Annotated in this window: 56 protein-coding genes and 1 tRNA gene (1 of these 57 cut by a window edge); 24 read left to right on the top strand and 33 right to left on the bottom strand. The window is 67.3% G+C overall.

Annotation, left to right across the window (positions count from 1 at the left end):
- Both ACWGLC_RS14810 and arsB read right to left on the bottom strand, forming a co-directional pair.
- Positions 1-277, bottom strand: a 277-nt coding sequence (locus tag ACWGLC_RS14810; protein ID WP_452100608.1) for an arsenate-mycothiol transferase ArsC, incomplete at its 3' end; no start/stop codon positions are given.
- Entirely contained in the window at positions 274-1,401 is a 1,128-nt protein-coding gene (arsB, locus tag ACWGLC_RS14815) for an ACR3 family arsenite efflux transporter (RefSeq protein WP_452100609.1), read from the bottom strand. The genes ACWGLC_RS14810 and arsB, both read right to left, overlap by 4 nt.
- A 100-nt stretch (positions 1,402-1,501) precedes the next feature.
- Here arsB and ACWGLC_RS14820 point away from each other — a divergent pair, with 100 nt between their 5' ends.
- From ACWGLC_RS14820 to ACWGLC_RS14830, 3 genes are all read left to right on the top strand, one after another.
- Positions 1,502-1,852 carry an ArsR/SmtB family transcription factor gene (locus tag ACWGLC_RS14820; RefSeq protein ID WP_253002077.1) on the top strand — a complete coding sequence of 117 codons (351 nt, stop codon included), beginning with the start codon at positions 1,502-1,504 and terminating at the stop codon, positions 1,850-1,852.
- A gap of 632 nt (positions 1,853-2,484) precedes the next feature.
- Positions 2,485-3,456, top strand: a complete 972-nt coding sequence (locus ACWGLC_RS14825; protein ID WP_413464437.1) for an LGFP repeat-containing protein — start codon at positions 2,485-2,487, stop codon at positions 3,454-3,456.
- An 854-nt stretch (positions 3,457-4,310) separates the two neighbouring features.
- Positions 4,311-4,751 carry a hypothetical protein gene (locus ACWGLC_RS14830; RefSeq protein ID WP_143337767.1) on the top strand — a complete coding sequence of 147 codons (441 nt, stop codon included), beginning with the start codon at positions 4,311-4,313 and terminating at the stop codon, positions 4,749-4,751.
- Positions 4,752-5,182: 431 nt separating this feature from the next.
- Here the strand turns inward: ACWGLC_RS14830 and ACWGLC_RS14835 are convergent, their stop codons facing one another.
- The 9 genes from ACWGLC_RS14835 to merA all read right to left on the bottom strand — a co-directional run bounded on the left by ACWGLC_RS14835 (position 5,183) and on the right by merA (position 12,731).
- The gene (locus ACWGLC_RS14835) at positions 5,183-6,499 is read right to left on the bottom strand and encodes a DUF4185 domain-containing protein (RefSeq protein WP_452100610.1); all 1,317 of its coding nucleotides are present in this window, start codon (positions 6,497-6,499) and stop codon (positions 5,183-5,185) included.
- A gap of 127 nt (positions 6,500-6,626) precedes the next feature.
- Positions 6,627-7,007, bottom strand: coding sequence for a hypothetical protein (locus tag ACWGLC_RS14840; RefSeq protein WP_017838560.1), 381 nt, complete (start codon positions 7,005-7,007; stop codon positions 6,627-6,629).
- A gap of 485 nt (positions 7,008-7,492) precedes the next feature.
- Complete coding sequence (locus tag ACWGLC_RS14845; protein WP_452100611.1) at positions 7,493-7,864, bottom strand: hypothetical protein; 372 nt, start codon at positions 7,862-7,864, stop codon at positions 7,493-7,495.
- Between the two features lie 315 nt (positions 7,865-8,179).
- Entirely contained in the window at positions 8,180-8,839 is a 660-nt protein-coding gene (locus tag ACWGLC_RS14850; protein WP_156523581.1) for a hypothetical protein, read from the bottom strand.
- A 79-nt stretch (positions 8,840-8,918) separates the two neighbouring features.
- Complete coding sequence (locus ACWGLC_RS14855) at positions 8,919-9,164, bottom strand: hypothetical protein (protein WP_156523582.1); 246 nt, start codon at positions 9,162-9,164, stop codon at positions 8,919-8,921.
- A gap of 6 nt (positions 9,165-9,170) precedes the next feature.
- Complete coding sequence (locus tag ACWGLC_RS14860) at positions 9,171-9,449, bottom strand: putative quinol monooxygenase (protein ID WP_082923921.1); 279 nt, start codon at positions 9,447-9,449, stop codon at positions 9,171-9,173.
- An 85-nt stretch (positions 9,450-9,534) separates the two neighbouring features.
- Positions 9,535-10,311, bottom strand: a complete 777-nt coding sequence (locus ACWGLC_RS14865) for a recombinase family protein (RefSeq protein WP_082923922.1) — start codon at positions 10,309-10,311, stop codon at positions 9,535-9,537.
- 191 nt (positions 10,312-10,502) lie between these two features.
- A complete protein-coding gene (locus tag ACWGLC_RS14870; protein ID WP_182641728.1) occupies positions 10,503-11,099 on the bottom strand; it encodes a recombinase family protein in 597 nt (198 codons plus the stop codon).
- Between the two features lie 231 nt (positions 11,100-11,330).
- Complete coding sequence (merA, locus tag ACWGLC_RS14875) at positions 11,331-12,731, bottom strand: mercury(II) reductase (RefSeq protein ID WP_213185527.1); 1,401 nt, start codon at positions 12,729-12,731, stop codon at positions 11,331-11,333.
- Between the two features lie 105 nt (positions 12,732-12,836).
- Here merA and ACWGLC_RS14880 point away from each other — a divergent pair, with 105 nt between their 5' ends.
- Positions 12,837-13,226, top strand: coding sequence for a heavy metal-responsive transcriptional regulator (locus ACWGLC_RS14880; protein ID WP_253003859.1), 390 nt, complete (start codon positions 12,837-12,839; stop codon positions 13,224-13,226).
- Positions 13,227-13,582: 356 nt separating this feature from the next.
- On the opposite strand, the gene ACWGLC_RS14885 is transcribed toward ACWGLC_RS14880, so the two are convergent.
- The 4 genes from ACWGLC_RS14885 to ACWGLC_RS14900 all read right to left on the bottom strand — a co-directional run bounded on the left by ACWGLC_RS14885 (position 13,583) and on the right by ACWGLC_RS14900 (position 18,725).
- Positions 13,583-14,419 (bottom strand): hypothetical protein, encoded by an 837-nt coding sequence (locus tag ACWGLC_RS14885; RefSeq protein ID WP_452100612.1) that lies wholly within the window; start codon positions 14,417-14,419, stop codon positions 13,583-13,585.
- Between the two features lie 59 nt (positions 14,420-14,478).
- A protein-coding gene (locus ACWGLC_RS14890) for an IS3 family transposase (protein WP_452100613.1) occupies positions 14,479-15,683 on the bottom strand; the annotation gives its coding sequence in 2 pieces (ribosomal slippage) (positions 14,479-15,396 and positions 15,399-15,683; 1,203 coding nt in all).
- 39 nt (positions 15,684-15,722) lie between these two features.
- Positions 15,723-17,972 carry an N-6 DNA methylase gene (locus ACWGLC_RS14895; RefSeq protein WP_253002082.1) on the bottom strand — a complete coding sequence of 750 codons (2,250 nt, stop codon included), beginning with the start codon at positions 17,970-17,972 and terminating at the stop codon, positions 15,723-15,725.
- A gap of 147 nt (positions 17,973-18,119) precedes the next feature.
- On the bottom strand, positions 18,120-18,725 hold the full coding sequence (locus ACWGLC_RS14900; RefSeq protein WP_182653051.1) for a hypothetical protein: 606 nt from the start codon (positions 18,723-18,725) through the stop codon (positions 18,120-18,122).
- A 281-nt stretch (positions 18,726-19,006) separates the two neighbouring features.
- Between ACWGLC_RS14900 and ACWGLC_RS14905 the strand changes: the two genes are divergently transcribed.
- Positions 19,007-20,056: a hypothetical protein gene (locus ACWGLC_RS14905; protein WP_182653050.1), complete on the top strand. Its 1,050-nt coding sequence runs from the start codon at positions 19,007-19,009 to the stop codon at positions 20,054-20,056.
- A 150-nt stretch (positions 20,057-20,206) separates the two neighbouring features.
- Positions 20,207-20,929, top strand: coding sequence for an SOS response-associated peptidase (locus ACWGLC_RS14910; protein ID WP_182653049.1), 723 nt, complete (start codon positions 20,207-20,209; stop codon positions 20,927-20,929).
- Positions 20,930-21,329: 400 nt separating this feature from the next.
- Here ACWGLC_RS14910 and ACWGLC_RS14915 read toward each other — a convergent pair whose 3' ends face one another.
- Both ACWGLC_RS14915 and ACWGLC_RS14920 read right to left on the bottom strand, forming a co-directional pair.
- Positions 21,330-21,731 (bottom strand): helix-turn-helix domain-containing protein, encoded by a 402-nt coding sequence (locus tag ACWGLC_RS14915; RefSeq protein ID WP_182653047.1) that lies wholly within the window; start codon positions 21,729-21,731, stop codon positions 21,330-21,332.
- Positions 21,728-21,916, bottom strand: a complete 189-nt coding sequence (locus ACWGLC_RS14920; protein WP_017838548.1) for a hypothetical protein — start codon at positions 21,914-21,916, stop codon at positions 21,728-21,730. The genes ACWGLC_RS14915 and ACWGLC_RS14920 overlap by 4 nt, the downstream gene beginning before the upstream one ends.
- A gap of 134 nt (positions 21,917-22,050) precedes the next feature.
- On the opposite strand from ACWGLC_RS14920, the gene ACWGLC_RS14925 reads away from it, so the two are divergent.
- A complete protein-coding gene (locus ACWGLC_RS14925; RefSeq protein ID WP_452100614.1) occupies positions 22,051-22,176 on the top strand; it encodes a hypothetical protein in 126 nt (41 codons plus the stop codon).
- Positions 22,177-22,221: 45 nt separating this feature from the next.
- Here ACWGLC_RS14925 and ACWGLC_RS14930 read toward each other — a convergent pair whose 3' ends face one another.
- The 7 genes from ACWGLC_RS14930 to ACWGLC_RS14960 all read right to left on the bottom strand — a co-directional run bounded on the left by ACWGLC_RS14930 (position 22,222) and on the right by ACWGLC_RS14960 (position 29,559).
- Positions 22,222-22,905 carry a hypothetical protein gene (locus tag ACWGLC_RS14930; RefSeq protein ID WP_452100615.1) on the bottom strand — a complete coding sequence of 228 codons (684 nt, stop codon included), beginning with the start codon at positions 22,903-22,905 and terminating at the stop codon, positions 22,222-22,224.
- Positions 22,906-23,005: 100 nt separating this feature from the next.
- Complete coding sequence (locus ACWGLC_RS14935; protein WP_452100616.1) at positions 23,006-24,769, bottom strand: ABC transporter ATP-binding protein; 1,764 nt, start codon at positions 24,767-24,769, stop codon at positions 23,006-23,008.
- Positions 24,766-26,511, bottom strand: a complete 1,746-nt coding sequence (locus tag ACWGLC_RS14940; protein WP_452100617.1) for an ABC transporter ATP-binding protein — start codon at positions 26,509-26,511, stop codon at positions 24,766-24,768. Before ACWGLC_RS14940 ends, ACWGLC_RS14935 begins: the two co-directional genes overlap by 4 nt.
- Positions 26,512-26,692: 181 nt before the next feature.
- On the bottom strand, positions 26,693-27,238 hold the full coding sequence (locus ACWGLC_RS14945; protein WP_452100618.1) for a TIGR03086 family metal-binding protein: 546 nt from the start codon (positions 27,236-27,238) through the stop codon (positions 26,693-26,695).
- Positions 27,235-28,035 carry a helix-turn-helix domain-containing protein gene (locus ACWGLC_RS14950; protein ID WP_452100620.1) on the bottom strand — a complete coding sequence of 267 codons (801 nt, stop codon included), beginning with the start codon at positions 28,033-28,035 and terminating at the stop codon, positions 27,235-27,237. Before ACWGLC_RS14950 ends, ACWGLC_RS14945 begins: the two co-directional genes overlap by 4 nt.
- Positions 28,036-28,075: 40 nt before the next feature.
- Entirely contained in the window at positions 28,076-28,834 is a 759-nt protein-coding gene (locus ACWGLC_RS14955) for a lytic transglycosylase domain-containing protein (RefSeq protein ID WP_452100621.1), read from the bottom strand.
- A gap of 128 nt (positions 28,835-28,962) precedes the next feature.
- A complete protein-coding gene (locus ACWGLC_RS14960) occupies positions 28,963-29,559 on the bottom strand; it encodes a TetR/AcrR family transcriptional regulator (protein ID WP_452100622.1) in 597 nt (198 codons plus the stop codon).
- Positions 29,560-29,605: 46 nt separating this feature from the next.
- On the opposite strand from ACWGLC_RS14960, the gene ACWGLC_RS14965 reads away from it, so the two are divergent.
- The 6 genes from ACWGLC_RS14965 (at position 29,606) to ACWGLC_RS14990 (ending at position 35,212) form a co-directional block, all read left to right on the top strand.
- On the top strand, positions 29,606-30,817 hold the full coding sequence (locus tag ACWGLC_RS14965) for an oxygenase MpaB family protein (RefSeq protein ID WP_452100623.1): 1,212 nt from the start codon (positions 29,606-29,608) through the stop codon (positions 30,815-30,817).
- 175 nt (positions 30,818-30,992) lie between these two features.
- Positions 30,993-31,682, top strand: a complete 690-nt coding sequence (locus tag ACWGLC_RS14970; RefSeq protein ID WP_452100624.1) for a hypothetical protein — start codon at positions 30,993-30,995, stop codon at positions 31,680-31,682.
- Positions 31,679-32,125, top strand: coding sequence for a hypothetical protein (locus tag ACWGLC_RS14975; RefSeq protein WP_452100626.1), 447 nt, complete (start codon positions 31,679-31,681; stop codon positions 32,123-32,125). Before ACWGLC_RS14970 ends, ACWGLC_RS14975 begins: the two co-directional genes overlap by 4 nt.
- 44 nt (positions 32,126-32,169) lie before the next feature.
- A complete protein-coding gene (locus ACWGLC_RS14980; RefSeq protein ID WP_452100627.1) occupies positions 32,170-33,546 on the top strand; it encodes a hemolysin family protein in 1,377 nt (458 codons plus the stop codon).
- On the top strand, positions 33,546-34,610 hold the full coding sequence (locus ACWGLC_RS14985; RefSeq protein ID WP_452100628.1) for a CNNM domain-containing protein: 1,065 nt from the start codon (positions 33,546-33,548) through the stop codon (positions 34,608-34,610). The genes ACWGLC_RS14980 and ACWGLC_RS14985 overlap by 1 nt, the downstream gene beginning before the upstream one ends.
- Positions 34,611-34,615: 5 nt before the next feature.
- A complete protein-coding gene (locus ACWGLC_RS14990) occupies positions 34,616-35,212 on the top strand; it encodes an N-acetyltransferase family protein (protein ID WP_452100629.1) in 597 nt (198 codons plus the stop codon).
- A 247-nt stretch (positions 35,213-35,459) separates the two neighbouring features.
- On the opposite strand, the gene ACWGLC_RS14995 is transcribed toward ACWGLC_RS14990, so the two are convergent.
- The 4 genes from ACWGLC_RS14995 to mfd form a co-directional block, all read right to left on the bottom strand.
- On the bottom strand, positions 35,460-35,591 hold the full coding sequence (locus ACWGLC_RS14995; RefSeq protein WP_264887430.1) for a putative transporter small subunit: 132 nt from the start codon (positions 35,589-35,591) through the stop codon (positions 35,460-35,462).
- Positions 35,592-35,613: 22 nt separating this feature from the next.
- Positions 35,614-37,362, bottom strand: coding sequence for a sodium:solute symporter family protein (locus tag ACWGLC_RS15000; RefSeq protein ID WP_452100630.1), 1,749 nt, complete (start codon positions 37,360-37,362; stop codon positions 35,614-35,616).
- A 334-nt stretch (positions 37,363-37,696) separates the two neighbouring features.
- Positions 37,697-38,509, bottom strand: coding sequence for a MazG nucleotide pyrophosphohydrolase domain-containing protein (locus ACWGLC_RS15005; protein WP_452100631.1), 813 nt, complete (start codon positions 38,507-38,509; stop codon positions 37,697-37,699).
- On the bottom strand, positions 38,506-42,255 hold the full coding sequence (mfd, locus tag ACWGLC_RS15010; RefSeq protein ID WP_452100632.1) for a transcription-repair coupling factor: 3,750 nt from the start codon (positions 42,253-42,255) through the stop codon (positions 38,506-38,508). The genes ACWGLC_RS15005 and mfd overlap by 4 nt, the downstream gene beginning before the upstream one ends.
- A gap of 91 nt (positions 42,256-42,346) precedes the next feature.
- Between mfd and ACWGLC_RS15015 the strand changes: the two genes are divergently transcribed.
- The 3 genes from ACWGLC_RS15015 (at position 42,347) to ACWGLC_RS15025 (ending at position 44,498) form a co-directional block, all read left to right on the top strand.
- Complete coding sequence (locus ACWGLC_RS15015) at positions 42,347-43,048, top strand: vitamin K epoxide reductase family protein (protein ID WP_452100634.1); 702 nt, start codon at positions 42,347-42,349, stop codon at positions 43,046-43,048.
- Between the two features lie 195 nt (positions 43,049-43,243).
- Positions 43,244-43,813: an HdeD family acid-resistance protein gene (locus ACWGLC_RS15020; protein WP_452100635.1), complete on the top strand. Its 570-nt coding sequence runs from the start codon at positions 43,244-43,246 to the stop codon at positions 43,811-43,813.
- 394 nt (positions 43,814-44,207) lie between these two features.
- A complete protein-coding gene (locus tag ACWGLC_RS15025; RefSeq protein WP_452100636.1) occupies positions 44,208-44,498 on the top strand; it encodes a DUF4287 domain-containing protein in 291 nt (96 codons plus the stop codon).
- A gap of 22 nt (positions 44,499-44,520) precedes the next feature.
- Here the strand turns inward: ACWGLC_RS15025 and ACWGLC_RS15030 are convergent, their stop codons facing one another.
- Together ACWGLC_RS15030 and ACWGLC_RS15035 are read right to left on the bottom strand one after the other, a co-directional pair.
- Positions 44,521-45,195, bottom strand: a complete 675-nt coding sequence (locus ACWGLC_RS15030; protein ID WP_452100638.1) for a hypothetical protein — start codon at positions 45,193-45,195, stop codon at positions 44,521-44,523.
- 24 nt (positions 45,196-45,219) lie between these two features.
- Positions 45,220-45,891 (bottom strand): TetR/AcrR family transcriptional regulator, encoded by a 672-nt coding sequence (locus ACWGLC_RS15035; protein WP_452100639.1) that lies wholly within the window; start codon positions 45,889-45,891, stop codon positions 45,220-45,222.
- A 209-nt stretch (positions 45,892-46,100) separates the two neighbouring features.
- Here ACWGLC_RS15035 and ACWGLC_RS15040 point away from each other — a divergent pair.
- Positions 46,101-46,172, top strand: a tRNA-Gln gene (locus ACWGLC_RS15040).
- Between the two features lie 49 nt (positions 46,173-46,221).
- On the opposite strand, the gene ACWGLC_RS15045 is transcribed toward ACWGLC_RS15040, so the two are convergent.
- Complete coding sequence (locus ACWGLC_RS15045) at positions 46,222-46,443, bottom strand: hypothetical protein (protein WP_230930010.1); 222 nt, start codon at positions 46,441-46,443, stop codon at positions 46,222-46,224.
- Positions 46,440-48,263, bottom strand: a complete 1,824-nt coding sequence (locus ACWGLC_RS15050) for a thiamine pyrophosphate-requiring protein (protein ID WP_452100640.1) — start codon at positions 48,261-48,263, stop codon at positions 46,440-46,442. Before ACWGLC_RS15050 ends, ACWGLC_RS15045 begins: the two co-directional genes overlap by 4 nt.
- 148 nt (positions 48,264-48,411) lie before the next feature.
- Between ACWGLC_RS15050 and ACWGLC_RS15055 the strand changes: the two genes are divergently transcribed.
- Positions 48,412-49,968 (top strand): acetyl-CoA acetyltransferase, encoded by a 1,557-nt coding sequence (locus ACWGLC_RS15055; RefSeq protein WP_452100641.1) that lies wholly within the window; start codon positions 48,412-48,414, stop codon positions 49,966-49,968.
- A 28-nt stretch (positions 49,969-49,996) separates the two neighbouring features.
- Positions 49,997-50,608 (top strand): flavodoxin family protein, encoded by a 612-nt coding sequence (locus ACWGLC_RS15060; protein ID WP_452100642.1) that lies wholly within the window; start codon positions 49,997-49,999, stop codon positions 50,606-50,608.
- Positions 50,609-50,620: 12 nt separating this feature from the next.
- Here the strand turns inward: ACWGLC_RS15060 and ACWGLC_RS15065 are convergent, their stop codons facing one another.
- Complete coding sequence (locus ACWGLC_RS15065) at positions 50,621-51,913, bottom strand: MFS transporter (RefSeq protein WP_452100643.1); 1,293 nt, start codon at positions 51,911-51,913, stop codon at positions 50,621-50,623.
- 126 nt (positions 51,914-52,039) lie between these two features.
- Between ACWGLC_RS15065 and glmU the strand changes: the two genes are divergently transcribed.
- The 5 genes from glmU to ACWGLC_RS15090 all read left to right on the top strand — a co-directional run.
- A complete protein-coding gene (glmU, locus tag ACWGLC_RS15070) occupies positions 52,040-53,521 on the top strand; it encodes a bifunctional UDP-N-acetylglucosamine diphosphorylase/glucosamine-1-phosphate N-acetyltransferase GlmU (protein ID WP_452100644.1) in 1,482 nt (493 codons plus the stop codon).
- Entirely contained in the window at positions 53,518-54,495 is a 978-nt protein-coding gene (locus ACWGLC_RS15075) for a ribose-phosphate diphosphokinase (RefSeq protein ID WP_295649082.1), read from the top strand. Before glmU ends, ACWGLC_RS15075 begins: the two co-directional genes overlap by 4 nt.
- 11 nt (positions 54,496-54,506) lie before the next feature.
- Positions 54,507-54,848, top strand: a complete 342-nt coding sequence (gene arsC, locus ACWGLC_RS15080; RefSeq protein WP_230930016.1) for an arsenate reductase (glutaredoxin) — start codon at positions 54,507-54,509, stop codon at positions 54,846-54,848.
- 3 nt (positions 54,849-54,851) lie between these two features.
- Entirely contained in the window at positions 54,852-55,508 is a 657-nt protein-coding gene (locus ACWGLC_RS15085; protein WP_452100645.1) for a phosphoribosylanthranilate isomerase, read from the top strand.
- 162 nt (positions 55,509-55,670) lie between these two features.
- On the top strand, positions 55,671-55,918 hold the start of the coding sequence (locus tag ACWGLC_RS15090) for a 50S ribosomal protein L25/general stress protein Ctc (protein WP_452100646.1). 382 nt of this gene lie beyond the right edge of the window; only the first 248 of its 630 coding nucleotides appear in the window; it begins with the start codon at positions 55,671-55,673; the stop codon falls past the right edge of the window.

Below are 55,918 nucleotides of genomic sequence, written 5' to 3' on the forward strand. Positions count from 1 at the left end.
CGACCGGTTCGACCTGGGCTTCCTCCCCCAGAACGATCACGCGATCCACCCGCCGGAGCAGGTCGGGATCGATGGCCGTGGGTGTCTGGTCGGACATGTCGGCGCCGAGCTCGGCGACCGCTTCCGCGGCTAGGGCGTTGACCGCGGAACCGGGCCGGGTGCCCGCGGAGTGGACCTCGATCGCCTCCCCGGTGTGCAGGCGCATGAGCGCTGCTGCCATCTGGGACTTGCCGCCGTTCTTGACGCACACGAACAAGACGCTGGGAGTGTTGGTCATGACCGGGCTCCTTCGGTGTTGCGGGCCGGGTCCGTGCGAGATGGCGGGAGGGTTGGGTCTCCCGGGAACAGTTTCGGTCCGGCCCAGAGCGCGACGTAGACGAGCCCGATCAGAACAGGAACCTCGATCAGCGGGCCGACCACACCCGCCAGGGCCTGGCCCGAGGCGATACCGAAGGTGCCGATCGACACCGCGATCGCGAGTTCGAAGTTGTTGCCCGAAGCGGTGAAGGCGACGCTGGTCGACTTGGCGTAGTTCAGCCCCACCGCCTTGGAGACGAACCAGCTGAAGAAGAACATCAGGACGAAGTACAGCAGTAGCGGCACGGCCATCCGGGCCACGTCCAACGGCTGCGAGGTGATCGCCTCCCCCTGCATCGCGAACAGCAACACGATGGTGAACAGCAACCCGTACAGCGCCCACGGGCCGATCCGGGGAAGGAAGGTCTCCTCGTACCAGTGCCGTCCTTTCGCCCTCTCCCCCAACACGCGGGTGAGGAAACCGGCCAACAGCGGTATTCCGAGGAAGACCAGCACGGAGATCACGATGGACCACACGGAGAACTGCGCCGAGGTGGTCTCCAACCCCAGCCAGGAGGGCAGCAGCTGGAGATAGAACCATCCGAGGGCGCCGAACGCCACGACCTGGAACACCGAGTTGATCGCCACCAGCACCGCGGCGGCCTCCCGGTCCCCGCACGCCAGGTCATTCCAGATGAACACCATCGCGATGCACCGCGCCAGGCCCACGATGATCAACCCGGTACGAAACTCCGGCAGGTCCGGCAGGAAGATCCACGCCAACGCGAACATGAACGCCGGCCCGAGGACCCAGTTCAGGATCAGCGACAACGTGAGGAGCTTCCGGTCGCCGGTCACCCTGTGGGTCTCGTCGTAGCGCACCTTCGCCAGGACCGGATACATCATCACCAGCAGGCCGACCGCGATCGGCACCGAGATGCCGCCGATCTTCACCGAGTCCAAAGCGGCATCCAGGCCCGGGACGAAGCGCCCGAGCAGCAGACCGGCCGCCATGGCCACAAGAATCCATGCGGCCAAGTAGCGGTCGAGAAACGACATCTTCTTGGCGACCGGCGCAACAGCCCGGGCCGTGGTTGTGCTCATTGGCACGAAACTCCCTCATATCGATGAACGTCTATGCTGGAGGCTATGCTCACATATCGGCATGTGTCAATGTATTGTTTGAGGCGGGGTGAGCGAAGAAATGACTGCAGGAAACGACGTCCTTCCGGCTCGGACGCAGAACGAGTGCTGCCCCCTGTCGTCAGCTCCGATCACCGCCGAGACCGCAGATCAGATGGCGCGCACGCTCAAAGCACTGGCGGACCCGACACGCCTGCGGCTGCTGTCCCACATCGCCGCGCAAGGCTGCGAGTCGGTGTGTGCGTGCGACTTGCTCGACGTGGTCGACATCAGCCAGCCCACGATCAGCCACCACCTCAAGAAACTCGTCGACGCAGGACTCCTGACCCGGCAGCAGCGTGGCAAGTGGGCGCACTACTCAGTCGTGCACGAGACGTTCAAAGACCTGCGCCGCTTCCTAGACCTGGCCTGAAGCTCACCTGGAGCGGTAGCCGGTTTCACCAGTAGGCAATCCGGCCGGAGTCGCTACGCGGACCACGCAGCTGCAGCCCGCGAAAGTGAGTCGCTGCCAGAATGCAGGTGGCTGGATGCCTACCCATCTATGGCACGTACACCACGGCCGGTAACCACGTCTTATGTAAAGTTGTAGTTTGCGTATAGCGTCAGATGAATCATCCCTGCATGAGCGTCTCTCCTGTGTAGTTCTGCGATCTCCGGCCGGGCCTGCGGAATCAGCGACTGCTGTGCGCGATCGGCGTCGGGCCGCGGTGTAGAAGAGCGCCACCGAGTCGTGCAACGTCGAGGTACCACTCGGCGCGAAACGATGCCGCCGAGCCCCTCCTATGCGGCGCCAGACCCGTAGCAATGCGGGAACTTTGGTCTCTGGGCGATATCGATTGTGACTCGAACCAACATTGTTACGACCGTTCACCAGCGGTGATACTCCTGGGGCGGATGGGAACACGAAAGTTCAATGTGAGCGGCGTCACATCGGAGTTTGATTCTCCCCGTACAGTTTTCCGCCCCTCAGGAGGTCTCGCATGAGATCGCGACCAAGAAGTCCCCCGCTTGCTGCGGCTCGTCGCAACAGCGGCCACAGCCACCATGGTGATCGCGGCCCCAACCCTGGTGGCAGGGGCTCAACCAGCCACCACCGCCCGCAGTGAGGCACCGGCAACGACGTCCCCACCGGTGCCGACTGCACCGTCCACGAATCCGAGCCCCTCCTCCCCCGCCGCAGGCCCTCCGTCTCAGGACACGCCACCCGAGCAGCGCCGAGACCAGGCAACCCCCTCACCGAGGTTCCACACAACGGCCTGCGCAGCCTTCTGGAACCCGAACTTCGGTCGCAACTTCACCGTCTGCGGCCGCATCCTGGACAAGTACCACCAGCTCGGTGGCCCGGGAGGGTTCCTCGGCCCGCCGACATCAGACGAACTCACCAACGCTGACGGCATCGGAAAGCGCACCTCATTCCAAGGCGACGCCACCATCTACTGGCACCCCGACACCGACGCCCACCCGGTCGGCGGCGCCATCGGAAGCAAATGGGCCCAATTCGGATACGACCCCGGACCACTCGGCTACCCGATCACCGACGAAATCACCAACCCCGACGGAATCGGGAAACGACAAGCATTCCAACACGACTCCAGCATCTACTGGCACCCCAACACAGGAGCCCACCAGATTGGCGGACAAATCGGCGCACGCTGGGGAGAACTCGAATGGGAAGCCAGCTACCTCGGATACCCCACGACCGACGAACTATCCACCCCGAACGGAGCAGCTCGTTTTAACCACTTCGAGAACGGGTCTGTCTATTGGGCTCAGCCAACTGGCGCGCACGACCTGACGAGAGAGATGATGGCGATTTGGGGAGCGTACGGATTCGAGACTGGACTGATGGGACTTCCTGCAGGAAACAACATCCCAGACTCCGACATTTCCGTACTAGCGCGGGGACAACAGGCGGCGCCAAGACTACGAATCCCTGGCGAACCACAAGAGCAGGTCTTCCAAAACGCAATCGGTCGATTCGGGACGGACGGAGAAGCATATGTACGAGGCAGGTAAAACCAAGCAAATTGGACGGAGAGCCCGCCTTCCTCTCGTCATCGCCTCGATAGCGGCACTCATTTTATCGGTGGCAGCGACAGGACCCGAAGCTATCGCCCAGACGTCCACCGAGGCTATACAACCAAGTGGGACAGTGGGCGATGAAGGCAACGTAACTCCGTCAGATCCCGATACGATAAACGAGGAACCACCACAAATGGTGGCAGCCGCTGCGCCTCCGTGGTCGTACACGGGAGAGCAAATGGCCACGAGCCGAATTGCTAGGTGTGACACTTGGAAAACGCCCCAAGGTGGAACATACTCATCCAGTATTCTCCGACGAGGGTACTGGTTCGATGGGGCAACGGGAGACCAACCGTTTGGCTACGATAAGGCACGGGGTAAGCACTGGGTATGGAACAGAAACATATGGAAGGCGACGGTAGGAAACGCGGGGGGCTGTAACGAGTCTCAGTCGAATCCCACCGCTGGAGTATTCACAAACTGGTTCGACCGCTTGACATGTCGTGTCATTAACTCAATTCCCGTCGATTGCAGTCAATGGGAAAGTAAGCGGGTTCGCTCTATCGAAGTGCGATCAACCACCCAGAACACCCCGCCTGGCAGCGAGATGCTAGGCAATCTCAGTATCTACTGTGAGAATACGCCGCCTAGCGACCAACTGTGTCCGATTTGGGTAGGCTACGCAGTCCCTCCACATCCTGACGATACTCCGCCACCGTACAACTAACTAGGTAACCCGTCGGGGCATCGCAGTTGAGCGATGCCCCGACACCGGCGTTGCCCAGGTTACGCTTTTGTGCGACAGATATTGAATCCTAAAGTTACCATTACATTAGAGCGGCAAAGTTATGAACCAAGACGGGCCAACCGAGAACCACTGGACTGACACGTTTTCAGAAAATGAGCACTCGCGGGCTTTTCCATTCATCACCCAATGCCATCGCGAATTGCAGTCGCGGTACTGCGACGACGCCAACCGAGATATGCCGTCGCGCTTCCTTTGTTACTTGCTGAACGAGATTCGCACTAACACATTAACCGAATGCTGGTGCGTAGGCGTACGCGACGCTGGAGTACTTGGCGATGGCAGCGCATGGATCAAATATAGTTTTGGCGAATTGAAATTTGCTATTGCTCTTCGAATTGACGCCTCCGTTATCAAGGCGCACACCGACCACTTAGCGAGGTATGCAAGCGAACTTGCAGCTTTCACAATTGGAGAGCCGGGCATCAACTTGGCAAATTCAGAAATCGTGGACGGCACCTACTGGTTTAGGGTGGACAGATAGTTAACCGTTCTGTGTACGCTATTCAGGGCAGTTGGTGGGCAGTTCGGCGAGGGCGTCTGGGTATGCGCCGTGGCCGTTCAGGGCGAAGCCCGCGAGGCCAACGACGTCGCGGCGCCAGCGCAGGAGCCCGAGGAGTAACGGCTCCCCTACTTGGTTGGCTGCGTGGCGGCTGGAGCGTGCTCGCCGACGGCGACTCCCCCATCCGTTCGGACTTGGGTCGGGGAACGCCGGAAACACGTAACGTTTCCTGTTCCCGGATGCTGTGGATCTGAGTGCGGTGACGACGGACGCAACGCTGGCATTGCTGCCGCCCAGAACTGCACCCGTTCTGGGCGGCCACTAATTGATCCGACAGACATTGCGGAAAAGCGACACCGCCCGGGACGCCCGGGCCAAGGGGCGCACCGCCGAGGAGTCCGCTCGAGAAGGGCCTACTCCGCGGTCATCGGGTCATAGTTTTCGTGATCGGCCGGGGTTGTGCGATCGTCCTCGAGTTCTCCTTGTAAGGCAGAGCGGAGCCAATCATGATCGACCTCGGCGTCGACTGCGTCCGCGAGAACCGCGACCTGCTCGGCCACGGGGAGCTGAGAGACGTCAGGCGCCAGGTCCCCCGTGTACTCCTCGGTCACGTGACTGGACTCGGAGGACAGGTTCTCGGTCGCTGCCCGCGCCGTCGGAGAGGAACTCAGGGAGCCGGACCCTCCACCGAAGAGGCTGACCTCCCATTGCCTCGTGCCGTAGTAGAGCGTCTGGCCATTCACCTGCGGCCACGCTGACAGCAGCATTTGCGCACGGCCCAAGTTGCTGTACGGATGGATCGCCGGCGCGTAAAGGGCTGGCTGCTCGACTCCGGTGACCTGAATGGCGGGCATCGTCCATAGGCCTTCCGGGCGAGGAGCGGTCCGGGTGACGGCGCCAAGGATGCCGTCGCAGTACGAGAGCACGACTCGTCCGTCGATGACTTGAGCGGAGAGCTCGCCGATGGCGTTGTTAGGAACCGTGGGGGTGAGGATCGGGGTCGTGAAACCACCGCGGCGCCATGCCCATGTTCCGCCGCCGTCTCGACCCCAGAACTCATAGGTTGAACGGTTCCACATGCTGCGCCAGTCCACGCGCACGAGATGGATGCCGCCGCCGTTCCAACGGCCCTCGTTGGTGCCGTAGATGTAAACCCAAGGTTCGCCGGGGAGCATGAGCATCGTGTTGTTCTGGAAGTGACTCCACTCCCCCACGTTAGGGAAGTCGAAGTTCTCGCGATTGACCTCCAGATCCCACGTGCGTTCCCAGTTCTCGGCGTGGGCTTCGGTCGAGGTCCACATGCGCGAGTGGAAGGTCGCCCAGCTCCCGCCGGGCGAGATCGGATCCCAGGACCGGATCGCGAAAGTTGTCATCATGTACCGGCCGTCGGGCAGGTGGATCAGGTCGTTCGGAATGTTGGTGAAGCCGTCCGGGAGCTCGCCAGCATGGACCGTTCCGCGGTGCTGATAGTTGATCATCTCTTTGGCGTAGGCGCCGCCGATGGCGTTGTCCCACCGGATGCCGTTCTCAATGTCTGGGTTGGACTGGCGAAACCCGACTGGAGACCTCCAGCCGCTGCCGCCGACGTGCTCGACGAAGGTGTCGCCGAAGATCGTGATCGTGTACCCGTGGTTGGTGATCGCCGGGAACCCGAGATCGGTTGCTGAGGCGCCCCAACGCCCAGTTTCGTTCGGGCCTGTCAGCTCTTTGACCAGTCGTGCCATCGTCATGCCTCCTGTGTCGAGAAGTCGCCTTGGCGACGAAGTGAGCAACGTCAGTTTGCGTCGTTCACATCCACCGTGCCATGCGGGTACGACACGAAACTGAACGATTAGTTCACGAAGGAGGTGAATCTCGTTAGAGTCCGGGGATCATGCCCGGGTACAGGAAGACGTTGGACGCTGGAGTAGACGATCCAAGGCCCAGAATGGGGCGCAGCTTGTGTGGGTTCCCGGCTTGGTCGGCCTGCCAGCAGTTGTCGTACCCGCGGAACCCGGTACACACGATCTTCGTGGTCGTGCCAAACGGCGAGATGATTCTCGGCAGGCCGATGAAGGGATTGTAGAACTCCAGACGGTCAGGGGTGAGCGCAAAGCTGGTCACGTCGACTGGCCGGACGGGAGATCCCTGCCCGGGATCAACGGGCCAGGCGTCCTGAGCGTTCGCTTGTCCCACACCGACAAGCATTGATGCAGTGGCCAATGTGACGGCGGCGAGCGTGGCAAGGGTGCGGCGCATAATCAATTCCTTGCTGGGAGGGACGGTCTCAACCCGGTTATCGTCGCAGAAGTCGTATGCGTTAACAACGGAGCAAGCTGGCGTTCTCAGGCGCTCAGCGCTACTGGGAACTTGAGGGTGCACCCATCCAGGTGAACCGGTGACCGGTCGGATGGCCAGTTGCACCGCCTCAGGCCTGAAAGCGTAGGTGCCACTCGATGGCGTCGCCCACCACCAGAGTCGTGACGTGGCCGTCCTCGGCCACGAACCGGACGCTGACTCGGGAAAGTGGAGCATCGGACATGCGCCGAGCGTAGCCGCGCCAACGTGCACTTCTCGAAGAGAGCCGTGCCCCCAACATCTCCACCGGCGGGCGTCTCCTCTCTCTCCCCCGCCCCCGATTCCTAAGAACTGCGTAGGCCGTCCCAGTTCCTTGGTTGTGGGACGGAGACTGTCGACCCGCAGTTTCGGTTTGTGAGTCGCAACGCGCTACACATCGTGCTTGTTCACGAAGACCAGGTGCGCCGCCGAGAGAGAAGGTCCGGGTTGATGACGCGGATCGCTTGAATCAGAGCGATGCCCAGTAGTCCGTAGATCCACACGGAGTACGACCACGGGCTGTGGGTAACCATGCTGACGCGGGGGTCGTCCCTGGTCCAGTAGGTGCAGCGAACCCCGGCGGGGAGCAGTTCGTACCCATGGGACCAGTTGAGGTTGGTGTGAAATGTGCTGACCTGTTCCTGCGGGGGAAGCCGTTCGGGAGGAAAGCCGTCCGGCACGTGACCGTCGCGAAGGGCGCAGGTATAGCCGGGGTAGTCGTTGTAGTCGTCACTGCCGGCGAAGCCGAGGAACGCGATCGCTCCGCAAATCGACAGCACTGCAGAGACAGCGGCTGCACTTCGTCTGGCACCCGGTCGCCTTGAAGGAAACCCAGACGGTGAAAATCCAGATCGCAAGCGACAGGGCTACCGGAGGCAGTAGCGGAATCAGGAATGCCTCCACGGGTACCTCCTAGTTGTCGCACTGTGCGGGATCGGGACAGGTACGCGTGTCAGTCGGTGGCTGCCGACGAGTTCCCCATCGCAAGACCCCTCGATTGCGGCGCTCAGTGGCGGGGTTCTGCCAGGACTGACTGGCAGCCCGGTGTCATGCTGCAGCACCTACCGCGAGCGAAAATCCCAGCGTCGCCACAGCTAGGACTGCGGGAGGTCGCGGATCAGCGGGACTACTTCCCACTGGATGTCGCTTCGCACCTCCTCGACCAGATCCGGCCTAGTCGAGTAGACCTCAATCCATCCTGTCTCCGGTTGAACCTCGAGGAACAGCGTCTCGTCGTCGGACCACAAGAAGGATGGTTCGGGGTAGAGGAACGGGTCCGTAAGAGCGGCGGTCGAGGCCGATACCAGCTGGTAGTCGTAGTCGCTGCCATAAGCGCTGTCGTCCACGATCTTGATGATGCGCGTGTCCTCGGGGTCTCCGATTGGATCACCCCACACCGTCCAGATCGCCGCCTTCCACTCCTGACAAGACGCGGTGCGAGAAAAGCGCTGCACGATCTCGATGGCAGGGCCCGCGCTGCACCCGACGAAACGATCCACATCCGTCGCTTGCTCCGGGGAGGTGGCGCTGTCGATCATCGCCGTCAATCCGCGGCGGGGCGGATACTGCGCACCCACCCACTCAGCAACCTCACGCCATGAACACCAACCGGCCACGTCACGGCCCGCACGGAGCGTGATCGGACACAGGATCCGCACCCCGTGCGGAAAGAGTTCTCGAACCGCGCTCACGGTCCGCGCCTCGAGCAACGCTGCGATGCGCCCCTCGACTCCGCATGGCACCCATCCGGTCACGCCGGTAATCCCCCTCCGGTCGACCGCGCGCCAGTGAGCGCCGATTCGTACTTACGCAGGACAGCCGGCGTCGCGCTGCTCACCGCGAGGTCGCCCGCCTGGCGTCGACTGCCCGGTGGAGGGCCCAGATGATCAGCCCCACGACGGGCAGGAGGAACGCCACCATGAACCATAGGAACGTCTCGGGCCACGGCGCTGCGCGGCGCCGTTCAGCGACGACGATCGCGACCGGGATCAGCAACCACACCAGGCCGGCGAGGAGCCATACGACGTCAAAGGCCAGCGGAATCACTGCATCCGCACTGTCTGCGGCGAAAGTAGTCATGCCGAGTCAGAGCCCCGTGATGCAGTAGTCGCGCTCAATACCTGCTGTCACTATCCCCCACTCACTGCCGCGAACCCGCTCCTGATGCCTGCGGAACGAAGCGGCGTCGTCGAAGACCTCCTCGACGCCCCACACCAGACGATCCTCGGTCCGGGTCACCGAGAATGACCTGCAGCCCTGCTCAGCTCGCGTCAACTCAACATGACATGGCAAGTGGGTGTCGACAAGAGCGGCTTCGCGTTCGTCGCGACACACCAATCGACCCTTCAGATGAACTTCGGTCACAAGTCCAGTATCGGCTACCCCTCAAGCGGCACGCCCTTGAACAGCGCAACGGGCCGACCATCAGCGGTCACGGTGCGCGGCGCTGTCACGGTGCGCGGCGCTGGAGGGCGCGATACAGGGTGGAGCGGCCTACCCCGAGATCTCGAGCGATCGCTGACGGCCCCTCCCCTGCCTCCACGCGGGCTCGGGCTTTACCGATCTGTTCGTCGGTCAGCACGCGTTTGCGTCCCCTGTATTTGCCTTTCGCTTTGGCGATGGCAATGCCCTCGGCTTGGCGTTCACGGATGATGGCCCGCTCGAACTCGGCGAACGCCCCGAGCAGCGAAAGCATCAGGTCTGCTCGTGGATCCTGGGCGCCGGCGGCGTAAGTGGCGCGTTCGTGGACGAACTCCACGCTCGCGCCTTTGGCGGTGATCTCGCCAACGATCTGCTTAAGATCCACGAGGGAGCGAGCGAGTCGGTCCATCGATGCAACGACGAGCTCGTCACCGTCCCGCAGGTACCTGATGCACTCAGCGAGCTTCACCCGGTCCGCGCGAGAGCGTGCGGACTGCTTTTCTATATAGACCTGATCGCACTCCCCAACCGCCTCGAGCTGACGCGCCTCATTCTGATCCGCGGCCGACACCCGCACGTACGCCACCCGCTGCCCACGAGGCCGCGAGGACCGGCGAGCCGGCTTCCGGGCCGGCCCCGATTCTCCCTCGACGATATTCTCCGAGTCCGTGGACTCGACTCGGATTGACCAGTCCAGCTCGTCCCGGCGACGGAACCTGGTACGCACGCTCCCGCGGCTGACGATGAGCACCTCCTCGCCACCGTCACCCGAGCGATTGAGCAACATCCCGATTCGATCAGCCATCGAAAGAGCCTTTCGTCCGGAATCTGTACCACTACACACTAGACCCGAAGGGACGGCGTTTCATAACTCTAGAAACCACCTTGTGACACAGCGACGATGGCGGACTCGCGCTCGTCCCCCTGGGGTGTACCGGTAAATCGCACTGCTCGGTGGCGGCGTTCTAGCGGCGATACCTGACGGCGCCACCTGCATTAAGGCTCGAGCGCCTCGAGGGCTCGGGCGGCTTGCTGGTGGCGGTAGAGGGTGGCGCGGGACCATCCGACCAAGCTGGCCGCTTCGGCGGCGGTGCGGCCCTTTCTTCGGGCGTCCTGGGCGATGTCGAGTTTTTCGGCGATTACTGCGGGATCGACCGGGGGCCGACCGAACCTCGTGCCGTTCTGCTTCGCCGCGGCGATGCCGGCGTTGACGCGTTCAGTGATGAGCTCGCGCTCGTACTCGGCCAGGGTGGCGAGCATGCCCAGCATCAACCGGCCGGAGGTGGTCTCCGGGTCGATGCCGTCCGAGAGCGACCGAATCTTCACGCCCTTGTCGCGAAGCAGGTTCACGGTATTGAGGACATCGATCAGGGAGCGGCCGAGGCGGTCAATGCGCCACACCACGACGGTATCGCCGGGCTCGATGTAGTCCATCAGCCGCTTCATCCCCGGGCGCTCGATCGCGGTCCGGCTCCCCGAGGTGACGTCGGAGAAGACGTCGCGCTTCTGAACCCCGGAATCTACGAGTGCATCCAACTGCAACTGCGCGTCCTGACTCGCGGTACTGACGCGGGTGTACCCCAGATGCCTCATGGCCCGATTCTGCCCCATAAACCCCTACCGAGGCCGATCCTGAGACGAATGTCGCCAAGATGACTTAATGAGACACCGGCGGGTGGCCGTAGAGCCAGGAAAACTGCTCAAAAGTGGTCACTGTCCTGGACGGTGTCGGGTGTCTTGAAAACCTTTACGTTTACAAGGCATCTTCACGGCGTCAGGCGGCCGCCGCGTCAGCCCTCGCCCTTCCCGTTGGGGCTGTGGGTTTCAGGCGCAGCATGACGTCGGCATCTGGTTTCGGAAGAGGCCAGCCACGATGCGCAAGCTTTCGCTCATGGTCAGGTACGGTGCCCAGGTTTCGGCCAGATCGTCGACGGTCATGCCGGCCTTGATGGCGTAGGTGGCCGCCAGCATGATCTCCCCGGCCCCGTCCGCCAGGGCGTGCACGCCCAGAATCTTGCCACTCATGGCGTCGGCGACGAGCTTCACCGCGCCGCGGGTGTCGTGCTGGACGAGCGCCCGGGGGACATCGGACAGGTCCAGGACGCGGCAGTCGCACGCGTGCCCTCGGGCGAGGGCCTCGTCCTGGGTCAACCCCGCCGAAGCCAGCTGGGGCCGGGTGAATACGACCGCAGGAAATCCGGCGTAGTCGACCCGAGCTGCTGGCGGGTCTCTGTCCTCGGTTAGGGCGTTGAGCGCGGCGGCCCGACCGCTGGCAGCGGCGGCGTAGACGTACTGAGGAGCCCCCGAGACGTCACCGGCGGCCCAGATGCGCGGGTTGGAGGTGCGCTGGGTCTGGTCGACCACGACAAAGCCGCGATCGTCCACGTCCACACCGGCAGCGACCAGGTTCAGGCCGTCCGTGCGGGCCATGCGTCCAGTGGCCACCAGGACCCGCGCGCCGCGCACCTGTTCGCCCGACTCCGTGGTCACCACAACCTCTCCGGCGGGGCCTGGCTCGCGGGCCACCGTGGCCGCGTGCTCTTCGACCACGGTGATGCCGTCGTCTAGGAAGACCTCCCGAAGTCTCTGGGCCAGCTCCGGCTCGGCCTGCGGCGCCAGACGCCCGACCACAGAGACCCGGGTACCGAGGTGGGCAAACAACTGGGCCTGCTCCATCCCGACGTACCCGCCACCGATGACGACGAGGGACTCGGGCAGCTCGGTCAACTGCATCGCGGTGGTGGAGGTCAGCCGGGCCACAGAGTCGAGGCCGGCCACGTCCGGGATGGCGGGAGTGGCGCCGGTGGCGACCAGATAGGCCCGGGCCCGCAGCGCCTGGCCGTCGACGGCCAGGGTCTCCCTGTCCAGGAAGGCGGCCTGGCCAGAAAGGACCTCGAAGCCGTAGGCGGCGGCCACATCGGCGTACTTCGCATCACGCAGGCGCTCGATAAGTGAGTCCTTCTGGGCCACCAGATCCCCGAGGTTCACCGGTGCGGCTGACGTTGGGGCACCTTTGAAGGGATTGGTGAGCGCGGCGTGCCGGGCCCCGGCGGCCGCCAGGAGCGTCTTGGACGGCACGCAGCCGATGTTCACGCACGTCCCGCCGAGAACACCGCGCTCAACCAGCACGACACTCCTGCCGGCCTGACTGGCCGCGATAGCGGCTGACATCGCCGCGCCTCCTGAGCCGATCACGGCCAGATCGACGTCGTAGTCCACACCCATTTCCGCCCCTTCCTTCGCGTGCCCAATCTTCAGCGCCCATAGTGGACGTTCCAGCGCAGGGGAAGGTCAAGGAGAACATGGACGAGAGCCGAGATAGGGGCCACTGTGCGCATCGGTGAGCTGGCCGTGGCCAGCGGAACCACAACCAAGACGCTGCGCTTCTACGAAGAAGCCGGCCTGCTACCTGCGCCTGCGCGCACCACCAATGGATACCGCGACTACACCCCTGCGGCCCTGGCGCGCCTGGACTTCATTCGCCGCGGCCGCACCGCTGGGCTCACCCTGGCCCAGATCCGCGAGATCCTCAACATCCGCGACGCCGGAGTCGCACCCTGCCAGCACGTGCACGCCCTACTCGAAGCCCACCTGGGCGACCTGGACCGCCAAATCGCCGACCTGCAAGCACTACGACACACAGTCGCGCACCTTCACCACAGCGCCACCACCAGCGATCCCACCAATTGCGACGCCACGACCGTCTGCCGCTATCTGTGACCAGACCAGTGCTCGCGTGTATCGCCATCAGCGGATATCGCCACAGAGCGTCGACAGATCCCCGCCGTATAACGGCGAAAGACACACGCCGATTGCAGATCCCCCGCTGTCCCGCACGGGTGTACCCCAACGGGACCCTCCAAACTGGGCGCTTACTGCCGCGCCTGCCTGCCGCCTTAGGCAGTTTTATGCCAATACATAGAACGGGGCAGTTTGTCCAACACGTAAGATCCTGCATGACGGGACTTTAGTTGTTGGAGGTTTCATGACCGTTGATGCAGCCGCACTAGTTCAGGAGCTTGGGATGCGGATATCCGAAGGCTCCCTAGTGGCGAAGGTGAACGCCCCGGTTCTAGTCAGTCTGTCGTAGGCAGCACGGCCTCCAGCGGCACCAGTTCTGCGACAGCATCCTCGATCTCTTGGGAGATTCCGGCCGCCACCAGGGCAGCGGCAACCTTCTTGCGTGCGGCCTGAAAGGTGCGAACTCCAGAAATATCCACTGAAGCTGCCTCCTTCTCAGATTGCGCACCGAGGTTGGCGAGTCTCGCATGGAGGCTGTCCGCAGAATCGAACCTCGGGAAGGGGACCGCGAAGACATTCTTGTCAAAGTCGCGCGTCCCGAATAGACCCAGCGCCTGAAGCGGTTTGACTCGCTCAAGGAGCGTCGAGGAGTTGAGAATTGCACACAAATAGTGGCCTTCCGCTTCAGCCGCCACCGGCACCCAGTAGAGCTTGTGGTCAATGACTGCGGAACCGTCACGCACCACAGCGGCGGCCAGAGTATTGCCGGACTTCGTATAGACCACTCTCAGCGCTGACAGTGGAAGCTGCGCAGATAGTTGGCCGTGGTAGTCGATGCGGTCGAGTAGATGCACCTTGTCCGAAGCTGGCTTGTGTGTGTTCCAGGTGGACTCGGCCTGGTTCCACCACCCGGAGAGACCCGGATACTCGGCGAGCTTCCCAGGGGACAGGATGCTGCCATTGTCGATGGGAAGGACCGCTTGCCTGGGGGTAACGCATCGGTGGGGCAGCACAGTCTCGCCGAGATAAACCGGTCGCACGAAACGCTGCTCTACCCTGCCCGTCAGTGACGGTTGAGATTTATATGGCTCCTTCTCCTGTGATGTTCGAAAAGAGGTCACTGCGACCCGCCCGGCGCCCGCGCCAAGCGGGCCTGCCTCTGCCTTTTCCACGAAGATCAACAATCGCGGATAAAGGATGGGACTGCTGCACGAACAGGTGACAGATGGGGTTAGGCCGCCTGGGTAGCGGCTGTGGTCATGATCAACTCGTATTCGACCGGGGTCAACCTGCCCAGACCTGACTGCCTGCGACGGCGGTGGTAAGTCCTCTCGGTCCAGGTGATGATCGCGATTCGCAACTCCTCACGGGTGGTCCAGGCGCGGCGGTCGAGGACGTTCTTCTGCAGCAGTGCGAACCAGGACTCCATTGCAGCGTTGTCACCGGCCGCGCCCACACGACCCATCGACCCGACCATGCCGTGCCGGTTGAGCGCGTGGACGAACTTCCGGCTGCGGAACTGCGACCCGCGGTCGGTGTGCAGGACACAGCCGGCTACATCTCCGCTGGCTTGCTGACGGCGAGCAACCGCGTTGTTCAGCGCTTCGACAGCCAGCCGGGACTTCATCCGCGAGTCGATCGAGTAGCCGACGATCCGGTTGGAGTAGACGTCCTTGACCGCACAGAGATACAGCTTGCCCTCCCTGGTCCAGTGCTCGGTGATGTCCGCGAGCCACAACTGGTTCGGAGTCTGTGCACGGAACTCGTGGCGGATCACGCCGTGCCGATCGGTCACCGCGCAGAGGTCGTCGTGGACCGGCGGGCCGGGCTTCTTGCCGTTCTTGCCGCGTCTCTTCCCGAACGCCGACCACCAGCCCTGCCGTGAGCAGATCTTCCAGGCGGTACGTTCGGCCATCGACTCGCCGGTTTCGCGGGCTTCGTCGACCAGGAACCGGTAGCCGAACTCGGGGTCGTCGCGGTGGGCGTCGAACAGGGCGTTGGCCCGGTAGGCCTGGGTGAGTTCGGCATCGGTGACCGGGGCCGGGAGCCAGCGGTAGTAGGGCTGGCGAGCAAGGTTCAGCACCCGGCAGGTCACCGCGACGGGGATGCCGTCGGCGGCCAACTCACGGACAAGCGGGTACATCATTTTCCCGGCAGGTTGGCCTGCGAAAGGTAGGCAGCGGCCCGGCGCAGGACCTCGTTCTCTTGCTCGAGGAGCTTGATGCGCTTGTTCGCTTCGCGCAGGGCATCCGACTCGTTGGCTGCCCGCGCAGCTGGTGATGGATCGGCTGAATTCTTGTCGTCGATGGTGAGCCATCGCTTGAGGCACGACGGCGAGATGCCGAAGTCCTTCGCGACCTGGGCCACGGACGCGTCGGAGTCGCGGAAGACCCGGATCACGTCCTCGCGGAACTCCTTGGGAAACGCCTTCGGCATGGTGCACATCCTTCCAGCGTCGACACACGCCGACGCAGATCAGATGTCACCTATGGGTGCAGCAGTCCCGATCGCACCATTGCGGAACATCGACTTGTACGGCGAGGGGGCGGGCTCGTCTCCGTCGCCAAGCGCCGTCACCGTTCCTGGCGACCTAGTGGTTCGCTCTGCGACTTCGCTCCACGGGAGGTCCGCACTGGAAAGTCGGTTGGACCACTTGACTGTCTGAAGCGGTACTGCGGTTGCCACTTCAGCTCTGCGTCCGCGGATGACGCAGGAGACCATTGGGAACCCGGTCGCGGCTTCGGCCAGGTCCCAGCTCTGTTCAAAAGCCACAGTCAGGTGATCGCCGGTTCCCGCTGCCCATTTTCCGCTGCGAAACCCGGAGTGCGGCCTGCGGGTGATGGTGCCGTGCGGCATAACGAATCCGAACTGACCGCCGTCGCGCAGATACAGCTCCACTGCCCGTACAACGAACAAAGTCGACAGGTCCCGAGCAGAAGCGCCGAGTCCCTTGTTGAGCAGGTTTCGTGTCTTAGCGAGCGTCTTGTACCGCGTTTGCATTGCCTCGGTCATCTTCGAGTAGCGCAGCCACGGCGGGTTCCCCACCAGGAGATCCACCCTGTTTCCGGGCTCGGACAGCCATAGTGGGCGGATCAGGTTACGGACGTAGTAACCCCAGATATGGTTTCGTCCCGATCGATGGAGGGCTCGCATTGTAGAGAACGTGGTTCTCAGAATCTTCGCTTCTTCAGCGGTGACCGCGAACCTGCGCAGGACCGGATCGATCAGCGTGCTGTCTTTTTTCCCACTGAGGTCGAGCGCATTGTCAGCCATGGCGGATACGAGTTGGTCGAAGCGTTGAGCATCGCCCAAGATGCTCCGGGGGAACACTAGGTCGTCACCGAATAGGACGCCGCCGCCCTCAACGAGCTCGTTGCCCGCAGTGGTGATGGTGACTCTGTCCGTTCCACCGAACAGGTCACGGTTCTGTTCCCACTGCACCGAGTCGCCAAGGTAGATCGGAATGGTTAGCGGTCCACGATCCTCAGAGTTGATGCGCTCGATCCCGATTGCGAGCAGGTAGGTCACGCGGGCAAGGGTGACCGCGACGGGGTGTACGTCCATTCCGACGACGTATCGAGTGACGTCCAGAACCGCTTTTCCAGTGGGTGTTCCGTTCGCTTCCGCTGCGTCGAGGTAGCGGCGAACGGCGTGGAATACGAAGGTCCCGCTGCCGCAGCTCGGGTCGGCCAGGCGGGTGGCGAGGGGGTCCCTGACGCGATCATCTACGATGCGGTCCGCTAGCCAGTCTGGGGTGTAGTACTCGCCAAGACCTTCCCGTTCCGCCTGGGGGATAACCGACTCATAGAGCACTTTGAGGACGTCGTGCTCGACCTTTGACCAGTCGAATCGGGCAATGCGCCGGCCGAGTTCGGTGACGAATTGCTCTCCGCCGGCGACCTCCACGACCCAGTCGAAGAAGTCGGCCTCGACAACGCCATGGATTTGGGCGTCGGCGAACTCCGATCCCGAGGTCATCTGTGCAGGGGTCAGGGGTCCGTGCGGGGATACGTCCCAACCGATCGCCGCGTGAGCGACTAATTCTGCCGTCACAACTAGCAGGGTGTGGTTGATGAACAAGGTCTCGTCATCGACGAACCCGGTCCCGAAGGCCGTGCGCAGTAGTTTGGCCCACAGTTCCCGCTTGAGCTTGACCTCGGGATGGTTACGGTTATCGCGATAGAGCACGGCGAGAGCCGCGTAGTCGAGCTGATGCGCTGGCGAAGTGGATCCCAACCGTTGCTTGATCTCAGCTGGGACGGGACGGATTTGTTCGCGCGTCGCCATTATCGACTCGAGCCATACCAGTAGTGCGTCCTTGTCCGGGTCGCGTGGACTCAGCTCGAGCTCGGAGACACAGGTCAGCTGGTCGTCGGCCAGATGGTAGAGCCGCCAGGCGGTGCCGTCGGTGAGGATGCCAACGTAGCGGCCGCCGAGTTCTTTGGTTCGCTGGGCAACATAGCCGGCGAGCTGCTTTTCCGCGTCAGTCAAGTCTCCAACACGGAGATCCTTTTTGACCTCAATAACGACGTGACCAGCTTCGATGTCGATCCGTCGGCGGGTTCCATCAGCGAGTTGGGACTCCATTGTCACAACGTCATCGGTGTCCAGCCCGAGCGCCGCGGCCGTGAGCAGCATGTAGATGTCGGCCTGCGTCGTGGCCTCCGGTCGCATCGGCTGCCGGGAGGCAAGGCGCCTGATGATCGCCTCAGTACTGGATGTCATAACCGCAATGTATCCGGGAACTTCGAATCAGATGAAAGCGCTCTACATTCTGGATCCTGGCTCTTGACCCCCGCGGGTTAGCAGCAAGGGCGGCTCCGCACACCACGCAGTGGATCGGCTATCCATGTTCCGCTGGCGCGTGCTTGCTCATGTGTCGTCTCGATCTGGCGCAGGCGTGCCTCGTGTAGCGGTTAGGTCCTCGGGAGGAACGAGGCGAAACACGTCCCCGGCACCGGTCGTCTCCACGAGCTCTAACTCCGCTTGCATAGCGGGCCAAACCGCCGCGACCTCGTCCAAGAGCGGCTCAAGCTTGCCCTTAATTACTCGCTCCCGGAGCGCATCCGCGACGTCCGCCAGCTCGCGCCAGTGAGGGTCTTTCGGCGAGGTGGAGACGGAAAGATTGAGCTCGACGGATATGAGCTTGCCGCTGGGGTCGACCTCGATTCCGACGCGCCCCTCTTGGTAGTGCGCGGAATCTCGGTGCGCCGCGTGGCGATTGCGCCAGTCCTTTGCCTTGACGTGGATATCCCTCTGATGCTGCGTGAGCCCGCTGAGGAGTTCGCCGAGCCGTGCAGATCTACTGCCCTTAAGAAAACACCGAAAGTAGGCCACGAGCGCGCCTTCCCAGAGCGCTCGCCTCAGATGCTGGTCTCCGTTTTCGGGAACGAGTTGCACGTTTCTCAGCACAACGGCTGCCTGAAAGAGATCTTCGGTGATGGAAGCCCACTCGGCGTAGTCATTCAGCTTCGCCACAAAATCCTCAGGCCGTCCGCTTCGCATCCTCCGACGGTAGCGCTCAGACAGCGTTCTTCGGTCGGCTTCGGCCGTGGGCCAGTGTCGCGTGGCTTTGCTGAATGAGTCCAGCGGCTGGGTCTGTCAGCGGTCTTACCTCGGCCGGGGCAGGCCCCTGTGCGTTGTACGCTCCCCCGTCCGTTATGGAGCGAGTGCGCGCCGGGCTCCTCCACGCCCGTCACCATTGCTCGATGCAAATTTATGGATGGGACGAACACAGCACGTTCGCTTAGTCTTGCAGCGTGATCGACGACGACGGCGCGGACGACCCCGCGGAGCATCCCGACGAGGACAACGAGCCGGATGATCACATCGAACTTACGCCCGAGCAGGCTGCGAACCTTCGCCGAGTGATATCGAATATCCCAATGCCCGAAATCATGCTGCCAGAGTCAGTACGCAGGAGCATTGCCGACGCCCAACGGGCTCTTTCCTCCCAGAACCTGAAACCGTTGCACGAAGCGCAAGCGGTATGGCGAAAGCAGCTCAGCACCAGCATCACGAGCGACACCTTGAAGAGTTTCGAGCAGATCTCCGAGCAGCTCAATAAGCACATTGACTTCAACGGCATCGCACAGTCGCTGGAGACCGTAGCAAAGATCAACACGACCTTCGCTGCACAGCAGACCACGCTGTTCAAGAACCTCAACTCGGCGATCGAGGCCATGCGGGCGGGTTTCTACCCGTCGAACCTGCAGTCAATCGAGGGCCTGGACTTCGAGGACGTGGACGCGGTCGTCATGGCCGACGGTATCCCGCTCTACGGCCTTCCGCGCACCGCCACCGCGGAAGCGCTAATCCGCGCCGAAAACACAAGCAAGCGGCGTGACATCCTCGACTGGCGGTGGGAAACGATCTCCGCGGACTGCCGCGAGATCGTCCTCAGCTGCTCATCGAAATCGGTCGCACCATATGCGCCCTTCGCTGTGGCAGCGCTCGACGCCCTGGATGCCGGCCATACCGACGCGGCTCAGGCCCTCGCTGGATCGCTCGTCGACACGATCGTCACGGGCCATTTCGGTAGCGACCGCTATAAGTACACACCGAACAAGAAGACGAAGACAACGGATGCCTACGATAAATTCACGGTTCGCGAGTACATTGCATTCGCTCCGATGTGGCAGACGTACCAGCCTTTCTTCGTCTCCAACGGCGACAAAGTGCCAATCCAGTTCAGTCGCCACGCGACGGCGCACGCGGTGAGCAAGCATCAGTACAACCGGCCCAACGCCGTACAGGCACTGATGTTCGTCTGTAGCCTGCTGTACCGGATCAGCGAGGAGTCGGACTGAGAACAGCTATGGCCGCTCCCCCGACAGCTCGACATCATGCTCGCCCCCACGGGCTCAAACGACTCACCTCGGTCGAGTGCCGATAATGTTGCATTCCGTCATATCTGCTGGTCACGAGCAATCTAGAGGCTCCACTGTTACTGTCTCGGCATGTGTGGTCGGTACTCGGTAGCCATTTCCGGCTCGGCTCTAGTTGGGGAACTCGATCTCGATGGGGCCGATCCCGATTTCGAGTGGTCGCAGACCTATTCGGTGGCTCCCCGTACGCGGGCACCAGTTATCCGGGATCGCCTGATCGACGATCAGCGGGTGCGTGAGGCGTTCCTACCGACATGGGGCTTGCGCCCGTCTTGGGCCAAGGAAAAGGGCCCACGGCCGATCAATGCTCGTCTCGAGGGCGTGGCAACCAACGGCATGTTCCGCTCGGCGTTCGCTTCCGCCCGAATCGCAGTTTTAATGACTGGCTACTACGAGTGGCAAGAGGCCCTCGAAGACGGTAAGAAGGTCAAGAATCCCAGCTACGTCCACTCCCCAGGCGACGAACTACTGCTCGCAGCTGGACTGCTCGCCTTCCACCGAGACACCGGCGACGAAGAGTGGCAGACGACGTTCACGATCATCACCCGCACCGGTGAAGATGCCGCGGGCGAGGTCCACGACCGGATGCCGGTCTTCCTGACCCCAGCCGCCTGGGACACCTGGCTGACCCCGGAGAAGATCGCCAAGGATCAGGCCTCCGACTTGCTTGACCTGCTTGATATCGAGTCCCGAACAGTCGCGGCGACACTGCGGACCCGTCCGGTGTCCCGAGCGGTCAACAACGTGCGCACGTTGAATCGCCACGATCCGAGCCTGATCGAAGCTGCGCACTAGCCCGGAGGTGTTATCTCTCGCCCGTTCGCGAGCAATTTGTGCCTCAGCTCCCTTGCTCCTGCCGCGCTCGGTACCTACGGCCGACGCAAGCGCTGTCCAGTGGAGGCGCCGATCCGGTAGCGGGGTTTGCCGTCGGCGCCGTTGCGGTAGCGGCGGGGGTTGCGTGCCAGTCGTCGCAGGTCGTGCAGTAGCTCGGCGGCCCTATCTTCGCCTAGCTCGGTGACTGCGAGTCGGTAGACGCCGCGGGCTCCCCAGTCGGGTTCTGGGAGGCCAGCGACTACGCGGTGCCAGCGCATCAGCTCGAGGAAGTGCGTTTCGCCTGCCTGGTCGGCCGCTTGTCGGATTCGGTCCACCAGCTCGTCCACGCCGGCACCGTATCCGGCCCCTCCGACACCGGTTGTCAGTGCAGGTCGCGGGCGGCGATGAGGCCGGAGATGAAGTCGGCGGCCCTGTCTGCTTCGGCGTCGGTGAGGTCGTATGCGACACCCGCAACGAGAGTGCGCGAGGGGCCGAGCGGTTGAAGGCCGAGACTCACTCGGGTGGTGGCCGACAGGGCTGCGCGGTCGGCGATGTACGCAGCGGTGCAACCCAGAGCATCGGCGATGGCTGCGAACTGCTCGCGGTTCATTGTCGGAGGGTGAGCCGGACGGCCTCGGGCGGCGGGGACCTGGCCCCGTTCACAAATGCTCATGTGGCTCCCGCTTACGCCGACGGCGAGCGCCAGCCTGAGCTGCGTCAGCCCGGCTTCCAGACGAACGGTGCGGATGGCCCGCCCCAGTGACCTCGCCTCAGCTGGCGTCATTGCCCCTCCCCCTCCGTGTCGGGTCGGATCTCAGCTACGACTGACCAGTGCCCGTCCTCCTGGGCGGCCGACACCACGGACGCCTCGGCCCCGTCGAGGAGTCCGAGGTTTTGCAGGCGACGGTCGAGGTCGATGTGAGCGTGCAACTCACTCGGCCCGGTCCCGATGAGGTACATGGTCGCCATCGTGCCCGGTGCTACGACTGTGCGGGCACCGCTCCTGCCGGGTACGCAGATCTGCAAGCACCCAACAGTTCTAAGATAGTCACATAACGCTACTCGCGGCGGCTGGCACGATCGAAGAACGAGCGGGGACGGTCATGCTGTCCCGTCTCATCGCCTCCGCAACCAGCACCGACGCGGACGCCTCCACCTTCTCCGAGGTGGCCCGGGTGTTTGGTATCGACTGGATACCGGCCGCACGGCTGCCAGAGGGTCTCGACTAGGGGAAGCTCCGTTCAAGCCACAACCTTGCGACCTGACCGTGGGCCCTACTCCAGCCCAGGCACCAGGCCTCGCAGATCGATGATGTCGATGTGGGCAGCGGGCCCGGCGCGGAACTCCGCAACGGACATCGTCGAATCCTCTCCGTACTTATCGGCGAACCGCTGGCGAAGCCGTACTGATGAGCGGCCGAGCATCCAGGCGACTGTGGAAGTGGAACTGACCAGGAACCGATTGGGCAGCTCGCCAACGATGTAGAGCTGCGCCCGGCGGCCGGAGTCATCCAGAGACAGATGAACCAGGTCTGCGACGACGCCTCGCTTGCGCATCGTGTCGGCACCTTTCCACTGGGCGACCTTGAACTCGGCGATGCGCCGATCGGTCTCCAGGTCGTACGGCCTGGTGGGGTCGTTGCCGGCACCCAGGGAGGGCCGGTTCACAACCCGTTCGTCGGGCTCGAGGATGTGCGGCAGCGCCAGGGCGATGGTCGTCGCGTGGACGACGTCGTTGAGACGTCCGACTTTCGACCGGACCAGAAGGGTGGCGTCCAGCAACTCCTGGGTGAACCCGTGTTGGGCGGCGACTGCGCCGGCATCATCGGCCGTGGTCCGCACAAGCTCCGACTCGGCCTGCGCCAACTGGGTCGTCAGATTGGCGGTTCCCAGGAACTCCGACAACACCATGAACGCTGTCGCAATGTCGTTCGCGGTGCGCGGGGACTCAGCCGTCATGCGCAAATCATGACACCCGACCACGTTGCGAGGGCGGCGGGGTCTTGTCGTTGTCGCTCCTCACCCACCCGCGATCCGGCGCGGCCACCGCCTATTCGCCTCAGCCCCCGAACCACGCGCGGCCGAGCTCCGCGTACCTGCCACCGGCCCGCAGGAGCTCCTCGTGCGTACCGGCCTCCACGATCCGCCCGCGCTCCATCACCAGGACGCGGTCGGCGGCGGCCGCCTGGCTCAGCCGGTGCGCCACCACCAGCCCGGCGCGCCCCTTCAGCACGGCGGCGGCCGCGGTGTCTAGCCGGCGAGCCCCGGCGGAACCGGCCTCGGCGGTGGCCTCATCGAGGATCACCACGTCCGGGTCGGCCAGCTCCACGCGGGCCAGGGCGATCATCTGGGCCTGCATCGGATCGAGTGGGTGCCCGCCCTCGCCGACCACCGTGTCGATCCCGTCGGGCAGGTCGTCCACCCAGTCGGCACCCACGGTCCGGAGGGCAGCGCGCACGTCGTCGTCGCCGGCCTCGGGGCGGGGCGCCCGCACGTTCTCGGCCACGGTCGTGGCAAAGGTGTGCACCTCCTGCGAGACCATCGTGATGTGCTCGCGCAGCGCGACCGGGTCGACATCGGAGATCGGCACCCCGCCCAGGCTGACGGCGCCGCGGGACGGCACCACCGACCCCGCGGCGACCAGAGCGAGCGTGCTCTTGCCGGCGCCGGTGGAGCCGACCACGGCCACCACCTCGCCGGGTGCGAGCGAGAAGTCGATGTCCACCAGCGCGGGGATGTCCCCGCCGTAGGAGTGCGAGACGCCGGACAGTTGGAGCGGGCCGGGCTTCGGAACGGCGGTCCGCTCGGGCACGGGCATGGTGATCACGCCGACCATCCGCACCAGCGAGGCACCGGCGGACTGGACCTGATCGGCCATCCCCACCAGCGCACCGATCGGGTTGAACAGCCGGTGGAACAGCAGCGCGGCGGTGGTCACGGCGCCGGCGGTGATCATGCCCGCATCCACGAGGAAGAACCCCACGACCAGTAGCAACGCCAGCACCGTCGCCTCGGCGCGGTTGTTCCGGCTGAAGGCCCGGGTGACGAAGTAGAACACCCTAATCGACAGGTCCCGGGCCAGACCCGAGGCATCGGTGATCCGCTCGAGCTCGGAGTCCTGAGCGTCGTAGGCGTGCAGGGTCCGCGAGCCGGAGATCCCGCCGAGGAGACGGCTGGCCCGCGTGCCGAACGCGGCCCGCTCCTCCGCGTAGATCGGACCGGATCGCGGCAGGTACCAGCGCAGCGTCGTCCAGTACATGGGCAGCGCCACCAACCCCACCAGCCCGAGCCGCCAGTCCACGGCGACAAGCCCCACGCCGGAGACCACCACCGTGAACAGCGACTGCACCACCAGCGGGATCACCGTGGTGGCGGCCTGGCTGATCTCGCGCGCGTCCTCCGCCACGCGGGAGACCAGGTCGCCGGTCTCGGTGCGCTCCATCTGCGCCGCCCCGAGTCGCAGCGACCGGTCCATCACCATCTCGCGCAGCCGGGCCACCGTCGGCTCGGTCAGCCGCGCGAGCCAGGTCTGTCCGGCCCACGTACACAGCGCGCCAACGACGCCGGCCGCCGCGATCGCCCCGGAGCCCACCAGCACCACGGCGCCGTCCCCGGCGTCGGGAAGGACGTCGACCAGCCAGCCGATCACCCACGGCGCCACCAAACCTGCGACCGAGCCGACCAGCCCGGCCAGGCCCACGAGCAGCAGGAAACCGCGGCGCTCCCGCAGCAGCGGCCAGAGCACGGCCAATGATTCGCGCGCGCTGGCCAGGGGCAGCGCCTCGGTGGTGGCCGGGGCCTGCTGTACAGATGTAGTGGTCATCGATCGACCGCCGTCCGGTAGGTTTTCGAGCTGGCGCGCAGCCCGGCGTGGGTGCCCGATCGCGGCTCACCGTGGGCGGGCAGGTGAACCACCCTGTCGGCCGTCGCGAGGAGAGGGGGCGACGACGACACGATCAACGTGGCCTGCCCCGACCGGCGTGTCCGCATCTCCCGCACCGCCTGCGCGATCTCCCACTCGGTCACGGCATCCACCGCACTGGTCGGCTCGTGCAGCACCAGCACGTCCGGGTCCGCGTGCAGGGCCCGGGCCAGCGCGATCCGCTGCCGCTGACCACCCGACAGATTGCGCCCACCCTCCTGTACGACGTGGTCCAGCCCGTCCGGCAGATGCTCCACGATCTCGGCGACCGCCGACGCGTGCACGACGTCGTCGTCGACCTCTACCCCGTCGTCGGCCCCGACCTCCCCATGCCGCAGGGCGATGTTGGACCGGATCGTCCCCACGAACAGATCAACGCGGTGCGGGGCCACCACCAGGTGGCCCGCCAGCTCCGGCACCAGGGCGCTGCGGCGGTGCCCGCCGACCAGGACCGCGTCGGTGTGGTCACCGTGGCCCGCGATCGCCAGGGTCACCGCGTCGGCGGCGGCCGGCTGCTCGGCCACCAGCGCCACCACCTCGCCGCGCGCCACCTCCAGATCCAGAGCGCGGCCGTCGGGCAGCGGGAGGTCACGCAGTTCCAGGCGGGATCCCTCGGGAACTTCGGTACCCGACTCGTCGACCGGCGCCGACCCCCGCAGGTCCACAAGGCGCTGCGCGGCGCCGTGGGAGCGTGCGAACACACTGACCATCATGGTGATCATCCGCACCGGCTCCTCGAAGAACACCGCCACGCCCACCACCGAGACAAGCGTGCCGATCTCCATCTCGCCGGCCACGACGCGGTACCCGGCGGCCACCAGGACCATCACCAGCACCGCGGCCATACCGAGCGACCCGATCCCCGCGACCCGCCCCGACCGCTCCGCGGTGACGATGCCGGCCTCGGCCGCGCCCTGCGAGGCCACGCGGTACTGCTCGGCCGCCCAGCGCTCACCGCCGCCGGCCTTGAGGACACGCAGGCCGGTCATGATGTCGGTCGCGCGGCTGCTCGCCTCGCCGATCGCGGCCTGCTGCGCGGTACTGTGGCGCGAGATCGCCCGGCTCGGCAGCGCGACCAGCACCAGGCTCAGCGGCACCCCGACCAGCACGATCAACCCCACGATCACGTCTGTCCACAGCAGGTAGACCGAGATCGCCACGATGCTGATCACCGCCGACCCGCCCAGCGCGACCTGCCGGAAGATCAGCGCGGCCACGTCGGCGTCGGCCGAACACACCGACAGCACCCCGCCCGAGCTCGCCCCCTCCATCGCGCGGCGCCGGGCCAGCGGGACGCGCGTGGCCTCGACGCGCAGGTCGTGGGCCTCCTCGTTCAGCGCCCGGTTGCTCATCCGCGCGCCGAAGCGGTAGCTGAAGCTGAGCACCGTGAACAGCACGACGAGCCCCACCACCGACCACAGCATCGCCTGGCGGTCGAGCGGGATGATCGCGGCGTCGACGATCCAGCCGATCGCGATCGGCACCAGTGCCTCGGACAGCTGCCACAGGGTCATGAGGAGCAGGCCGGGGACCACGAGGCGCCAGCGCCGGGAGATCGCACGCCACAGGAGCCCGTTCGCCGTGGCGGGCGCGGGCGCGGTGTCGTGCGCCGTCGCCTCGCGCGTCACTGTGGGTACCGCCATGTGTGTCAGCTCCCGCCGCCGGTGGTGTCGGCGACCGGGCGTCGCCGCCCCAGTAGGTTAGTGTGACCTAATCTCGCGGCGCCATACCGGGCGTGCCACAGCGCCCACTGTGGATGATCGGAGTTGGCGGATCGGCGAGGTCACCCGGGCGGCCGGGACCGGCGTTCAGGCTCTCAGGCGCTCAGCGGGGCTGCCGGCCGAGAAAGGCGATGAGTCGCTCACCGGTGGTGGCGTCGGCCGGGGCGGGGACCTCCGGACCGCAGACACCGTCCATCCGCAGCGCGTCGCCGTTGGAGCGCGCGACCTCCAGATAGTGGGCGGCATCGGCGTCGTCCAACCTCTCGTGCTCGGGCGTGCCGGCGGCGCGGGCGATATCCCAGCGGTGCACGAGGAGGTCCGTGCCGTAGAAGCGGTCGATCACCTCGGCGATGGTGGTCGGCCCGAAGTAGCCCTCGAACTGCGTCTCGCCACGCCCGTCGTCCAGGACCTCCTGGGTGAGCGTGCGCACGGACTCCCAGTCGGCACGCAGATCGCCGGTCGCGGGATCGAGCTCGACGTGGCGGCCCAGGAAGTCGCGGTTCGTGTCCACGACGTGCCGCAGCACATCCCGCACGTCCCAGCCCGCGCACGGCGTGGGCGCGGACCACGCGTCATCAGGGACATCGTCGAGCATCTCGGAGAACTGGCGGGAGAGGCGTCGGTAGCGCTCACTGGTTGTGTCGTTCATGGCCTCATCGAAGCACCGAACCGCCGTCCGCTCTTGTACGGATCGGACATGTCCGGAAACGTCGAGAAGTACTCGGACAGCAGCGCGGCCGGGGCCCTCCCCGAGATCCGGCGGCACTCGCGGCCGAGGTGGGCCTGGTCGACGTAGCCCGAGTCCGCCGCCAGCCCGGCGAGCGTCGGCCGTTCCTCTGTGGCCGCCAGCGCGAGGAACCGCTGCAGCCGGAGCAGGCGCGCCAGGGTGGACGGTGCGTAGCCGAACAGGCGCAGGCATCGCCGGTGCAGGGTCCGGGGGTGGGTGGACAGGGCCGCCGCCAACTCGGTGACGTCGTCGTGGGGCGCAGCGGCCAGTCGGGCGAGAATCGCCTCGGCGAACGGATCGGGGCGCTCTGCGGCGTACCGGTCAGACACGAGGCCGCACAGCGCGTTTCGCCTCGAGCCGAGGTCGCCCGCGGCGGCGATCCGCCCGGACCAGCCCGCCGCGGTCTCCTCGCCGAGAATCTCCGCGGCCTCCACGCGCACCTCGCGGTAGCGCGACAGATCGAGTCCGAACAGGGCAGCCGGAACGCCCGGGCGGAAGCGGATGCCGACCGCGGTGGTTCCCGGCGGCAGTTCGAACGACCACGCCGTGGTCTCCGGGCCGCAGAACAGCAGTCGCCCCGACGACAACCACAGCAGGTCGCAGCACGCGTCGGGGACCAGCAGGTGACGCCCGACGGGGGCGGCCGTCCACGCGCACAACAGCAGGTGCCCGCACTCGTCGGGGGGTTCGACCGGGACGTACCAGCTGGTGCGCAGCATGAGAGCCATCGTAGGCGGGCGCGCCCCGGGAGCCTGAGGGTTACGGCGCTGTGGTCCCCACCGAATACGCCGCGGCCGCGTCCCGCACCTGCATGACGTACTCCTGCGAGGCGTTGTAGGCCAGGATCGCCCGCTGCCAGTTCTCGGCCACCGAGAGGTCGCCCCCGTTCTCGCACAGCAGGCGGGCGGCGGCGATCGCGGCGTCGTCGATCTGGTTGGGGTCGGCCCGCCCGTCTCCGTTGGCGTCGCGCCCGTACTTGCGCCACGACTCGGGGATGAACTGCATCGGGCCCACGGCGCGGTCGTGTTCGGTGTCGCCGTCCCACTCGCCACCGTCGGTGTCGGCGATCTCGGCGAATCCCGGGGAGCCGTCGAGCTTGATGCCGATGATCGGCGGGAGCGCGTAGCCGTCGTCGTTCAGGGACGCCCCCCGGTACCGACCGTGACGGGTCTCCACATGCCCGATCCCCGCCAGCGTCGTCCAGGCGAGGTTGCACTCGGGCCGGGTCTGGCGCATGGTCTCGGCGGCGTTGCCGTAGGCGGCGAGCGCGGCGAGCGGGATGTTCATCTGCATGTTGATGCCCTCGGCCCACGGCCGCAGCTGGTCGGAGGTGCGGCCGGGCGCGTGGATGTCCACGGCCGGCACGGGCGCGCCGGCGCCGGGCGGGATCCCTGGCGGGATGGGCGTGGGCGCCTCGCGTGTGGGGCCGTAGGAGCACGACGACGACAACACCGCCAGCACCAGCAGTCCCGCAGTCGCTGTGGTGGCGCGGTGAGCGCGAGTGAATCGAGTGGACATCGCAGGCCAGTCTGCCCGAGCCCGGTCCGGCCGTGCCTCGGGGTCTTCCCGGATCCCCGGCGGGCCGGGCGTGATCTCGGCCTCACCGTCCTGTCGCCTCACCGCACCGCCCATTCGCGGCCGGGAACTCAGCGCGACCGCGCCCCGAACCCGCCGGCCAGCGCGCTGAACTCGTCGAGCAGGGCGTCCCGACTGATCGGCGGCTGGTCCAGCACCCAGCGCACGGCCACGTTCTCCACGGCCATGACGATCACCCACGCGCGGGCAGCCGGGTCGACCGAGGTCGCGCCCGCGGCGGCGAGGTACACCGCCAGCAGTTCGCGGACCCGCTGCTCGAGCGCGTGCTGCGCGGCCCGGTGACGCACGGCCGGCAGCTCCTCCCACACGATCCGCAGCAGTCCGGCGTCGGCCTCGATCGCGGTGAGCAGCGCGTCGGCGATCGCCCGGACGGTGCCGGGATCCTTGACATCCACGGGACCGGAGGCTGCCAGCGACGCCGCGACCCGGTCGGAGATCTCGGCCGACCAGCGGTCCATCACCACGGTGACCAGCGCGGACTTGTCCGGGAAATACTGGTACAGCGAGCCGGGGCTGACCTCGGCCTCGTCCGCGACGCGGTTGGTGGTGAACGATTCGTAGCCGTCGCGCACGAGCACGACGCGAGCCGCCTCCACGATCCGCTCGACCATCGCGCGGGATCGCGCCTGCTGGGGCACCCTTCTCATGAACGCGAATTGTATGCGAGTAAAAACTCGCGTCATAGTTACCTCCATGACCACCACCATGTTTCCGGGCCGTCACCGCGCCGCAGAGGAGCGGTCTGAGCGAATGGGGCGCACGCTGAAGCGTGTGGCCAAGGTCGAGGATCTCGACGAGGAGTTGATGGACCGACTCGGCCGTGGCTTCACTGAGAAGGACCAACTCGGCAGTCGCCTGGCCAAGGCCATGCGCAAGCGCAAGGGTGAGCCGGGCTCGGTGACCCACCGGCAGCTCAGCGAGGCCCTCGAGATCGGGTCCGCGGGTCTGCGTGAGCGCGACGACGTGGCGCCGGTCCTCGTCGAATACCTCGAGACGCTCGAAGCCACCCCGGACTGGGTCGACTGGGACCGGATCGCCCGCGGCCAAAAGGCCTACCTGCGGTTCGGACAGAACGCGGCCGACGTGCTGCTGCAGCTGTCGCTCATCGGCGGCTACCGCTTCGGCGGCCCATCCGACCTGCTGGTGGCCACCGGCGGCCTGACCGGCGGCACCACCCTGCGCCGCCTCGCCGAGACACAGCACTGGGCCATGAAGCTCTCGCTGCCCGGCGGACTGGACCCGCACGGCGAGGCCTGGCGGCTCACGGGCCACGTCCGGGCCATGCACGCGGTCGTCAATGACTCCATGGAGTCGCGATGGGACGTCGATCAGTGGGGCCTGCCCATCAACCAGACGGACCTGGCTTCGACTCTTGGCCTCTTCGACGCCGTGGTACTCCTCGGCGTGCGCGTGCTCGGCGTGCCGGTCAGCAGGCAGGAGTCCGCCGACATCATGCACGTGTGGCGCTATGTCGGCTGGCTGCTCGGCGTGGACGACGACATGCTGGTCGAGCGCGAGCGCGAGCGGCACCGCATCAACTACCACATCCTTCAGGCGCAGGCCGACCTCAGCGAGGCCGGCCCACAGCTCACGCAGGCACTGGTGCAGGCGCATCGCGACCGCCACCGGGCGGGACCGCTCCCCCGCGTCCAGGCGTGGTTCGCCTACGAGCGGCTGCTCAGCATGCTCACCGTGTTTCTCGGGCGCGAGTCGATGCGCGAGTTCGGCTTGCCCGTCCGTCCGCCGTGGGCCCACTTCTACATAGCCGGGCTCAACACGCTGCGCTACCGCACGCCGTTCGGTCGCGCGCGCCTCGAGGACTGGGGCCGGAGGGTCTACGCCCGCGAGGAGCGTGAGACGTTCGGCAAGGCCAAGGCGGACATCGGGCGCCCGAAGACCGACTGAAACTCGGGACGGGCGGACGCCGACCCCTTCGCGCATCACCCATCCGCCCGGTGCCCGCGCACACACCCGCCCACAGGACCCTCGGACCTCAGTTCGCGAGATGAGGCACTTTCGGCACATTTATGACTATGTGGCTATTCCACCTCATGTCAGCAGTGTGTGGCACGATCACCGCATGTACGTGCTGACGATCGACCAGCGACACAGCCGCACCAGCAAGGACCGCGTGCCGCGGCTCCTCGAGGCGCTCGCGGAGGCGGAGGTGCCATGCGTCGCCGCGTTCGAGCGCACCGCCGGCGACGAGGTCCAGGGGCTGCTCGACGAGCCGGCCGCCGTCCGCGCCGCGCTACTCACGACACTGCGTGACGGCGACTGGCACTGCGGGGTCGGGGCGGGAGAGGTCGACGACGACTCGTTCGCCACCGGCACCCGAGCCGGCCGGGGGCCCGCCTACCTGGCAGCACGTGAAGCGGTGGAAGCGGCCAAGTCGATGACCGGCTCCGTCGCGGTGCGCGTTCCGGACGACGCCGGCGCGGAGGCGACCGCCTGGGCCGCCGACTGCGAAGCCGTGTGGACGCTCGTCGCAAGGCTCGTGCTCGAGCGGACCGAGGCGCAGTGGCGCGCCGTGGACGCGGTCGACCGCTCCCCCACCCAGGCCGCGGCCGCCGAGGAGTTGGGCATCACGCCGACCTCCGTCGCCGGGGCCCTACGCCTGGCACACATCCGACAGGAGCGGGCCGCCTACCCGGCGCTCGACCGACTCCTGGCGGGCGCCCACGCCGCCGCGACCGGGACCGGCCCCTGCGGCAGCGGCCGCGCTAGCGTCGGATCCGATCCCACGACGGGAACAGGAGCCGACCGATGAGCGCCTGGCCGGACTGGCTCGCCGTGGCCGTGGTGGTGCTGTCGACGCTGGTCGTCTCGGCGGCGATCGGCTCGCCCATCGCCTCGCTCGTCCTGCGCTCGGCGCGCGTGCCCGAGCCACCCACGGTCGAGATCAGCGGAGACAAGCGCAGCCCCGTGGTGAGCCGACGCGAGAGCGCGCCCCCGGACGGCGGGGTCCGCGAGGTGCTGCGCGGCGGGATGTGGATCGGGATCCTCGAACGCGTGGGCCTGACCGCCGCGATCCTCGCGGGCCGGTTCGAGCTGGCCGCCGTGGTGGTGGCGATCAAGGCCCTGGGCCGCTACCCCGAGATCCGGGAGAACCCGGCGGTGAGTGAGCGCTTCATCATCGGCACCCTCGCCTCACTCCTGGTGGCGGCCGCCTGCGGGGCCGCGGGCCTCGTCGTGCTGGGCGCCGTGACCTGAACCGGTGAGCCCGGGCCGGTCGGACACGTACCCTCGGCCACACCATGCTCACGACGATTCTGGTTCTCCTGCTGGGGATCGTGACGATCCTGGTGATCATCGCGGCCAACGGCTACTTCGTGGCGCAGGAATTCTCGTACATGTCCGTCGACCGCAACCGCCTGGCCGCGCAGGCCGAGGCCGGCGACGCCACGGCGGGGCGCGTACTCAAGGTCACCGAACGCACGTCCTTCATGCTCTCCGGCGCGCAGCTGGGCATCACGGTGACCGGCCTGCTCGTGGGTTTCGTGGCCGAGCCACTGGTCGGCGAATCGCTGGGTGAACTCCTCGGCGTGGCGGGCGTGCCCGCGGCGGTGAGCGTCAGCGTCGGCACCGTGCTCGCCCTGGCGGCGTCCACGATCGTGCAGATGATCTTCGGCGAGCTGTACCCCAAGAACCTCGCGATCGCCGCCCCCGAGCCGCTCGCCCGCGCACTGGCCCGCTCGACCCGCATCTATCTGGCGGTGTTCGGCTGGCTGATCATCGTGTTCGACCGCGCCTCTGCCGGCCTGCTCCGGCTGGTCAAGGTCGAGCCCGCGGAGGATCTGGACTCCTCGGCCACGGCGGCCGATCTGGAGCGCATCGTCGCCGACTCCCGAGCGAGCGGCGAACTGCCCGTGCAGCTCTCGATGCTCATCGACCGGATCCTCGATTTTCCTGACCGCACCGTCGAGCACGCCATGATCCCCCGCGCCCAGACCAGCACCGTCCCACCGCAACTCACCATGGCGGAGGTCCGCGAACTCATGGCCCGGGGCCACTCCCGCTACCCGGTGGTCGCCGACGACGAGCCGCTCGGCGTGATCCAACTGTCCGACCTCCTGCACCACGGCGCCGACCCGGACGCGACCGTCGCCGACCTCATGCGCCCTCCGGTCGTGCTGCCCGCACTCATGCCGCTGCCCGACGCGCTCGCCAAGCTCACCGGCGAACGCACGCAGCTGGCCGCGGTGGTCGACGAGTTCGGCGGATTCGCCGGCGTGTTGACCATCGAGGACATGGCCGAGGAGGTGATCGGCGAGCTCACCGACGAGCACGACGAGCGGTTCGACAACGTCATCGTGGCCGACGGCGAGAACCGCTGGCGCATCGACGGCGGGGTCCACATCGACGAGGTCGAGCGCGCCCTCGGCCACCAACTCCCGCACGGCGACTTCGAGACCATCGCCGGCCTGACCATCGCCGCTCACCGCGAGCTCCCTGATGAGGGCGAGACGATCACCGTCGGGCTGCCGGTCGAACCGCGCGAGTTCGTCGCCTCCGATCCGCGCCGGTACGCCGTCGAGATCACGGTGGCCAGGGTCGAACACCGCGTCCCCGCCGAGGTACTGGTCAGCCTGGTGGAAGTCGACGACGACAACGACGACATCGGCGGTCTGTGATGAGCAGTCCCGTTGTCGTCGTCATCATCACTCTCGGCCTGATCGCGGCGAGCGCGTTCTTCGTGATCACCGAGTTCTCCCTCCTCGGCGCACGCCGCCACCGGCTGGAGGTCGACGCCCCGCGCAGCGCGTCGGCTCGGGCGGCGATCCGCGGCATCGACGAGCTCACCGTGATGCTCGCCGGGGCGCAACTCGGGATCACCGTCTGCACGTTCGCGCTCGGCGCCGTGACCAAACCCGCCGTGGACGCCTGGCTCGGGCCCGCGCTCGGCTCGCTCGGGATTCCCGGCGGGGTGGCCGGCGGTGCATCGTTCGTGCTGTCGCTATTGCTGGTGACGTTCCTGCACCTCGTCGTGGGCGAGATGGCTCCCAAGTCGTGGGTGATCGCCGATCCCGAGCGGGCCGCCCGGCTGGTCGGCGTGCCGGCGCGGGCGTTCACCTGGGTGTTCCGGCCGCTGCTGCTGTGGATCAACCGCATGGCCAACAGGCTCGTGTCCGCCAGCGGGGTCGAGCCGGTGGACCGCGCGGCCGTGGGCGGGCAGGACGCCGACACCATCCGGCAACTCGTCGAGCACTCGGCGGCGGTCGGCGCGCTGGAGGCGTCCATCCGCTCCCCGCTGGCCGGCGCCCTCGAACTGGAGCACCTCACCGTCGGCGGCCTTGTGGACTCCGGGCGGGCGCCGACCGCGGTGGCCGCCGACGCCACCGTGGCACAGGTGCAGGACGCCGCCGCACGCACCGACCACATGCGGATCCTGATCTTCGAGGAGCCGGGGCCCGACGGCGGTCGGCGCCGCGATCCGGAGGTGGTGCATGTGCGCGACACGCTGCTCGAACCCGACGACGCCCCCGCCCGACCACTGGCCCGCACCGCGATGTGTCTGGACCGGGCGACGCCCGTGTACGAGGCGCTGGCGACAGCGCGGGAGCGCAGCGAGCAACTCATGGTGGTGACCGAGGACCGGACGTTCGTCGGGGTGCTGACCGTGGCCGACATCCTGCGAAGGATCCTGCCCGAGCCGCGACCCTTCCTCGACTCCGCCGGGCCCGAACGAATAACCTGAACCGCATGGTGACCATCCGCCCCGCGACCTCAGCAGACGCGCAGAACGTCGCGAAGCTCCTCGCCGAGGCGTTCCGCGACGACCCCGCGTGGGCGATGTCCTACTCCGACCCCGCCACCCGGCCGGGGAAACTAGAGGCGCACTATCGTCACCGGGTGCGCCGCCACCCCGAGCTCGCCGACGTTGCCGTGGACGGGCATCAGATCGTCGGTGCCCTGCTGTGGGAGGCACCCCGCTCCGATTCGCGTCCGACTGCCCTCCTGCGCTCGGCATCGCGGGTCGTTCAGCGCATCGTGAGCCGGCTGCCGGGGGCCCGCGGCCTCGCCCACACCCTCGCGGTGGAGGTGTACCGGCCGCTTGAGCCGCACTGGTACCTGCACGACATCGCCGCCGGCCCGCAGGCGCGTGGCAAAGGCGTCGGGTCGGCCCTGCTCACGCACCGCCTCGCCGCGATCGACGCCTCCGCAACGACTCTGGCGGCGCTCGAGGCAACCTCCCCGGGCAGCCGCCGCCTCTACGAGCGCTTCGGGTTCGAGGCCGTCGGCCGGGTGCCCACCCTGCCCGGTCAGGCGTCGACGGTCATGATCCGCCGCCCGGCCTGACACGCGGCCCGGGCTGACCAGCCGGCCGGCCGACCGGCCGAAGTTTGTCGACACCACTGCGATCGAGCCGGGGGTGTCGCCGCGCTGGTGCCAACATTCTTCGCAACTGTGCCGACAATACGAGGGGAACCGGAGCCCCAGGTGTCAGAAAACAAGGGCCGGACCGCGCAACCCCGTGGTCGCTCGGCCCGGCCCCTGCCGGAGATCCGCCCGTCCGCCTGTCAGCAGCGAGACGCCGGTGCCCGTCCTAGATGATCGGAACGCCCTCTTCCTTCGCCTCGAGAGCCTCCTTGACGAAGCCCCGCACGATCACGGCGAGCGTGCCGGCCACGATCACGGGCCAGATGAGTACATAGATCGTCAGCAGAATCGGTGACATGAGTAGTCCGCCTTCCTTTCCTTTAGACGTGGATTTTGTCGTCGTCGTCATCATCCGACCGGCGCGCATCGCGCCCGGCCGACACCGCCTCGGAGTGCTCCTCGGCCTCCTCCTCAAGGGCTTCGGCCACCTCCTCGGTGTCGTAGTCGGCGGTGCGACGGGCGATCTTGGCGAAGTCGAACTCCATCGAACTGCGCACCGACATCGCGAAACAGACGATCGTGCTCACCGCGTACGCCACGAGCGACGCCGTCAGCGTGTCGTAGTCGCGCAGGAAGCCGAACACGAACGGCGCACTGACCACCGCGGCGATTCCGCCGATGATGAGCGCGGCGCGTGTGCCGAAGAAACCGAACACCATCAGGCCCAACACCACGCCGACACCGACGACGGCCAGCGCCTCGATGATCCAGGGCGCCACGCCCGTGTCCGGGATGAGCCCGAAGCGCGTGGGCAGGAAGACCGCCAGCGCCACCAGCACGGACACCGTGAACGCCGAGTTGGTGACCTTCTTCCAGTAGAAGCTCGCGATCACCGGGAACACCAACGCGCCCCAGAGCGCACCGACGAAGACCAACAGGTCCAGGATGTTGAACCGGATGTTGGCGAACACCAGCGCGGCGACCGTCGCCAGGATCATCGTGACGCGGCCGATCGTGAGCATCGTGCGCGGGTTCGGGGTCCGGCCCCGGCTGCGCATGCTCTGGCCGTAGACGTCCGTCATCGCGATCGACGACATGGCCGCCAGATCCGAGTCCGCGGTCGACGAGAGCGAACCGATGATCATGATGAAGAACACCGCGACCAGCAGGCCCGGCAGGTACTCGGCCGCCACCTGCGGCAACAGGTTGTTCGGGTCGCCATCAGCCGGCGAGATGCCCGCGTACAGCGCGAGCACGCCGACCATGCCGATGCCGATGATCGTGGCGCCGTAGCCGATCGTCGCCGTGATGAACGTCGGCTTGATGAGATCCTCGCGCACCGCGAACAGGCGCTGCGCGATCGTCTGGTTACCGATCGCGTACGCCAGGACGGCGGCGATGTAGGGCGCGCCCTGGTTGAGGAACGCGTCAGAGGAGAAGAACGACTGCTGCTGCGGCGTCAGGTTCTGGGCGCCGGAAGAGAACAACTCGACTCCGCCCAGGAAGAAGAAGATCGACGGCACGATGATGACCACCGCACCCAGCATCGCCAGCACCTGCGCGAAGTCCGTCAGCACCGAGGCGCGGAAACCCGACCACAGCGTGTACAGCAGCACGCCACCGGCGATCACGATGACGCCCTGGATGAAGCTGAACGGGCTGAGCATGGAGATCAGCGCGCCACCGGCGATGAAGTTCGACGTCAACGAGATGACGGAACCGAGGATGTTGGATCCGGCCAGCATGAGCTGGGAGGACCGGCCGTGGCGGGCGAACATGACCTCTGCGAGCGTGTGTGCCTGCGGCGCGACCTTCCGGATCCGCCGACCGAAGGGGTAGATGAACAGGATCATCAGGGCACCCCAGAGCCCGTAGTGAATCGGACCGGACACTCCGTAGAGGTAGCCCGAGTTGACCGAGGCGTACATGGATGACGCCCAGATCCAGGTCGCGGTCATCGACGCGGCCGAGATGCCGAAGCCGATCTTGTGGCCAGCCGTCATGTAACTGTCCGCGTTCTCGTCACGACGCGCGATCCGCATCGACATGAACATCGTCCCGCCATAGAACAACAGCAGGAGAAGAACGACAGCCGTAGCGCTCAATGCAGTTGTGCTGAGCAAACCCATCTGCCCCTTTCCCTCTTAATTTGTTGTACGAACGATCAGAGCATAGTGAAACCTGGGGAGAAACTGAGAACCGTACTGGTCAGACCGCTTTGTCGGAATCTACAAACGCGGCTTCCCGGCCCCGCGCCGCTCGCGACATCTGGACTGCAGCGCACAGACTTTTTTGACGAATTCGCTAGTGGGGCGACCTCGCCCGCGCCGAGGTCGTCTTGGCCGATTCCACAACGCGCGCCCCGCAGGCAGGCATGCGTGCAATGGCAGGTCACGCGCGCGGCCGCGCTTCAAGCGAGCCCGTCAGGCGAGTGCTTCAGGCGAGTGCGTCAGGCAGGGCTTGTCAGGCGGGCCAGGCGGCGCGCCAGTCGGCCGGAGTGGCCTGGGCGGCAGGCACGCGGAGCGCGGATTCGGCGGCGCGAACCCGGTCGGCGAAGGCGCGGACGACCTGCCGGTAGGAGACTTCGGCTGAGCCCGATTCGTGGAAGACGCCCACCGGGTCCACGCGGACGATCCGCATGGCCTCCGGTATCAGGTCGTCGGGGAGGCCGGCCGAGCGGGCGCGGCCCAGCACCTTCTGTCCCAGTGCGAGCGCGGGCTGGTCCCACGAGATGCCGTCCACCACCGAGCGGGGCGGGCGGCCGGCGCGCTCGGCAGCGCGCTTCTCCGCCTGTTTGGCCTCCTGCCACAGCCGGTCCTGTTCGGCGGAGTCGAGGCTGTCCGACTGGTACGTACCGTCACCGTCCGCGTCGGTGAACCAGTAGGGCGCCCGACGACGAAGCTTGTCGAGCAGTGCTCCGGCCACGTCCTGAACGTCGAACGCACCCTCGGTCCGCTCCGCGCCGATCGCGGCGTGGAACAGCACCTGCAGCAGCAGGTCGCCGAGCTCGGAGATCAGCTCGTCGCGATCGCCGTCGGCCACCGCGTCGACCAGCTCCCAGGACTCCTCGATGAGGTACGGCAGCAGCGAGGCATGCGTCTGGGACGACTCCCACTCCCCGTCGCGACGGATCCGGGTCATGAGGGCCACGGCCTCGGCCAGCCGGTCGTGCCCCTCGTTGCGGTCCCCCGCCGTCGAGAAGAGTGTTTCGACCACATCGGCCGAGTGATTCTGTGCGAAACCCTCTTCTCGATGGTCGGCGGGCTCGTGGCTCATCGCGCACCGGGCCGCGACGCACCGGGCCCCAACGCCGCAGTCCCCGACGCCCCGGCCGACGTCGCCATCGGCGCGGTCTCCGGCTGGAGCACCGGGTTGGAGCCCTCCGGGTCGCCGGCCATGGCGGTGAGGAAATCGGCGGCGTACTGCAGCATCTCGTCGTCGCGGGCCTTCTCGCCGCCCGCTCCGGCACGGGCGCCCGCGGCCTTGGGCAGCGGCAGCAGCACGGACTTCTGCGTGGCCCGGTACTGCGCGGCCGGATACATGCGCTTGAGCCGCATCTGCTGCGAGTCGAGCAGGTCCAGGGGCCCCACGCGCAGTCGCGAGCCGGCCAGGACGATCTCGCGCACGCGGTACTTCTGCGCCACCAGCCGCAATCGCGCCACGGACACCACCCGACGTGCCTCGACGGGCAGCGGACCGTATCGGTCGACGAGCTCCTCGACCACCGCGTCGATGTCAGCCGGCTCGCGCGCCTGCGAGAGCTTGCGGTACGCCTCGAGCCGCAGCCGGTCGCCGTCCACATACTCGGGCGGGATGAACGCGTCGACGGGCAGCTCGATGCGGATCTCGCCGAGCTCCTCCTCCACCTCGACCTTCTCGCCGTCCGCGATCGCGCGGTACGCCTCCACCGCCTCGCCGACCAGACGGATGTAGAGGTCAAAGCCGACGCCCGCGATGTGCCCGGACTGCTCGGCGCCCAGCACGTTGCCGGCCCCGCGCAGTTCGAGGTCCTTCATGGCCACGGCCATGCCGGCGCCGAGATCGTTGTTCTGGGCGATCGTGGCCAGCCGGTCGTAGGCGGTCTCGGTGAGCGTCTTCTCCGGGTCGTAGAGGAAGTAGGCGTAGCCGCGCTCGCGCGACCGGCCCACACGCCCGCGCAGCTGGTGCATCTGAGACAGCCCCAGCTGATCCGAGCGGTCGACGATCAGGGTGTTGGCGTTGGAGATGTCCAGGCCGGTCTCGACGATGGTCGTACACACCAGCACGTCGTACTCGCGGTTCCAGAAGCCGCCGACTGTCTGCTCGAGCTGCTCCTCCCCCATCTGCCCGTGCGCAACCACCACGCGCGCCTCGGGCACGAGGTCCCGGATCCGGGCGGCCGTGGAGTCGATGGTCCGCACGCGGTTGTGCACGTAGAACACCTGCCCCTCGCGCAGGAGCTCACGGCGGATCGCGGCCGCGACGTGCTTGTCCGAGTACGCGCCCACGTACGTCAGCACGGGCAGGCGTTCCTCGGGCGGGGTGAGGATCTGGCTCATTTCGCGGATCCCCGCGAGCGACATCTCCAGCGTTCGCGGGATCGGCGTGGCGGACATGGTCAGTACGTCCACGTGGGTGCGCAGGGAGGTGATGTGCTCCTTGTGCTCCACGCCGAAGCGCTGCTCCTCGTCCACGATCACCAGGCCGAGGTTCTTCCACCGCACACCCGTCGCGAGCAGGCGGTGTGTACCGATCACCACGTCGACCGTCCCGTCGGCCAGCCCCGCGAGGACCTCCTTGGCCTCGGCATCGGAGGTGAACCGGCTCAGTCCGCGGATGGTCACGGGGAAGCCGGTCATGCGCTCGGTGAACGTGGCCAGGTGCTGCTGCGCGAGCAGCGTCGTGGGCACCAACACGGCAACCTGGGTGCCGTCCTGCACGGCCTTGAACGCCGCCCGCACCGCGACCTCGGTCTTGCCGTAGCCCACATCGCCCACCACCACGCGATCCATCGGCGCGGGCTTCTGCATGTCCCCCTTGACCTCCTCGATCGCACTGAGCTGATCGATGGTCTCGGTGAACGGGAACGCGTCCTCCATCTCCCGCTGCCACGGGGTGTCCGGCCCGAACGCGCGCCCGGGCGCGGACTGCCGCTTGGCGTAGAGCTGGACGAGCTCGGTGGCGATCTCGCGGACGGCCTTGCGGGCCTTGCGCTTGGTGTTCTGCCAGTCCGCGCCACCCATCTTGGACAGCGTCGGAGCCTCACCGCCGACGTAGCGGCTGAGCTGGCCGAGGGACTCCATGGGCACGTACAAACGGTCCCCGGCGGCGCCTCGTTTGCCGGGCGCGTACTCGATCACCAGGTACTCGCGCCGCGACGAGCCGTCACCGCCGCGCACCTGCCGCTCGACCATCTCCACGAACCGGCCGATGCCGTGCTGGTCGTGGACCACCAGGTCCCCGGCCTTGAGCGCGAGAGGGTCGACCTGGTTGCGGCGCTTGGAGTGTCGCGCCTTGGGGCGTGTGGTGGCGCCGAGCCGGTTGCCGGTGAGGTCCGTTTCGGAGACGACGACGAGACCGTCACCACCCGCAGCACCCTCACCTCCGGTGAGCGCGAAGCCGGCGTGCAGGACCGCCTCGTAGATCGTCACCAATCCGGCGGCGGGCTCGGCGCCGGCCTCGGCCGCGGTGGCCGGGACCTCCGCCTCGGCCAGGCGCTCCTTGACGCGGGCGACGGTGCCGTGGCCCGGGACCACGACCGCCGCCCGGCCCCCGCTGCCGACGAGCGCGCGCAGCCGGGTGAACATGGCCTCCATCTCGGAGTCCTTGCCACGCGGTGAGGGCGGGTCACCCGCCTCGATGGTGATGGTCAGGCCGTCCTCGGCCTCGGTGAGGAATCCGCTCGGCACGAGCTGCCACCACGGCACGCCGGCCGCCTGCGCCTCCTCGCGGATCGCCGAGAACGTGCGGTACCCGGAGCCGGACAGGTCCAGGGTCTCGCTGTCCACGGGGGCGTCGCCACCCATGGTGGCCGCGGTCCACGAGGCCTCGAGGAACTCCCGGCCGGCGGCCGCCAGGTCACCGGCGCGACGGCGGACCTTGTCCGGGTCGCACACCACGACCCGGGTGCCCTCGGCCATGAGCATCGGCAGCGTGGCCATCTCGCCCGGCACCAACACCGAGGTCAGCGCCTCCATACCGTCGCGCGGGATGCCCTCGGCCAGTGAATCGAGCAGCTCGACCAGCGTCGGATTGGCGTCGTGCTCGGTGGCCAGCTCGCGGGCCCGGGCGCGCACGCCCTCGTCCAGCAGCAGCTCGCGGCACGGGTAGAGCGTGGCCGAGTCCTTCTCGCCCTCCGGCAGCGAGCGTTGGTCGGCCACCGAGAACTCGCGGATCTCGGCGATCGTGTCGCCTTCGAACTCGATGCGCAGCGGATGGTCCGCCGTCGTGGGGAACACGTCCACGATGCCGCCGCGCACCGCCACATCCCCCCGACGGGCCACCATGTCCTCGCGCACGTACGCGAACTCCGTCAACTCCACCAGCAGGTCCGTCGGGTCGAGATCCGCCCCCTTGACCAACCGGACCGGCTTCCGGCGGGCCGCCCCCGGAGAGATGGGCTGCACCACCGATCGCGCCGCCGCCACCACGATCCGCGGCGCGTGACCGGACATCACGGCACTGAGCACCCGCAGGCGGCGACCGATCGTGTCAGCCGCAGGCGAGAGACGTTCATGGGGCAGGGTCTCCCAGCTCGGGAACTGGGCCACCTCGTCGTCGTCATAAATCCCCGCCAGCTCGTCGGCCAGCTCCTCACACTCGCGCTCGGTGGCGGTGACCACCAGCAGCGGCGCCTGCTGCGCCAACGCCGTCACCAGGAACGGCCGCAGCGACTCCGGCGAGCGCACCACCGCAGCGTCCCGGCCCAGCCCCTCACGCAGGTCGGCCAGCGCCGGGTTCGCGAGAACAGCACCCGCCAGACCGGCGAGGGCTGCGGGAGCGCCCGCGGCGGGGATGTTCGTGGCGGTGGCGGTGGTGGTCACGCGTGTTCTGCCTCCGGGTGAGAAACGGTGCGCCGAGACCGACGCACGATCTCTCAGTCTAGAGGCGGCGGCGCGCCGGTACCCTGTGCCTATGCGCGAGACCACAGACGCCGAGCACGTCGACCCCGCCGACGAGCCGGCCGGCCCGGTGACCATCGCCCCCAGCGCCACCGACGAGGCGCCGGCCGACCGGGGCGACGTGGGCTCGCGACTGTTCACCGACCGCTGGATCGGCGTACTGCTGACCATCGGCTCCGCCCTCGCGCTGCTCGCGTCGTTCCAACTCAGCCTGGACAAGATCCGGCTGCTGGAGAACCCGGACTACACGCCGGCCTGCAACTTCTCCATCCTGATGAGCTGCAGGAGCGTCATCAACTCCGAGCAGGGTGCGGCGTTCGGGTTCCCCAACCCGTTCATCGGGCTGATCGGCTACGGCATTGTGATCGCGATCGGCGTGGCCGCCGCGTCCGGCGTGCGGTTCCCGCGCTGGTACTGGGTGTGCGCACTGCTCGGCCTGACGTTCGCCGCAGGGTTCGTGCACTGGCTGGCGTTCCAGTCGATCTTCGAGATCCAGGTGCTGTGCCCGTGGTGCATGGTCGTGTGGGCCACCACCATCCCCATGTTCTGGTACACGCTGCTGCACGTGCTGGGCAAGCTCACCCGCGCCGGCTGGGTGCGGGTGCTGCAGAGCTGGCACCTCGTACCCGTCGTGATCTGGTACCTGGCCGTCGCCGGGATCATCCTGTGGGCTTTCTGGGACTTCTACTGGGCGGACTTCTTCGCCAACCTCTGATCTGGCGGCCTCGCCCTGCGCTCCCACCGGCGTCGGCGGTCACCCGCAGGCACCGGCGCGCGCTGCCGGCACCCGCGCACACCGGCGGATACCTACTAGAGTCCAATGCCTCACAGTGGACTGCCGTAGATCCGAATTACGGGCATGATCACTAGGCGTACGGGCTGAGAGCCCGCTGACAGAGAGGTGGAAGCAATGATCACGTCCCTCACCCGTAACTGGTGGGTCCAGCTGATCCGCGGTGTCCTGGCGCTCGTACTCGGCATCACCGCGCTGGTCGCCCCCGGCTCGAGCCTCACGCTCGCCGTGTTCCTCGTGGCGGCGTTCGCGATCGCCGACGGCGCCATGACCATCACCACGGGACTGGGGTTGCGCGGGCACAGCGGCTCCTCGAGCCTGTTCATCGGGGGCGGCGCGCTCTTCATCGTGCTCGGCCTGGTCGTGCTGTTCTGGCCGTCCATCACCGTAACCGCGCTGGTGCTGCTCTTCGCGATCTGGCTGATCGCCTCCGGTGCGCTGCTGGCCTACGGCGCCTCCACCCTCCGGACCGCCGTCGCCAACGCGTGGATCATGGGTGCGGTCGGCGTTGTGATCGCCGTGGTGGGACTCGGCCTGGCGCTGTTCGGGCCGTCGACCATCGAGAATTTCCTGCCGTTCGCCGGCTGGTTCGGCGTGATCGTCGGTCTGATCATGATCGCGGTCTCGCTCCGCCTGCGCAGCGACGCCGCCAAGCTCCCGAGCGCCCCGGTGGCCGACGAGGTCTGATTCTCGGACTGACCGTTCAGGCAGGGCGTGATTGCCGTCCCTGCTGACACGGATGCCCCCGCTGCCCGCTATTCGAGGGCTGCGGGGGCATCGTTCTTTTCGGCGGGCCCTGTTCTTTCGGCGGGCCCTGTTCTTCTCGGTGGCCACGCCCTCGGCGCCTGCTCCGTCTGCTGCGGGCGTCCTCTCAGCGCCCGCGATTCTCCGTGCCCGCATTTCTGAGTGCCCGCGCTGCACTGCGGACTTGGTCGTCACCATTGCGATGATCCCGCGTGTCCGCCGCAGTGGTGACGACCAAGATCGCAGTAGTTACGACCAACCGAGGTCAGTCGCCCCGGGGCTGCGCGATAATCGACGCCACACTGCCGGTCCAGTCACCACTCACGGGGAGAATCGCATGTCCTTCCAGGCGTACCTCGACACCATCGAGAAGAAGACCGGGCTCACGCCGCGCGAGCTCGTGGACAAGGCATCGGAGCGTGGCTTCGGTCCGGGGACGAAGGCCGGCCCGATTCTGGCCTGGCTCAAAGAGGACTTCGACCTCGGGCGCGGCCACGGCATGGCCTTGGTCCACGTGATCACCAAGGGACCCGAGATCAGCGAGAAACACGTCGGTACCGGTGGCTCGCACGCGGACGCCTCCGCCACGCTCTGGCTCGACGGCGCGGCCACCAACCCGGATCGGTGACTGCGTGCCCCCTGCGTGCCCCTCACACGATCCGCGTCCGGGTGTGGGATCGGGACAGCTCGTAGGTCTTGACCAGCCAGAAGGTGGCGAATGCGAAGAGCGTCGCCGATTCGACGACGAACAGCGCGGCGGTGGACTCCCACAACCACGCCATGAGCAGGGCGACGGCCGGGAGAAGGACAAGCAGGACCACCAACGTCCGGTAGGTCACGCGGTACCTCTGCTGCACACCGGGATCGGGAAGAGAGCTGATGGTCTCGGACCCGTAGAAGACGATCGACAGTGCTGCCAGGACGAAAAACGCCACCGCGGCCACCGCGTGGATGACGCTCACCGGACTCAGCCCTGGTAGCGCCGGATTCACGGTCGGAAACAGGGCCACGACAATAGCGAGAGTTCCTGCGGCGTTGAGCAGCCGGTTCTCACCGCGCGTATACCCGCGGTACGCCACCAGCGCCACGCCGATCGCCACCAGCGTTCCCACGACAAGGCCGCGCGCCGGCGTGTAATAGAAGGCGCTGATCGAATCCCTCATCGCCAGGTCGGGGTCGACAGCCACCCAGACGAGAAGTGCGACCGGGAGGGCGATCGCGCCGCCGGCGATGACCATCCGGAGGACGAAGTACGTCTCGACGACGTAGTCCGCCGGTGCCTCGCAGAAGGTGGCGGACTCGCCGTGGACCTCGCGTGCGCTCATGGGCCCGCATCACTTCCGGTGCGCTCAGGGCCGGGCCGGCCCCGGGCGCAGATCGCGCCCGGCCGAGTCGCCGGCCGGATGACTGTGGCCGGAGTACTTCGCCATGACGTCGGACTCGAGCGACGGCGCGGGATCGAGGTGCGACAGGCCGTTGAAGCAGAGATTGACGATATGCGCAGCCACGTTCTCCTTGGGCGGAGTGCGCTCGTCAAGCCACCACTGTGCGGTACCGGAGACCATGCCGACCAGGGCCTGGGCATAGACGTTCGTCGTGACCGGGTCGAACCCGCGGGCCACGAACTCCTCCTCGAGGATGTACGTGACACTGGCCGTGGCGTCGTTGAGCAGCGTCGAGTACGAGCCGCCATTGCTCAGCGATGAGTCACGCACGAGGATCCGGAACCCGTCGGTGCGCTCCTCCACGTAGCGAAGCAACGCCATCGCGGCGCGCTCGATGCGGCGGCGCGACCCCTCGCCCTCCAACGCCTCCGTGATCTCGGCACCCAAATAGGCCAACTCGCGGTCGCACACCACCGCGTACAGGCCCTCCTTGCCGCCGAAGTGCTCGTAGACGACGGGCTTGGACACGCCTGCGACCGACGCGATCTCCTCCACAGTGGCCGCGTCGTAGCCGTACTCGGCGAAGATCCGGCGGCCCACCTCGACCAACTGCTGGCGGCGCTTGGCCGCTGACATCCTGGTACGCGGCGCCGGCGTCATTTCCGACTGACCTGTCATGTGGTGTGGCCTCCCTCGACGGAAAAGCCTAGTCGGAGCATTGGGCGCGGCCGACCGATCGGGGGGCGGACTCCCCCGTGTGAGCCTGGCCACCCATCCGCGAACGGGTACGCAGCGGTGGGGCCGTGCTCGTATGCCAGACTGGTGCTGGCCCGCTCGCGGGCCGTTCCCCCGTGGTGTAATCGGCAACACTCCTGATTTTGGTTCAGGCATTTCAGGTTCGAGTCCTGGCGGGGGAGCACAAGCTCAGTGGCCGCGCCCTTCCCGACTGCCGGCGCCGCCGAGCCGTCAGAAGATCCCGCCGAAGATCCCCACGGCCAGCACCAGCAGCACGATGCCGATGATCGCCAGGACCGCCAGCACCGGCTGCCGGCCGCGGCGCGGGGTGCGTTCGACCTCCGCGTCGGGTCCGAAGCCGGCGTGCTCGTCCTGACGGAAGTTCGGATCCGGCCCGGGGCGGAAGTCCGGTTCGCGGCCGCCATTTCCACCGGGCGTGTTCGGTGCGCTCATGTGAACCGCTCCTCTTCCATCCGTGCGTAGGTCTCCAGCAGCTCCAGCGCGTGGGACCCCGCCTCACCCTCGGCCCGCAGGCCTGTCCGCATGCTCTCCAGCATCTCGCGTCCGTGCGGGAACGGCGGCAGAAGCGGGATATCCGGATCGGTGACGGCATCGATCACCGTGGGCCGGTCCGCCGAGAACGCTGCCTCCAGCGCCGGCGCCACCTCCTCGGCCGTCTCCACCCGTACCCCGCGCAGTCCGAGCAGTTCGGCATAACCGGCCATGTCGAAGCCGGGCACCTCCTGAGACCGCGCGAACCGGGGCTGGGCCTCGGACTCGCGCTGCTCCCAGCTCACCTCCGCCAGATCGCGGTTACTCAGCACCACCACGACCATCACCGGGTCCTCCCACCCGGGCCAGGACTCGGCCACCGTGATGAGCTCGTTGATTCCCAGCATCTGCATGGCGCCATCGCCGGCCAGCAGCGCCACGGGCCGGCCGGGGGCCCCGGCCTTGGCGGCCAGCGCGTAAGGCACCCCGCACCCCATCGACGCCAGCGTGCTGGACAGGTGCGCGGGCACCGAGGTGGGCAGGTCCATCTGCCGCACGTAGTGGTAGACGGAGCTGCCCACGTCCACCGACAGGCGGGCATCGTGCGGCAGACACTCGGCCAGCCGCCGCGCCACCAGCTCGGGGTTCAGCCCCCGCGCGGTCACCTCGGCCCGCTCGCGGGAGATCTCCCGCCACTGCCCCACCCACGTCTCGACATCCGAACGCCAGGTGGAGCGATCCCGGCTGGCGACCCGTTCGGTCAGCGCCCTCAGCGCATACGCCGCCTCACCGACCATCCCCACCTCGACCGGATAGCGGTTGGCCAGATTCGCCGGATCCAGATCGATCTGCACCGCCCGCGCCTGCCCCGGGCGCGGATAGAACTCCGTCCACGGATCGTTGGAACCGACGATCAGCAGGGTGTCGCAGTTCTGGAGGATCCGCGCACTCGCCGTCGTCCCCAGATGCCCCATGGTGCCGCCCACCAGCGGCGACGATTCGTCGACGTAGGGTTTGCCGAGCAAGCTCATCGTGACGCCCGCGTCCAGGCGCTCGGCCAGCTCCATGAGTTCGTCGCGCGCCCCGGCCACCCCACGCCCGGCCAGGATCGCGATCCGCTCCCCCGCGTCCAGGACTTCTACGGCGCGGGCCACGTCGTCGTCGCGCGGGGTCACCACGCCGTGCGTCCACTCGGGCGCGGTCACCACCACGCCGTGCTCCTGGTCGAGCTCGTCACCGAGCTCCGGCGCCGGCAGGTTCTGCACGTCGTGGGGCAGAACCACCACCACGGGCGTGCGATAGGTCAGCGCGGCGCGGAACGCACGGTCGAGGACCATCGGCACCTGCTCGGCCGACGCCGCGGTCTGCATGTACGGCCCGGCCACGTCCGCGAACACGGCGGCTAGATCGATCTCCTGCTGGTAGCCGGAGCCGAGCACACTCGTGTGCTGCTGCGCGACCAGCGCCACCACGGGGACGCTGTCGAGCTTGGCGTCGTAGAGACCGTTGAGCAGGTGGGCGGCGCCCGGTCCCTGGGTGGAGCAGACCACGCCCGCCTGGCCGGAGTATTTGGCGTCGCCCACCGCCATGAACGCGGCCGCCTCCTCGTGGCGGGCGCGCATGAAGCGCGGGCCGACACCGGATCGGCGCAGCGCGCCGAGCAGGGGGTTGTTGCCGTCCCCCGCGTAGCCGTAGATCCTCTCGACGTCCCAGGCCGTCAGTCGTTCGACGACGACGTCGGCCACCGACTCCTTCTCTGCGGACTGAGTGTCCTCGGACATGGTGATCCCCTTTCCACCGGCGCACCTGAGGACGCCGCTGCCGGTTCAGGTCGGGCGTGGCCCGAGGTTAGGGAACCTTCAATGATGTCTCCACCGCTCCGGGCGCGCTCGCGGGATGATCGGGTGGACATGCGATGAGGAGTGGCCCATGAATCCAGCCCCTGGAACCACGCCGGTGATCGTCGGGGTCGGGCAGGCGTCGGACCCGCTCGACTCCGCCGATTATCGGTTTTGGTCGTCCGCCGACCTGGCGGCCGCGGCCGGGCGGGCGGCGATCGAGGATGCGGCGGGGTCGCCGGGCAGGGTCTCGACCGCAATCGATGTGCTCGCGGGTATCCGACCGTTCGAGCTGTCCGGGCCGGTCGAGCCACCTCTCGGCGGGGCGTCGAACTACCCGCGCGCCGTCTGTCGACGCATCGGGATCGACCCGCCCCGCGCCGTGCTGGAGATGGTGGGTGGGCAGAGCCCGCAGCACCTGGTCACCGAGTTCAGTGGACGCATCGCGCGCGGCGACTGCGACGCGGTACTGATCACAGGCGGCGAGGCCCTGTCGACGGAGGCTCACTTCGCCGACAGGAACGACCGGCCGGATTTCGCCGATCACACCGACGGCCCTCTCGAGGACCGCGGCGCCGGGTGGGACTACTACCTCGACGACAACCTGCTCACCCACGAACTGTTCAGCGCCCCGGCCGCCTATGCGCTGGTCGATACCGCCCGTCGGGCCGCGCTCGGCATGGATCCGGCGGCCTACCGCCGCGCGATCGGTGAGCTGTTCGCGCCGTTCACCGAGGTCGCCGCCGGGAATCCGCTCGCGGCCGTGCGGCGGGCGTTCACCGCCGAGGAACTCGCCACCGTGACCCCGGACAACCGCATGGTGTGGTCTCCCTATCCACGTCGGACGATCGCGCGGGAGAAGGTGAACCTCGGAGCGGCGGTCCTGCTCATGTCCCAGGACGCGGCGCGGGCGGCGGGTGTGCCGCGAGAGCGGTGGGTCTACCTACACGGACACGCCGACGTCACCGACCTCCCGCTGCTTGAGCGGCCGAGGTTGGACCGCGGGACCGCCGCGGTGGACGCCGTGTCGACGGCGCTCGACATGGCCGGGATCGGCGTCGACGACGTGACGACCTTCGACCTCTACAGCTGCTTTGCCGCGCCGGTGTTCGCGGTTCTCGACGGGCTCGGGCTCCGGGTCGGCGATCGACGCCGCTTCACCGTGACCGGCGGTCTGCCGTTCTTCGGCGGGCCAGGCAACGGCTACAGCACGCACGCGATCGCCGACACCGTATCCGGACTGCGTGCGGCAGGCGGCGGGTACGGGTTGGTCGGCGCCAACGGCGGGATCCTCGACAAGTACTCGGTCGGGATCTACTCCCCCGACCCGCGCCCGTGGTGCGGCGGCGATCCGGCCTGCGCCCGGGCCCTGGCCGGCCCCGCCGCCCGGGTGCCGGACCCTGCGTCCCGGCGGCCGGTCGCCCGGCACGCCGAGGGATCCGCGCGTATCGAGTCGTACACCGTGCACCACGGATCAGGCGGGCCGGATCGCGGGATCATGATCGGCTCCCTGCACGCGGACGGGTCGCGTTTCCTGGCGTTCCTGTCCGAGGAACTGACCGAACTCTCCGTTCGCGAAGAGCTGGTCGGCAGGGACGTCGTGGTGCGGGCCAACGGCCCGCGGAACGTGGCGCGACCGGTTGTGTGAGGAGGGCCACGGTCCTAGCGTGCGGCACATGGATACGGATCTGAAGGCATTGGCGCTCGTCTGCTCGCTCAAGGCCTCGCCCGCGGAGTCCAGTAGCGAACTCATCGCACGACAGGTGCTCGACGAGCTCGCCGGCCACGGGGTCGCCGGGGAGACCGTGCGGGTCGTCGACCACGACGTGCGGCCGGGCGTCGAGGACGACATGGGCGGCGGCGACGAGTGGCCCGCCCTCCTCGAGAAGGTCAGGGCCGCCGACGTACTGGTGCTGGCCACGCCGACCTGGCTGGGTAACCCGTCCAGCATCGCGCAGCGCGTTCTCGAACGGCTGGATGCGCAGCTGTCCGCGACCGACGACGAGGGCCGGCCGGCCATGTTCGGCAAGGTGGCCGTGGTGGCGGTGGTCGGGAACGAGGACGGCGCGCACAAGATCGTCGCCGACCTGTTCCAGGGCCTCAACGACATCGGGTTCACCATCCCGGCGCAGGGCTGCACCTACTGGAACGGCGAGGCCATGAACCCGGTGGACTACCTGGATCTCGACGAGACGCCGTCGGCAGTGGCCTCGACCAACTCGACGGCGGCGGCAAACGCGGCGCACCTGGCGCGGCTGCTGCGGGGCGCGCAGTACCCGGCGGGCTGAGGCCGGGGCCGCTCAGCCCTTGCTTCCCCGCTCCACCGCACTGCGGACGGTGTAGCGCAGGAACGCCGGGAACGCGACAGCACAGATCACCACACCGATCACCACCAGCACGCCACCTCCCGAGGCGGCGACCGCGGTACCCACCGACGCGGCGGCCACGCCGTGGGCAACGTCGCCGATGCGGGGCCCGCCGGCCACCACCACGATGAACACGCCCTGCAGGCGGCCGCGCATCTCGTCGGTGGCCGAGTCCAGCAGGATCGCCTGGCGGAACGCGGCCGAGATCATGTCGACGGCGCCGCCGAACGCCAGCGCGATGAGCGCCAGCCACAGCCACCACGCCGACCCGCCCGGCGAGGCCGCCGCCACGACGAGGCCGAACGCGACCATCGCCAACCCCCACAGCGCCACGCACACCAGGACCGCCAGGCCCTGGCGTCGCACACGCGGGATCCAGCCGGAGAACACGCCACCCAGCACGGCGCCCACACTCATCGCCGCGAAGAGCATGCCCAGTGCGGTGCCGCCGCTGACCGGGTCGCCGAACGACTCGGTGGCGATCTGCGGGAACAGCGCACGCGGCATGCCGAAGACCATCGCGATGATGTCGACCAGGAACGAGGCGAGCAGGATGCGGCGGGTGGCCAGGTAGACGAACCCGTCGAACACCGACCGCAACCCGACCGACCGGCGCTCGCCCTCGACGGGCTGGGGCGGCAACCGGAACACCGCCCACAGCGTGGCCAGCAGGGCGATCGAGTCGAGCAGGTACAGGGTGTCCAGTCCCACAACAGGGATGAGGATGCCTGCCGAGACGGGGCCGACGATCGCCCCGAACTGCATGACCGTCATGTTGAGCGCGGAGGCGGACGCGAGCTGGTCCGACGGGATCAGCCGCGGGATGATCGCCGCGCGGGTGGGCTGGTTGACGGCGAAGAACGCCTGCTGGACCGCCAGCAGCACCATGACCAGCCACACGTTCTGGTTGCCCGCCGCGGCCTGGAGCCAGAACAGCACCGCGGTCGCGATGAGCCCGAGCGTGGTGATCATGAGCAGCCTGCGCCGGTCGAGCGCGTCGGCCAGGGCGCCACCCCACAGTCCGAACACGATGAGCGGCACCAACGCGAACACGCCCGTCAATCCGACGTAGGCGGAGCTGCCGGTGATCTGGAAGACCTGTTGCGGCACCGCGACGATCGACAGCTGCGCGCCGATCACCGTCACGATGTTGGCGAGCCACAACCTACGGAAGGCCGGTTCGCTCAGCGGCCGGGTGTCCGCGAGCTGCCGTCTGAACACTGACACTCCGGGCACGCTACCCCGCGGGATCAGCCGGAGTACCGCGACCACCCTCTATCCTTGACCGCGGTCCGTACCCTGGGCCGAACCGTCGACCCCACCACTGGGCACCGCCATGCCCGAGGAGACTTGATGACGACACCCCAGACCGACCGCGGGAAGACCGCGGTCATCATCCTGGCCGCAGGGTCGGGCACCCGGATGAAGAGCGACACGCCCAAGATGCTGCACCGCGTGTGTGGTCGGACGATGCTCGGCCACGCCATGCACGCGGCGGCCGGGATCTCCCCGGACGCGATCGTCGTGGTGGTGGGCCACCAGCGCGAGACGGTGTCCGCCGCGGTGCACGAGATCGCCGCCGACCTGGGGGTCCCGGTGTCGACGGCGGTGCAGGTGGAGCAGAACGGCACGGGTGACGCGGTGGCCGCGGGCATGTCGGGCCTGCCGGAGGGGTTCGAGGGAACGGTGCTGGTCACCACGTCCGACATCCCGCTCCTGGACGCGGACACGCTGCGCGAGGTGGTGACGCGCCACGATATGCGGCCGCGGGCGGCGGTCACCGTTCTCACGTCGACGGCGCCCGACCCCACGGGGTACGGCCGGATCGTGAGGAACGACGACGGCGAGGTGCTGCGGATCGTCGAGCACAAGGACGCCACGGAGGACGAGAAGGCGATCACCGAGGTCAACTCGGGCATCTATGCGTTCGACGGGCAGGTCCTGCGGGACAAGCTCGGACAGTTGAGTACCGACAACTCGCAGGGCGAGCTGTATCTCACGGATGTCATCCAGCTGGCCCGGCGCGCCAACGGCCTCATCCGCGGCCACCGCCTCGAGGACGCCGACCAGGTGGCCGGCGTCAACGACCGGGTGCAGTTGGCAGCGCTGTCGGCGGAGATGAACCGTCGGCTGTGCGAGGACGCGATGCGGTCCGGTGCGACGATCGTGGATCCGGCGAGCACGTGGGTCGATGTGGACGTCACGATCGGTCGGGACGTGACGATCCTGCCGGGCACCCATCTGACGGGGGTGACCGAGATCGGCGACGGCGCGACCGTCGGCCCCGACACCACGCTGCAGGACACCACGGTCGGAGCGGGCGCGACCGTCATCCGCACCCATGCGATCGGCGCCACGATCGGGGCTGACGCCGAGGTCGGCCCGTTCGCCTATCTACGCCCCGGGGCCGACCTCGGCGAGGCCAGCAAGATCGGCACTTTCGTCGAGGTCAAGAAGTCGCGGGTCGGCGCCCACACCAAGGTGCCGCACCTGACGTACGTCGGGGACGCCACGATCGGGGAGCACACCAACATCGGGGCCTCGAGCGTCTTCGTCAATTACGACGGAGTGAACAAGAGCCGTACAGTGATCGGCGATCATTGCCGCACAGGATCGGACACCATGTTCGTGGCACCGGTTACCGTCGGCGACGGCGCCTACTCGGGCGCCGGTACCGTGATCAAGGACGACGTCCCGCCGGGAGCTCTCGCGGTGTCCGGTGGACGACAGAGGAACATCGACGACTGGGTGATCGAGAACCGGCCGGACTCCGGCTCGGCGGCGGCCGCCCTTCGAACCCGGAACGACTCTCATAAGGACGGGCGCACGCAGTGAGCGAGTGGATCGACAACCAGAAGAACCTGATGTTTTTCGCGGGGCGCGCACACCCCGAACTCTCCGATCAGGTGGCCGCGGAACTGGGTGTCGAGGTCACCCCCCAGACCGCCCGTGACTTCGCGAACGGCGAGATCTTCGTCCGTTTCGAGGAGTCCGTCCGAGGCTGCGACGCCTTCGTGATGCAGAGCGCCCCGGCTCCGCTGAACAAGTGGATCATGGAGCAGCTCATCATGATCGACGCGCTCAAGCGCGGCAGCGCCAAGCGCATCACGGCGGTTCTGCCGTTCTACCCGTACGCCCGCCAGGACAAGAAGCACCGCGGCCGCGAGCCCATCTCGGCCCGGCTCATCGCCGACCTGCTCAAGACCGCGGGTGCCGACCGGATCATCACGGTCGACCTGCACACCGACCAGATCCAGGGCTTCTTCGACGGCCCGGTCGACCACATGCACGCCCAGGGGCAGCTGTCGGACTATGTCCGCCAGCACTACGGCACGGACAACATCGTGGTGGTCTCCCCCGACGCCGGTCGCGTCAAGGTGGGCGAGAAGTGGGCCGACGCCCTCGACGGCGCCCCGCTGGCCTTCGTCCACAAGACCCGCGATCCCAATGTGCCCAACCAGGTCAAGTCCAACCGAGTCGTCGGTGACGTCGAGGGCCGCACCTGCGTCCTCATGGACGACATGATCGATACCGGTGGCACCATCGCCGGCGCCGTCAAGGTGCTCAAGGACGCCGGCGCGGGGGACGTCATCATCGCCACCACCCACGGCATCTTCTCCGATCCGGCCGCCGAGCGACTCGCGTCGTGCGGCGCCAAGGAGGTCATCACCACGGACACGCTGCCGATCCCGCCGGAGAAGCGCTTCGAGAACCTCACCGTGCTGTCCATCGCGCCGCTGCTGGCCCGGACCATCCACGAGGTCTTCGAGAACGGCTCCGTGACCAGCCTGTTCAACGGTTCCGCGTAGGCAGGCCCGCGATGGACGCCACGATCTACCACAACCCCCGATGCTCGAAGTCCCGGCAGGCGCTGGAGCTGCTCCGGGAGCGGGGCGTGGAGCCGACGATCATCAAGTACCTCGACACGCCGCCCACCGTCGAGGAACTGCGCACCCTCATCGCCGATGCCGGGCTGACGGTCCGGCAGGCGGTGCGCGTCAAGGAGGCCGAGTTCACCGAGCTCGGCCTCCTCGAGGCGTCCGACGACGAGCTGCTCGCCGCGATGGTGGCCCACCCGCGGCTGATCGAGCGGCCGTTCGTGGTGACGCCCAAGGGCACCCGCATGGCTCGTCCCACCGCTGCAGTGGAAGAGATCCTCTGACCCATGAGAGCCAAGATCTGCGGCATCCGTAACGAGAGCGACCTGCGCGTCGCGCTCGAGGGCGGAGCCGACGCCATCGGACTGATCTGCGGGATCAACCACCGCAGCGAGGACGAGGTGACCCCGGAGGTCGCCCGCCGCATCACCGCGGCCACTCCGCCGTTCGTCTCCACCGTGCTGGTGACCCACCGGGACACCCCGGAGAGCATTCTCGAGCTGGCAGACCAGACCGGGGTCAACACGATCCAGGTCCACGGCATCGTCACCCTCGAGACCCTCAAGGCCGTTCGCGCCGGCGCCGGCAGCAGGAAGGTCCTCAAGGCCATCCACGTCTCCGGCGAGGAGGCCGTCGACGACGCCGTCGAGGCCGCACCCCACTGCGATGCGCTGCTTCTCGATTCGCGCTCGAAGGACCGGCTCGGCGGAACCGGCAAAACGCACGACTGGTCGATCAGCCGTCGCATCGTCGAGGCCGTCGCCCCGATCGGGACGCCGGTGATCCTGGCCGGCGGCCTGAACCCGGGCAACGTGGGTGCCGCCGCCGAGCAGGTCGGCCCCTACGGCGTGGACGTCAACAGCGGCGTCGACGACCCGAACGGCGACAAGTCGCCCGAACTCTGTCGCGGCTTCGTCCGCGGCGCCGCCCGGGCCCGGGCCTGACCGGATTTGGGCAGCCGAACCGGGCGACGGTAGTCTTATCGGGTCATCTCGGCGAGGGAGGGCCACCCGGCCACTCCGTTATCGACGCGATCACCTCCAGTGCGGTTTTCCGTGAGGTCTCGTTTCGCGCCGGGCCGGAAATACTCACCTAGGGGTCATCGCATGTCCGACAAGAACGCGCTCACTGCCGCCGTCCGTACCGAGTTCGGCAAGGGCTCCGCCCGTCGCGCCCGCCGCGAGGGCCAGGTGCCCGCCGTGCTGTACGGCCACAAGACCGAGCCCCGCCACCTGCTTCTCGGCGCGCTCGAGTTCGCCGCGATCCTGCGCTACGCGGGCACCAATGCCCTGCTGACCCTCGATATCGAGGGCGAGGAGCAGCTCGCTCTTCCCAAGCAGATCGACGTGCACCC

This window comes from Dietzia sp. NPDC055877 (assembly GCF_053615975.1).

What these genes read in the sequence shown, in the direction of transcription:
- ACWGLC_RS14915 (WP_182653047.1), bottom strand. Translation starts at nt 21,731, where the DNA reads ATGACGCCAGCTGAGGCGAGGTCACTGGGGCGGGCCATCCGCACCGTT.
- ACWGLC_RS14990 (WP_452100629.1), top strand. Translation starts at nt 34,616, where the DNA reads ATGGTGACCATCCGCCCCGCGACCTCAGCAGACGCGCAGAACGTCGCG.
- glmU (WP_452100644.1), top strand. Translation starts at nt 52,040, where the DNA reads ATGACGACACCCCAGACCGACCGCGGGAAGACCGCGGTCATCATCCTG.
- ACWGLC_RS15045 (WP_230930010.1), bottom strand. Translation starts at nt 46,443, where the DNA reads ATGAGCGCACCGAACACGCCCGGTGGAAATGGCGGCCGCGAACCGGAC.
- ACWGLC_RS15060 (WP_452100642.1), top strand. Translation starts at nt 49,997, where the DNA reads ATGGATACGGATCTGAAGGCATTGGCGCTCGTCTGCTCGCTCAAGGCC.
- ACWGLC_RS14835 (WP_452100610.1), bottom strand. Translation starts at nt 6,499, where the DNA reads ATGACGATGGCACGACTGGTCAAAGAGCTGACAGGCCCGAACGAAACT.
- ACWGLC_RS15050 (WP_452100640.1), bottom strand. Translation starts at nt 48,263, where the DNA reads ATGTCCGAGGACACTCAGTCCGCAGAGAAGGAGTCGGTGGCCGACGTC.
- ACWGLC_RS15085 (WP_452100645.1), top strand. Translation starts at nt 54,852, where the DNA reads ATGAGAGCCAAGATCTGCGGCATCCGTAACGAGAGCGACCTGCGCGTC.
- ACWGLC_RS15055 (WP_452100641.1), top strand. Translation starts at nt 48,412, where the DNA reads ATGAATCCAGCCCCTGGAACCACGCCGGTGATCGTCGGGGTCGGGCAG.
- ACWGLC_RS14920 (WP_017838548.1), bottom strand. Translation starts at nt 21,916, where the DNA reads ATGGCGACCATGTACCTCATCGGGACCGGGCCGAGTGAGTTGCACGCT.
- ACWGLC_RS14825 (WP_413464437.1), top strand. Translation starts at nt 2,485, where the DNA reads ATGGTGATCGCGGCCCCAACCCTGGTGGCAGGGGCTCAACCAGCCACC.
- ACWGLC_RS14955 (WP_452100621.1), bottom strand. Translation starts at nt 28,834, where the DNA reads ATGTCCACTCGATTCACTCGCGCTCACCGCGCCACCACAGCGACTGCG.
- ACWGLC_RS14840 (WP_017838560.1), bottom strand. Translation starts at nt 7,007, where the DNA reads ATGCGCCGCACCCTTGCCACGCTCGCCGCCGTCACATTGGCCACTGCA.
- ACWGLC_RS14870 (WP_182641728.1), bottom strand. Translation starts at nt 11,099, where the DNA reads ATGAGGCATCTGGGGTACACCCGCGTCAGTACCGCGAGTCAGGACGCG.
- merA (WP_213185527.1), bottom strand. Translation starts at nt 12,731, where the DNA reads ATGGGTGTGGACTACGACGTCGATCTGGCCGTGATCGGCTCAGGAGGC.
- ACWGLC_RS14895 (WP_253002082.1), bottom strand. Translation starts at nt 17,972, where the DNA reads ATGACATCCAGTACTGAGGCGATCATCAGGCGCCTTGCCTCCCGGCAG.
- ACWGLC_RS14830 (WP_143337767.1), top strand. Translation starts at nt 4,311, where the DNA reads ATGAACCAAGACGGGCCAACCGAGAACCACTGGACTGACACGTTTTCA.
- ACWGLC_RS14980 (WP_452100627.1), top strand. Translation starts at nt 32,170, where the DNA reads ATGCTCACGACGATTCTGGTTCTCCTGCTGGGGATCGTGACGATCCTG.
- ACWGLC_RS15005 (WP_452100631.1), bottom strand. Translation starts at nt 38,509, where the DNA reads ATGAGCCACGAGCCCGCCGACCATCGAGAAGAGGGTTTCGCACAGAAT.
- ACWGLC_RS15000 (WP_452100630.1), bottom strand. Translation starts at nt 37,362, where the DNA reads ATGGGTTTGCTCAGCACAACTGCATTGAGCGCTACGGCTGTCGTTCTT.
- ACWGLC_RS14950 (WP_452100620.1), bottom strand. Translation starts at nt 28,035, where the DNA reads ATGCTGCGCACCAGCTGGTACGTCCCGGTCGAACCCCCCGACGAGTGC.
- ACWGLC_RS14975 (WP_452100626.1), top strand. Translation starts at nt 31,679, where the DNA reads ATGAGCGCCTGGCCGGACTGGCTCGCCGTGGCCGTGGTGGTGCTGTCG.
- ACWGLC_RS14995 (WP_264887430.1), bottom strand. Translation starts at nt 35,591, where the DNA reads ATGTCACCGATTCTGCTGACGATCTATGTACTCATCTGGCCCGTGATC.
- ACWGLC_RS15025 (WP_452100636.1), top strand. Translation starts at nt 44,208, where the DNA reads ATGTCCTTCCAGGCGTACCTCGACACCATCGAGAAGAAGACCGGGCTC.
- ACWGLC_RS14855 (WP_156523582.1), bottom strand. Translation starts at nt 9,164, where the DNA reads ATGACTACTTTCGCCGCAGACAGTGCGGATGCAGTGATTCCGCTGGCC.
- ACWGLC_RS14985 (WP_452100628.1), top strand. Translation starts at nt 33,546, where the DNA reads ATGAGCAGTCCCGTTGTCGTCGTCATCATCACTCTCGGCCTGATCGCG.
- ACWGLC_RS14910 (WP_182653049.1), top strand. Translation starts at nt 20,207, where the DNA reads ATGTGTGGTCGGTACTCGGTAGCCATTTCCGGCTCGGCTCTAGTTGGG.
- ACWGLC_RS14945 (WP_452100618.1), bottom strand. Translation starts at nt 27,238, where the DNA reads ATGAACGACACAACCAGTGAGCGCTACCGACGCCTCTCCCGCCAGTTC.
- arsC (WP_230930016.1), top strand. Translation starts at nt 54,507, where the DNA reads ATGGACGCCACGATCTACCACAACCCCCGATGCTCGAAGTCCCGGCAG.
- ACWGLC_RS14970 (WP_452100624.1), top strand. Translation starts at nt 30,993, where the DNA reads ATGTACGTGCTGACGATCGACCAGCGACACAGCCGCACCAGCAAGGAC.
- ACWGLC_RS14820 (WP_253002077.1), top strand. Translation starts at nt 1,502, where the DNA reads ATGACTGCAGGAAACGACGTCCTTCCGGCTCGGACGCAGAACGAGTGC.
- ACWGLC_RS14965 (WP_452100623.1), top strand. Translation starts at nt 29,606, where the DNA reads ATGACCACCACCATGTTTCCGGGCCGTCACCGCGCCGCAGAGGAGCGG.
- ACWGLC_RS14925 (WP_452100614.1), top strand. Translation starts at nt 22,051, where the DNA reads ATGCTGTCCCGTCTCATCGCCTCCGCAACCAGCACCGACGCGGACGCC.
- arsB (WP_452100609.1), bottom strand. Translation starts at nt 1,401, where the DNA reads ATGAGCACAACCACGGCCCGGGCTGTTGCGCCGGTCGCCAAGAAGATG.
- ACWGLC_RS14940 (WP_452100617.1), bottom strand. Translation starts at nt 26,511, where the DNA reads ATGGCGGTACCCACAGTGACGCGCGAGGCGACGGCGCACGACACCGCG.
- ACWGLC_RS14930 (WP_452100615.1), bottom strand. Translation starts at nt 22,905, where the DNA reads ATGACGGCTGAGTCCCCGCGCACCGCGAACGACATTGCGACAGCGTTC.
- ACWGLC_RS14865 (WP_082923922.1), bottom strand. Translation starts at nt 10,311, where the DNA reads ATGGCTGATCGAATCGGGATGTTGCTCAATCGCTCGGGTGACGGTGGC.
- ACWGLC_RS15035 (WP_452100639.1), bottom strand. Translation starts at nt 45,891, where the DNA reads ATGTCAGCGGCCAAGCGCCGCCAGCAGTTGGTCGAGGTGGGCCGCCGG.
- ACWGLC_RS14960 (WP_452100622.1), bottom strand. Translation starts at nt 29,559, where the DNA reads ATGAGAAGGGTGCCCCAGCAGGCGCGATCCCGCGCGATGGTCGAGCGG.
- ACWGLC_RS15030 (WP_452100638.1), bottom strand. Translation starts at nt 45,195, where the DNA reads ATGAGCGCACGCGAGGTCCACGGCGAGTCCGCCACCTTCTGCGAGGCA.
- ACWGLC_RS14935 (WP_452100616.1), bottom strand. Translation starts at nt 24,769, where the DNA reads ATGACCACTACATCTGTACAGCAGGCCCCGGCCACCACCGAGGCGCTG.
- ACWGLC_RS15020 (WP_452100635.1), top strand. Translation starts at nt 43,244, where the DNA reads ATGATCACGTCCCTCACCCGTAACTGGTGGGTCCAGCTGATCCGCGGT.
- ACWGLC_RS15015 (WP_452100634.1), top strand. Translation starts at nt 42,347, where the DNA reads ATGCGCGAGACCACAGACGCCGAGCACGTCGACCCCGCCGACGAGCCG.